Below are 51024 nucleotides of genomic sequence, written 5' to 3'. Positions count from 1 at the left end.
AAAATTAGACTTGAAGGGGACTTCATATATTCTTCGCCTCTTCTATCCTTTGCGGGAGATTAAAACTTTGCGCCGATGAGATTTATGAGACTGCTTCGTCGTTCCTCCTCGCAGTGACGCTACCGTTTTTCAGACTTAAGATTTTAGCTTTCAGATTTCCCCAATCAATTCATCCATTTCCCCATAAACTCCAAGAAGGGTTCCTTGTAATTATCGCTCACCGAGATGTGATGTGTGCCGATGGTGATCACGTTTTTTGAAACGGATTCTATGTGATCTAAACCAATGATATAAGAGCGATGCACCCGCATAAATTTTGAAGTGGGCAAAAGCTCCTCCATACTTTTTAAACTGGTCAGAGAAAGTAGTGGATTGGGTTTTGATTTTAAGTGAACTTTCACATAGTCCTTGTATGCTTCCACATGTGTGATATCTGAAAGCATTACTTTGACCAACTGATATTCTACTTTCAAAAAAATATACTCGGGACTGCTTTCTGTCGGAGTAGTAGCCGGATTTGGAATCTTGTTTTCCTGCTTTTCAAAGTAATTATAAGCTTTGGTAGCAGCATTCAGGAAATCCTCATAGCTGTAAGGTTTAAGCAAATAATCCAAAGCGTCTACCTTATATCCTTCTATTGCAAATTGATGATAAGCCGTAGCGAAAATAATTCTGGTTTTATCCGAGGTCTTTTTGCCATCCAGCACCCTTGCGAGCTCCATTCCGGAAAGATCGGGCATTTGGATGTCCATGAAAATCAATTGAACCTCCTCTTTATTTAGAAATGCCAGCGCATCAATGGCACTGGAAAACTTGCCAACCAAGTCAAGAAAAGCCGTCTGCTGTATGTATTTGCATACTAGTTCGAGAGCAAGTGGCTCATCATCTACGGCTATACATTTGAGTTTCATTCCAAGTTGATTGTCAGATTGACATAATATTCGTCCTTGTCTTCAACTTTGCCAAATTTCAAGCGGTGTTTATTGGGATATAATAGACTTAGCCTTCTCTGGGTGTTGACTAATCCGATTCCACTTTCTTTTGCTTCGGGGCTATCCTGATTGATAGGGAAAATCTGATTTCTGGTTTCAAAGAATAAGGTGTCTCCCATGATTTCCATTTTAATATCAATTTTGCTGGGATGTTGAGAGCTGATTCCATGTTTGAAACAATTTTCCAGAAAAGGTAAAATCATCATTGGAGCAATAGTATGGTTGTTTTTGGGTTCGTCCATACTAATATTTAAGGTGACTTTATCAGTCAATCTCATTTTCATCAATTCAATATAGTCTCTGATAAAATCTACCTCTTTACTCAGTAAAGTTGATTCTTTTTGATTTTCATAAAGCACATAGCGCATCATCCGGGAAAGCTTCAATAAAGCTTCCTGTGCTTTTTTAATATCCAGATTGGTTAATGAATAGATATTATTTAATGTATTGAAGAAAAAGTGTGGATTGATCTGAGCCTTGAGGTAAGAGAGCTCTGTGTTGATCCGCTGTTTTTCCAGTTCCTGTCGTACAGTTTCGTCTTTTTGCCATTTTTGAACCAGCGCCAAAGAAGTACTCAAGCCAATAGATACGGTGTAAAGTAGAAGTTGAAATACGTCTCCAGGCAGCCATCTTCTTCCAGGTACGAATGGTTTGTCAGGGTTGAAAAATTCATGCATTCTCATCGGGTACTTGATGAGTTGCTCGAAATAAATGATCGTGAAGTAGAAGACTACAGCTCCAGCTATTACCAATAGGAGGTATATGTAATTTTTTCCTTTGAGTAATATTTTGGGAACACCAATCGAGGCATTGGTGTAAAAGATGGATACCAAAACTGCTACCAAGAAAACTTGTTTGTACCAGAAAGCTGTGGGCAATTCATTTTCTCCCATTCTCCAGGATAGAGGAGACAGTAAGATAAGGACTATACATAGCATCAGCCATCCCAGTATGTGAACTAGGAAAGAAAGATTTTTTTTGGAGGTGATTGATGGCATACGTCTGATTTTCAGGTCCAAACTAATATAAAGAATAGTATTTCAGTTAGAAAATCTACCAATCTGCTGTTTTTCACGGCGAAACTCCCTGATGAGCGGATGAATCGCTTAATCGATGATTTCTTCTGCCTTATCAGGCAAATCGACCTATTTGTCGACAAATACCAATGAATGGTCTATTACCTAAAATATTGCTGAACAAAGCCTTCAATTTTGGGGTATCAATGAGGTGACAGCCCAATATTTGAAAACAAACCACGAAATCAAATTTGAGGTGAAGCTCGCAAAATGAATCAAAAGAATTTTGCGAGTGCCATTAAAATTTTGAAATCATTTATCTAAAACAGATGAAAAATCTATTCAGTTTATTAATTCTTTTTGCAGCCATCGGTTTCAATCAAACCTTCGCCCAGCAAAACCAAGAACAGCCTGCCAGAATTATCGGTGTGGCTAAAGATGCAAAATCTGGCGAACCTGTTGGCTATGCTACCGCAGTCTTATACAGAAAAGGGTCAGATGTGAGTTTAGCCGGTGCCGTCGCTGACGGGGAAGGTAAATTCTTCATTACAGGTTTCGATCCTGGAGAGTATTCCCTTCAATTGACTTTTATTGGGTTCGAAACGCTGGTAGTTGACAACATATCTGTAAAATCTAATACCGGAGATATCAACCTCGGAAATCTATCAATGAGCGATGAGGGATTGGCATTGGAGGAAGTGACCGTTCAAGGTCAAAGACAATTGATTGAAGAGCGTGTTGACAGAACAATCTATAAAGCAGAGAATGACAGAACGACTGCGGGTGGAGATGCAACGGATGTGTTGAGAAGAGTTCCAATGCTATCCGTAGACTTGGATGGAAATGTATCTATGAGAGGAAGTAGCAACATCACTGTATTGATTGACAACAGACCTTCAGCAATAGCTGCCAGCAGCATTACAGATGCATTGAAGCAAATTCCAGCAGATCAAATTAAAGAGGTAGAAGTTATTACTTCACCTTCAGCTCGATTTGATGCAGAAGGTACTTCCGGTGTAATCAATATTGTTACAAAGAAGAATAATCTACAGGGTGTGACCATGAGTATCAACAGTGGTGCTGGTTTGAGAGGTTCTAACTTGGGATTGAACGGAAGTGCCAGAATCGGAAAGTTTGGATTTTCGCTGGGAGGTTTTGGCCGCTCTGGCTATAATATCTTGGGAAGATTCGACAACGAGCAGCAGTTGATTGACCCATCAGGAAATACGACTACAATTCTGCAGTCAGCAGATACAGAAAGAAGAGACCTGTTTGGTAGATATAACTTTGGTGTGGATTATGAAATCGATAAGTTCAATTTTATCACTGGTGCAGTAAACTTTGGTATCAGAAATTCTAATAACTGGCAAAATGACTTCCTAACACAAAATTTTGTAGGAGGAAATTTGATCAGAGAAGCCTTGAGAGAAACTAATTCCAAGGATCAGTCCAATTCCATTGATGTAAGTTTGAACTACACCAAAACCTACGAGAAGAAAGGTAAGGAGGCAAGTTTATTGACTCTTTATAGTAGAAACAACAGAGAAAATAACTTTGTAAACACTCTTTTCAATGAAGATTTTCAAACTATTGACTCAAGGCTGAGAAACGATAACCCAAGCCGAAATGAAGAATTTACTGTTCAGTTGGATTTTGTAAACCCTCTGGGGGATAAAGGAAATCAAATTTTGGAATACGGGGCTAAAAACATTTTGAGAAAAGCCTATTCGGACTTTGCTTATTTCCAAGCAGAAGGTGCTGATGGACCATATGTAGAATTGCAAGACCCATCCTTAAGCAATGAATTCAGTTATGATCAAAATGTAACTGCGGGATACCTTTCTTATACTTTCAGCTTCTTGAAAAATTACACCTTGAAGCCGGGATTGAGATATGAGTATACAACCATTTCCGCTGATTTTGCCAATGAATTGGAGGTTGATATTCCTTCTTACGGAACCTTGGTGCCAAGTGTGAATGCTAGCCGCAAATTGAAAAATGGCAACATGATCAAGGCTGCATACAACAGAAGAATTCAAAGACCATCCTTGAGATTTTTGAATCCAAACATTGAAGCATCCAATCCACTTCAAATCTCTCAGGGTAACCCTATTTTGGATCCTGAATTGACTGATAATTATGAATTGGGATATAGTACCTTCATCAAAGGTACTATGCTAAACTTCACCGGATTCTACAGAAATACTACGGGATCGATTCAGGCAGTAAGAACTGTTCAGGATGATGATATCATCTATACGACCTACGAGAATATTGGTCAGGAGCAGGCTTTAGGTACAAACATCTTTGCCAATGTTAGCATCAGCAACAAGTTCTCTTTAAATGGTGGTTTTGATCTTTACTATGCCATGTTGGACAATGGATTGACTGATCCGCTTTTTGCGGCATCTAATCAGGGATGGGTAGTCAGTGGAAGAATGTTTGGAAACTACTCTTTACCAAAAGACTGGCAGATTCAACTATTCACCTTTGCAAGAGGAAGAAGAGTACAACTTCAAGGTTCAAGCGGAGGATTCGCAGCTTATGGCTTAAACTTCAATAAGCAATTCAATGAAAAAAGAGGAAGCATTGGATTTGGTGCTGAAAACTTCTTAGCGAAGGAATTTATCATCAGAAATGAGACCATCACGCCTACCATTGTACAGAACAGTACAAGTGCTTTGAGAAATATGAATTTCAAGATCAACTTCAGCTACAGAATTGGTAAGCTAAGTATGAACGATAGACCTAGAAGAAGAAGGTCAGTATCTAATGATGATTTGAAAGGCGGTGAAGAAGGTGGAGGAGAGATGATTCAAAACAACCGCTAAAAAAACTTAAAATAAGGGCTGTCTCAAAAGTGATTTTGTCACATTGAGCGAAGTCGAAATGTAGGCCAGGATGATATAATTGGCCTTCGACTACACTCAGGCTTACATTTGAACGATTTATGAGACAGCCATTTTTTTTGAAGATCGTGAAACATTTCTCATGAATTATCGATTTAGTAATAAGTAAACAGATAGATAGATTGGGTAACAAAAAACCCTGACTTTGGTAAGTCAGGGCTTTTTTTTTGGATTAATTATATGATTACTCTTGGTAAGTTACTTTTTTGATAGCAGCTACCGTTCTCGCTACATTAGGGATAGTCGCCTCGATATAAGTAGGAGCATAACTTAAAGGTACATCCATTGAATTCACACGAATCACAGGAGCATCCAAATAGTCAAATGCATATCTCTGGAAATGGTAAGTCAATTCGGAGGAAATAGCAGCCAATGGATTAGCTTCTTCTACAATAACTGCACGGTTGGTCTTTTTCAATGACTCTACACAGGTTGCGTAATCGATAGGTCTGACAGTTCTCAAATCGATTACTTCACAATCAACTCCTTCTTTCGCCATTTCTTCTGCAGCTTCCAGAGCCACTTTCATCATTTTACCGAAGGAAATCAACGTAACATCTTTTCCTTTTCTTTTAATATCAGCTACTCCGATTGGTAAAAGGTATTCTGATTCAGGAACTTCTCCTTTGTCAGAATACATTAATTCAGATTCCATGAAAATTACTGGATCTGGATCACGGATTGCAGCTTTTAATAAACCTTTAGCATCATAAGGGTTAGAAGGTACTATAACTTTCAAACCCGGAGTGTTGGCGAACCAATTTTCAAAGTTGGAAGAGTGTGTAGCTCCCAGCTGACCTGCATTTCCTGTAGGTCCTCGAAAAACAATAGGAACTGAATAGGCTCCCCCTGACATGGCTAACATTTTAGCAGCGGAGTTGATGATCTGATCGATCGCAACTAGGGAGAAGTTGAAAGTCATGAATTCAATGATTGGAATAAGTCCATTCATTGCAGCACCTACTCCCAAACCGGCAAAGCCCAATTCAGAGATTGGAGTGTCATAAACTCTCTCTGGACCAAATTCATCCAGCATTCCCTGTGAAACTTTGTAAGCTCCGTTATATTCAGCTACTTCTTCACCCATCAGGAAGACGTTCTTATCACGTCTCATCTCTTCGGACATGGCCTCTCTGAGGGCTTCGCGAAATTGTATTTCTCTCATTAGTTAAAGACAAAATTTTGGCTCGTAAAAATAGGAAGGAATCGGGCAATTGCAAAAATAGACCGATTGATTATCCCTTATCTATCAGCCAAGGTATACTGTTTTGGTGTTTACAAATTCCAATATTCCATGGCGGCTCAGTTCTCTTCCATAACCGGACTTTTTGATTCCTCCAAAGGGAAGATGTGGGTTGGATGCCACCAATGAATTGATAAAGACTGCACCGCTTTCTATCCTTGAAGCCAATGCTTCAGCTTTTTCCGGATTTTTCGTCCAGAGAGATGATCCTAAACCAAATTCAGAATCATTGGCTATTTGAATAGCTTCATCGGCTGATTTAACCCGAAAAACGATAGCAACCGGTCCAAATAATTCTTCTGAATATGCCGGAGAATCTTTTGGAATATCTGTTAAAATAGTAGGAGAAAATTTGGCACTTCCTTTTTCAGGGGCTTTTCCTCCCAGTAAAACCTTAGCTCCTTTGTCTACAGATTCTTGAATTTGCTCATAGAGCTCCTCTGCTAAATCAGGTCTTGCCATGCATGCATAGTCCGTATTTTCATCCAGAGGCTCCCCGGCCTTGAGGTTTTTTATTTCATTGGAAAATATTTCTAAAAATTGATCATAGACTGTATCCTGAACGATAAACCGCTTAGCGGCGATACAACTTTGGCCAAAATTGATCATTCTAGCTTTAGCTGCAGTTTTGGATGCTTCTTCTATGTCAGCATCTTCCAATATGATAAATGGATCACTGCCTCCCAGTTCTAGTAGGGATTTTTTGATGTGTTTGCCCGCAGCTGAGGCAACTGCTGCACCGGCTTTTTCGCTTCCTGTCAGGGTAACGGCTTTGATGATTGGGTTTTCTATAATTGCCGTGGTTGTTTTCGAGTCGATTAAAAGTGTTTGAAAAACTCCCTCTGGAAAACCGGCCTTGGTAAATACCTCCTCTATTGCTAAAGCACACTGAGGTACATTGGATGCATGCTTCAATAAACCCGTATTACCTGCCATCAATGTTGGAGCAGCAAATCGAAATACCTGCCAGAATGGGAAGTTCCAGGGCATTACTGCCAAAACAGTCCCGATTGGTTGGTGAAATAATTTGGCATTTTTTCCATCAGGGAGAGAGATGGGTTCAGGCTTCAAATATTCCTCTGCATTGTCAGCATAATATTCACAGACCCAAGCGCATTTTTCAACTTCTGAAACTGATTCCTTGATGATTTTTCCCATTTCAAGGGAAATAATTTTCGCATAATGTTCCTTATTTTCCCGTAATTCCTCTGCTGCTTTACGCATCAATTTTGATTTTTCAGAAAAGGGAGATTTTTTCCATTTCTGATAGGCTTTTTCGCCTTTTTGAAGTTTTTCCTGAACTTGATTTTCCGTCAAAAGTTGAAATTCTTTCAGGATTTCACCGGAATAGGGATTAACAGATTTTATTTGACTCATTCTTCTATGGGTTTTCCTTGTTCTTTCCAGGCGGTAATTCCGCCATCTAATATGATTACTTTTTTAAATCCGGCTGCTTTCATTGCAGCACCTGCCTTAGCTGTTCTTTTTCCAGTTCGACAGTACAATAAATAAGTTTTAGTCTTGTCCAATTGTTTAATTTCATTTTCAAATCCCTCTGAAAGGAAATTGATATTCAAGGCACCTTCCAAGTGACCCTCCTGCATTTCTTCAGGTGTTCTTACATCGATTAGGATATTTTTCTTCTTTGAGCTTAGCTTTTGAAATTTTTCAACTGAAACCACTTTGGCTGAATCTGCAGGAGACTGAGCATAAGAAAGTGTGGAGGTTCCAAGTATTGCCAGAAAAAAGAGGCCAAGAAATGCTAGGTTTTTCATAGTGATCGTATTGTTTTGGGGTAAGACTTACATTATCAAGGAAAAATTAAAGCCTTTCGTTTCAAATGTCCACTAAAATCGCATTGATTTCTGATTCTCACAGTTACATTGATCACAAAACTCTTCAACATCTTGAAGAAGTAGATGAAATCTGGCATGCAGGTGACATTGGTGAGTTGACTGTCATGAATGCATTACCTGAGGGAAAAACAATCAGAGCGGTTTATGGGAACATAGATGATACTAATACTCAGAATTTATATCCAGAATGGTTGGAATGGGAAGTTGAAGATGTTCGGTTTTTAATGACTCACATCGGAGGGAAACCTCCCCGCTACGCAAAGGGAGTGAAAAATAAAATCAAAGTATCAAGACCTCAAGTTTTTATTTGTGGCCATTCACATATTTGCAAAGTGGAGATGGATAAAGACTTGAATTGCCTCTATATGAATCCTGGGGCTATTGGGCAGCAAGGTTTTCACCAGATGAGAACTATGCTCCTTTTTGAAATCAATTCAGGGAAAATAGCCAATCTTCGGGTAATAGAGCTTGGTAGAAGAGGAAGGCTTACTGAATAGGCAAAAAAAAAGCGGCTCAAGGCCGCTCAATATCTAGAAGGGAAATTATTTCTTCTCGAAAGACTTTTTCAATTCCTCTACATCCACGTTTTTAATCACCGGCTGAGCAGTCAATTGCTTAATTTTGATGATACGTGTATTCTGGCTTTGTCTTTTTCTTCTTAGCTTTCTTTTCAGAGTAGTAACTGCCATGACTATATGTGTTTAAAGATTTTTGTTTCGAAACGGAACGCAAAGGTAAAGAAACATTTTTTGATTGCCTATTAATCTGCGCGAATAAATTGTGTATTATCTCTGAGTTCGGGGATATTTCTGCTTTTTTTCGGTAAATTTGGGCTTTAATCACCAAAATTACTTGCATGCAAAAGCCGAGTTTACCGAAAGGAACCCGAGATTTTGGACCTCTCCAAATGGCCAGAAGAAATTTCATCCTAGATACAATCAAGGATACATTTCAGTTGTTTGGCTATAATCAGATAGAGACTCCAGCTATGGAGAATTTGAGTACTCTGACAGGAAAATATGGAGACGAAGGGGATCAATTGCTATTTAAAATCCTCAACAGTGGAGATTTTCTAAAGAATGTAGGTCCCGAAGATTTGCAGAATGGGGCAAATGCTACCTTGTCAAAAGTCTCTGAGAAGGGGCTTAGATATGACTTGACTGTGCCATTTGCGAGGTTTGTGGTGATGAACCGAAATGAATTGACATTCCCTTTCAAGAGGTTTCAAATCCAGCCCGTTTGGCGGGCAGACAGACCTCAAAAGGGCAGGTATAGAGAATTTTATCAATGTGATGCCGATGTGGTAGGCACAGATAGCTTGGTTTGTGAAGCAGAAATTGTTTTGATGATTCGTATGGTTTTTTCCAATCTGAATATTGCTGACTATGATATCAAAATAAACAACCGGAAGATTTTAACCGGGATTTCAGAGGTGATCGGCGAAGCGGGAAAAGAAGGTCCATTGTGTGTTGCTATTGATAAGTTGGATAAAATCGGCTGGGAAAAAGTACAGGAAGAATTAGCTCAAAGAGGCTTCCAAAATGAATCCATCCAGAAGCTTACTCCTTTAATCAATTTCACTGGCGGAGTGCAGGAAAAATTAGACTTTCTCAAAAATTTCCTAGCCGGTAGTGAAGTAGGCTTGCAGGGAGTGGAGGAATTGAAAGATACTTTCGGAATTCTACAGGCCATGGGTGAAGATCTGAGTCATGTGGAATTGGATATGGTTTTAGCTCGGGGTTTGTCTTATTATACTGGAGCAATTTTCGAAGTAAAAGTCAATCATGTTTCCATAGGATCCGTTAGTGGTGGTGGACGATATGATAACTTGACCGGAGTTTTCGGTATGGACGGGGTTTCCGGCGTAGGGTTTTCCTTTGGAGTAGATAGAATCTATGATGTGATGGAGGAGCTGGATTTATTTCCTCAGTCAACTGCACAGGGCACGCAGGTATTATTGACCCATTTTGATCAGAAAGGGTATCAATATGCCTTAAGTATTCTGACCCGTTTACGCTCAGCAGGGATTGTTTCTGAAATCTATCCAGACCAGGCTAAAATGAAAAAGCAACTGGATTATGCGAGTAAAAATCAGATTCAGTTTGCAGCAATTTGTGGAGACCAAGAGATAGAATCCCAAACTATTGCGCTAAAGAACCTTGAAACAGGAGTTCAGGAAAACTTGAGAGTTGAGGATGCTATAAAGACAGTTTTGGAGTTTATTCCACAGAAAGGATAGAATTGGTGGGGATAGTTACTCCTCCTTTTAGTACTATGTATTCTGGCCCAACAGCCCAAACAGTGGTATTGACTTCGTAAACTTGATCTTCAGCCGTACAGAAAGTGATACGTACTTTCGAATGCAGTAAATTGCCAAGGGTCTGCGATCTCTCCAGTTTTTGAGATCGAATTTTCCTTTCTTCAGGGGTAGAGATCACCTCTTTTTTGGAAAAGCTCAGATTCTTAACCTGCTCTTTATCAATTTGGACTATCGACTTCATAACTAAATGGTTTGATATTCCTACAGACAGAGTTTACTTGGTTAATGTTGCATTTTTAACAGTGAAAATTTCTAAAAGGGTTTAATTCGAAATAAAAGTTTGAAATTCAAGAAATCATAAAATAAAATTATAGAGCTATGTTTGATTTGATGAACATGATGAATAAGGTAAAAGAGGCTCAGGCTAAAATAAAAGAAGCCCAAGCCAAGCTTGTTCATCTGACTGCTGAAGGAGAATCCGGTGGTGGATTAGTAAAAGTAACAGTCAACGGGGAGCGTAAAGTGATGAAAATTGAAATGGATGAGTCACTGTTAACCCCTAATGATAAGGAAATGCTCAGTGACCTGGTGGTTGCAGCAACAAATATTGCTTTGGAAGCAATTGAGGTCAAAATAAAAGCTGAAATGAAGTCAGCGACTGAAGGGATGATTCCTAATATTCCCGGAATGGATCTAGGCAGCATGTTTGGATAAAATGAGATTAGGTCAGAAAATGAAAAGCCTTTAAGGAAAAGGTTTTAATGAGTGACCATTTATAGATTTTTTTATCAATAACCTATCATCAGGAGGATGCAAAACTGCGCAATTGTCATCTTAAATTATAACGGGGAGGAAATGCTCAAACGCTTCCTCCCTTCTGTTATAAAGTTTTCCCAATCTGAAATTTGGGTAATTGACAATGCTAGCCAGGATCAATCCATAGCCATCCTCGAGAAGGATTTTCCCCAAGTTCAACTCATCTCTCTTTCTGAAAATTTCGGCTACGCAGGTGGATACAATTGGGGTTTGGAGCAGCTAAGAGGGAAGTACGAATTTTTTATTTTGCTCAATTCAGATGTTGAGGTTACAGAAGGTTGGGATTGCAAGCTGCTGGAAGCTTTTCAAAGAGACGAAAAAATAGCAGCTCTTCAGCCAAAGATCTTATCTGCCCAAAATCCTAAAGTTTTTGATTATGCAGGTGCAGGCGGTGGTTTTTTAGACACCTTATATTACCCTTATTGCCGGGGGAGAATTTGGAATGTAATTGAGGAGGACAAAGGGCAATATGATGATTTTTGTCTGGTAGATTGGGCTTCCGGAGCTTGTTTGGCGATTAGATCAGCTTGTTTTTTTGAACATGGAGGCTTTGATGCTCATTTTTTTGCGCATATGGAAGAAATTGATCTCTGTGTGAGGATGCAGCAAGCAGGTTGGAAAATTGCATATACAGGCGATTCTGTTGTTTACCATTTGGGCGGTGCAACTCTTGACAGAAGCAGCCCCAAAAAACTCTACCTAAACATCAAGAATAGCATTAGTTTGATTTATAAGGCAGAATCAACCTTCAATTTTGCTGTAATTTTTATTCTAAAGTTTGTAGTAGAAATATTGGCAGCCCTAGCCTATATCCTAAATGGGAAAAAAGAGTTTGGTAAAGCTATCTTTCGTGGATATGATGATTTTTTTGAAAGTAAGGAACAGTTTTTGAAAACTAAAGGGAAGAAGAAATTTAGCAAAAAAGGTCCCTCTTATTGGATTTACTGGGACTTTTGGGTGAACCGAAAGAAAACTTTTGATAGACTTTAATCAAAAAGAACTGGGTTGTTCATTTTTCTAAAGTACTTTCGAATTTTCATCATCATTGCCATGGATACGTAGATGATCACCGGCGAACCCAGTGTTATGAAGGATGAATAAATGAAAAATAAGCGAATACTATCAATGGGGAAATTAAGTTTCTCTCCAAGTCTGGAACAAACACCGAAGGCGCTTTCTTCGAAAAACAGTTTCAGTTTTTGCATGACGTTGATGGTTTAGTTTGGTTGTAAGTTACAAAAATTCAATTTAGGATTACAAAAGCAAAATGTCTGCCCGATTGTTTTTAAAGAAAATAAAAATATTCAATTTTCTCATTTTGAGTATGTTAGTTCAGTTCTCCTTTGGGCAGGACTTACGTTTTCTAAATGATATTGATGTTAAGCAAGAAAAACTGGTTTATCTGCGAGACTCTGTGAGATTTACAGTGAAAGGAAAAATTCCAATTGAATCTGTAATGACTCCCAGAAACCCACAGATGAAGCTTGTGTGGAAATCTGAGACAGATAGCATCAATTTTGGAATGTTGAGTTTAAAGAAAAACCTTTCTGACTATGCTGTAGAGAAGGATTTCAAGATCCCATTTAAACCTTGGATGGAATCAGCGGTATTGGAGGCACGATTTTTTCAAGGTAAAAAAGCCAGTAATCAACCCTATGAAATTAAGATTTTAAGAAAGGGGGTTGACACAACTCCTTTTTTAGCAAAAATAGGAAGAGTTGTTCCTGATGAACAAATCCCTACTGTTGGATTGGCTATTCCGGTTGGAGTGACAGGTCGAGAAGCGGTTAGAAACAGAGAATTTCAGTTTTTTTTCAACCCAGGTGAATCGAATTATTTAAAAAACTCCTCCAATGAATCAGTTTTTGAGGATATGACTTCCTTTTTGACAGAAAATCCTGCTATCGTTTCAGTGAAAATTACGGGTTTGCAATCCCCAGAACAAAGGGAGGGAAGGAGTAGTCGCTTGGGAATGGATAGGGCAACTTCTATAAAAAGCGAAATCGTCAAAAGAAATTTATTACTCAGAGATTCCATCATTCAAGTCTCTTCCCGGTGGAATGATTGGTTTGACCTTCGACTTCTTTTAAGAGATTTCCCTGAACTTTCCACCTCCAAAAAAGACAGCTACTATGCGATTTTGATGAATGGGGAAGATTTTTTAACGCAGCAGGAACAATTGAGATCAATTAATGGCTTCGATCAGCTTTCCCGTCAGTTGTTTCCCAAGTTGAGAGTAGCGAAAGTGGAAATAATAGCAAAACCTGGATCAGGATTGGGAACTGAAAAGACTGCCATTTTACGGCAAGAGCTGGAAGAGAATATTGCAACCTCCAAACTTTCATTTCTAGACTGGGCTATTGCTGGAGAGACTGCGCCGAGATTGGAAGAAAAAGCCAGAATTTATTCTAAAATGACCACTTTATTTAGGTCCCCTTTGCCTTATAATAATTTAGGATTAGTGAGAATGAGAGAGGCTCAGCGAACCTTGGATAGAGATGTTCAGGAAAATCTTTGGAATGAGGCAGAATGGTTATTGCAACAGGCCATTAAACTTGAAAATAATCCCTATTCACTCCATAACTTGGGGCAGATTTATGCCTTGAAAGGAAATTACTGGGAAGCATATAAATATCTTTCGGGGGCCTCTGTTTTGACCAGAGATCCTGAGTTTTTGATGATAAATGAAAGTTTGAGAGGTGCTCTGGATATTTTGAGGGGTGATTATAAGTTGGCAACCTTGAGATATGATTATGCATTTACTGATCCAGCGGACTTTTTTAATAAGGGGCTGGCTTATTTTTTAGCGGGTAATTACGGAGAGGCCTCCCTTGCCTTTGAAGAATCTGTGATTCGAAGTAGAGATTTTGGTTATGGTTATTATGGCTTAGCGCTGGTTGCCATAAATAGCGGACAAAAAGAAGTCGCCATGATCCAATTGGAAAAAGCAGTTGCTGCCAATGAGTCCCTTTATCTTAAAGCCTTGATAGATCCAAATTTCGATGAATTAAGAGGAATTCCTGAATTTTTTCAGATTCTTAGAAGGAGTAAATAAAATTTTTGAAATAGAACTCTTTCGAATTTTGGGGTAAAAAGTTTCGCTTTTTTGGAGAAATTTTTCAAAAAAGGGCGAAAACAGGTTTTCTTTCAGCTATAAAACATCTAAATTGTTATGAGTATTACTAAAAATGTGGAATAATGTCTTTCTGAAAGACTCAAATCGCCAAATAATATTTAACCTCTAGAAATTTGATATTTGTTTAAGAATAATTAACATTGATGATTAAGATTACAATGAAACCCAAAATTCTGCCTATGACCTATACTACCTAGCTATTTTCCATCTCTCAAATGGCATCGCTGGATGCTCTCAAACCTAAGAGGAAACTCTCCTTTTGCAGGTATTCGTACCACGGTATAACGGCAATAGAGTTCTGAAATTTCAGACAATACCTATTGCAATTATTTTAAGAATAATCGCAAACGATTGCACAAATCAATTAACAAACAAGTATTTGAGATTAATCTTGTTACCCAATCTATCTATGTTTATGAAAAATGTTTACAAAAGTCTAAGCGCTTTAATATTGCTCTTAGTATTTGCCAGTTCGGTTGCCATGGCGCAACGCGTAGTTACTGGTACTGTGCTAGATGAGTATGATGTGGGGCTACCGGGTGTTTCTGTTTTAGTGAAAGGAACAACCACGGGAACCGCCACAGACATTGATGGGAAATTCTCCCTTAATGTGCCTAATGATCAGGCAGTTCTAGTTTTCTCCTTCATCGGCTACGCCAAAATCGAGCAGGTTGTAGGAAATAGAAGTGTTGTTGATGTCAAAATGAGACCTGATGAGCAAACTCTTACGGAGTTGGTTGTAACAGGTTATACAATTGATAGCCGTAGAGAAACTACAGGTGCTATCGCCACAGTCGATCCAAAGGATTTGACAGTAATACCAACTGGTAATATTGAGCAAACCCTTCAAGGTCGAGTTTCAGGTGTTACCGTAATTACAAACGGTCAGCCAGGTACTTCTTCTATTATTCGTGTTCGTGGTTTCGGTGCCTTCGGAGGTAATGAGCCACTGTATGTTGTGGATGGGGTTCCAGTTCAATCCACTGATTTCTTAAATCCGGATGATATTGAGTCCACTACTGTCTTGAAAGATGCAGCAGCAGCTTCAATCTACGGTGCTAGAGCAGCAAACGGTGTAATTATCTATACTACTAAAAGAGGTAGAAGAGGTAACCAAAAATTAAGAGTAGATTATAATGGTATGTTCGGTTTAACCACTCCGGGTCAAGGACTTGACATGATGAATCCTCAGGATTTCGCAACATTTACTTGGTTGGCTGAAACAAACCAAGCTCGTATAGACGGAAGATCTCCAAACTACAGTCACCCTCAATTTGGAACAGGAGCTACTCCTGTATTGCCATATTACATTAATGTGGGTGGTGCTGCAGGTGTTTCTGGTCCTTTCTCTCCTCAAAGAATTGAAGAAGAAAGAGCAAAATACAATATTGACCCAACAAAGGGTCCAGTTTACCAATTGGTAAGAGCTGCTACAGGAGAAGGTACCGATTGGTATCAGGCTTTAACGAGAAATGCTCCTTTGAACAGACATTCAATTGGTTTGAATGGTGGATCTGAATCAAGCAGATTCTTCATCGGTATGGGATATCAGGATCAAGCTGGTATCATGATCGTGAATAACTTTAGAAGATTGACATTCAGAGCAAACTCTGAATTTGATGTGACCAAGAAATTCAGAATCGGCGAAAACTTCCAAGCTACCTACCGTCAGGTATTAGGTCAGCAAGGTGGTACCGGTGGTCGTGGTGTATCAGATGATGAAAATGATATTCTTCAAGCTTTCCGTATGCCTTCTATCATTCCGGTTTACGATGAATTTGGTGGATATGCAGGTACTGCGGCAAGAGGTTTCAACAATCCAAGAAACCCAGTTGCTAACCGAGACGGTCAGAGAGACAACAGAAACTTTAACGCGAATGTCTTCGGTAATATTTATGCTGAGTACGATTTGATGGAAGATTTGAGATTCAGATCTAGCATCGGTGGTCAGTATAACAACTATTACTACTGGGGTTATTCCAGATTGCAGTATGAAAACTCTGAAAACAACTCTGCATTTGGGTATAACGAAGGCTCCGGATTCAATTTTGCTTGGACCTTTACCAATACTTTATCTTGGAAGAAAACCTTTGATAAGCACGCATTTGACGTGATCTTAGGTCAGGAGGCCTTGAATACAGGTGCTGGTAGAAATATTGATGCTTCGGGTCAGAATCCATTCTCAAGAGATCCAGATTTCGTAAATATCTCCAACTTGCCTGTTTCTACCAGACAAGTAAACTCTGGACTATTTAGAGGTGTAAACTTCTACTCTCTATTTGGTCGTGTGAATTATACCTTCAACGATAAGTACTTATTCAGTGCTGTCGTGCGTAGAGATGGATCTTCAAGATTCGGTGCAAATAACAGATATGGTGTATTCCCTGCGTTTTCTGCAGCTTGGAGACTTTCTTCTGAGCAATTCTTGCAATCAGCTACTTGGATTGATGATTTGAAAATCCGTGGTGGATGGGGACAAATGGGTAACTCCAATAACGTGGATCCAAACAACCAATTCTCTCTATTTGGAGGAACAGTGGGAGCTTCTTCTTACGATATAGGTGGTACTAACTCTTCTGCGATTATTGGATTCAGAAGAACAAGAATCGGTAACCCTAATGCACAGTGGGAAACTGCTGTTACTCAAAACATCGGTTTTGATGGTACATTCTTCAACGGTCGTTTGGATGTTATCTTTGACTGGTGGAGAAAAGATACTAAAGACTTATTGTTTACTGTTCCAATTCCATTGACAGCTGGTAGTAACGCGGCAGCGCCTGCGGTAAACATCGGTGAAATGTTGAATAGAGGTTTAGACCTTTTGGTAACAACCAGAGGTAACCTTTCTTCTTCATTGACTTATGAGTTGACAGTAACAGGATCTACTTTGAAAAATGAGATCGTATCTCTTGCTCCAGGTTTGGAAATCATTACTTCCGTAAACCCTGCGTATAGAGGCATTCGTCCAATCCGTAACCAAGTTGGTCAGCCTTTGTCTACTTTCTTCGGATATAAAGTAGTAGGCCTATTCCAAAGCCAAGAGGATGTGAACTCTCACGCTACTCAGGCTGGTGCCGCTCCTGGTAGATTCAAGTATGAAGATACAGATGGTGATGGAGTAATTACTCCTGAGGATAGACAAGTTCTTGGTAATCCAATTCCTGATTTTACTGGTGGTGTAAACTTCACAGTAGGTTATAAAGGATTTGACTTGTCAGCTTACTTGTATACTTCTATCGGAAACGAAGTATGGAACCAGTCTAAGTGGTTTACTGACTTCTTCTCTACATTCGAAGGAGCAGCTATTTCAGAAAGATTGAAAAATGCTTGGAGTCCTTCCAATACCAATGCTACTGTTCCAATCGTAGACCGTTCTTCTACATTCTCTACTTCAACTGTTGAGAATAGCTACTATGTAGAAGATGGATCTTATTTGAGATTGCAGAACGTGACTTTAGGTTACACGCTTCCTCAAAACTTGCTTCAGAGATGGAGAATTGAAAGATTGAGAGTATTTGCATCTGCAAACAACTTATTTACAATCACAGGATATCAGGGTCTTGACCCTGCGGTAGGTGGTGATGCTGACTTGACATTTGGTATCGACGTAGGTAACTACCCTGTTACCAGAGGTTATACTTTGGGTCTGAATGTCAGCTTCTAAGCTAAACACATTAAAGCGAATCGAGTTATAGAAACTATAATAGATTAAATCAAATGAACAATTTTAAATTAAAAATCGGAGCCCTATTGTCATCAGCAATGATGATGGTAGCAGTGAGTTGTAGCGATGATTTCCTTGACGTTGCGCCTACAGGCTTGCTAGCGGAAGCTCAGCTTTCCTCCCTTGCGGGGATTGAAGCTTCTTTGATAGCAGCTTATTCACAGGTGAATGGTAGAGGAAACCGCTTGGGATCCCCATCCAACTGGGTTTGGGGAAGTATTAGAGGGGGAGAGGCCAATAAAGGTACTGACCCGGGTGATTTCACTACTATTAACCCAATTCAGCGTTATGAAAATGACGCTGCTGGAGGTGAAATGGGATCAAAGTGGAATGTTTGTTACGAAGGGATAGCAAGAGTAAATAACGTTCTAAGACTATTGAACAATCCTGGACCTGATGTAACTGAGGCAGATAAAAAGAGAATTAGTGCGCAAGCGAGATTCTTGAGAGGGCACTACTATTTCGAGTTGAAGAGGGATTATAATAATACTCCTTACGTGGACGAGACCGTGGATTACGGTAGTGGTTTGGAAGATGTGAAAAATGATAAAGACCTCTGGCCATTTATCGAAGCAGATTTCCAGTTTGCTATTGATAACTTACCTCCTACCCAAGCTCAAGTAGGCCGTGTTAATTCATGGGCTGCAAAAGCTTACATGGCTAAAGCATTGCTTTATCAAGGAAAATTTGCTCAAGCGAAAACCTTGTTTGACGATGTGATTGCAAATGGAGTTACTTCCAATGGATTGAAGTATGACTTGGTTCCTTATTATGATGACATGTTCAGAGGAGCAAATGATAACCATCAGGAATCTGTTTGGGCTTATCAATCAGCTGCAAATACGGGGTCAGTGGCAAATGCCAACCCAATGTTTGACTTGAATTTTCCATACAATACAGGTCCAGCAGGCCCAGGTAACTGTTGTGGATTCTTCCAGCCATCTTTCACCTTTGTCAATGCATTCAGAACTGATGCTAACGGTCTTCCTCTTTTGGATAAGTCTTACAATAACCCTGGAAACAGAGTAAAATCTGACATGGGCTTAAATTCCGATCAGGCATTTACTCCAGATACTGGAAATCTTGATCCAAGACTTGATCATACTGTAGGTAGAAGAGGAATTCCTTATTTGGATTGGCAAGATCATCCAGGTGCTGCCTGGATTAGAAACCAACCAAATGGTGGACCTTATTCTCCTAAGAAGTATGTTTACGAAAGATCTGAGCAAGGTTCTTTCCAAGATAACTCTTCTTGGACTCCAGGATATACTGGTATTAACTATATGATCATCAGATTTGCAGATGTGTTATTGATGTCTGCAGAAGCAGATATTGAAACAGGAGCCTTGGAAAGTGCTAGAGCTAAAGTCAATAGAGTTCGTACAAGAGCAATGAACTCTAAGTTGATGAGAGCTGATGGTACCATGGCTGCTAATTATGTGGTATCTACTTACACTGCTCCTTGGACAGATGCTGCATTAGCCAGAAGAGCTGTTCGCATGGAGCGTTTGCTTGAGTTGGGGATGGAAGGTCACAGATTCTATGACTTAGTAAGATGGAATACAGTTCAGGCAGAGCTTGATTTCTACCTAGCTTTGGATGGAACTATCCTTACTGGAGCTCTAGGTGGAGCTAAGTTCACTGACAAGTTCCGTTTGGTACCAATTCCTCAAGATCAAATTGACTTGGTGGGATCTGACATACTTATTCAGAACCCTGGTTTCTAATTTTCTAGAAACTAGAAATTATTAAGAAGGCCTTCGGGCCTTCTTTTTTTTGTCCTTTGTTTGTTAAAAGCCCTTTTTTATTTCGAGACTTTCAAGAGATATGCTAATTTCATAGCTGACTCATTCACCCAATTTACCTATGAAGAACCTATCCTTTTATTTGGCTTTATTAGGAGGAATTTTACTCATTTCCTGCAAAAAGTCCGATACCTTATTTGAATTAAAATCACCTGAATCAACCGGAGTTTCATTTAATAATGAGATTATAGAAACCGACTCATTCAATATTTTAACTGATGAATACATTTTCAATGGTGGAGGTGTAGCAATTGCGGATTTTGATCAAAATGGATACCCGGATTTGTTTTTTACAGGAAATCAGGTTTCCAATAAATTATACCTTAATCAAGGTGATTTTAAGTTTGAAGACGTATCTGCTTTGGCAGGAATCGAAGCAGCAAACTTTTGGTGCACGGGCTCAGCTGTGGTTGATATCAATGGTGACGGATGGATGGATATCTATGTTGTTTCTGCCATGAAAACAGGGCCGGGAGAACGAAACAACTTACTTTTTGTCAACCAGGGAAATAATGCAGAGGGGCAAATCACTTTCAAAGAAATGGCAGAAAGCTATGGAATTGCTGATGCCGGTAATGGGATGGGAGCTGCGTTTATCGACTATGATTTGGACGGTGATCTGGACTTATATGTCTTGAATAACGAGCAAAGTAAAATCATTCCTTCTAATTATAGAGAAAAAATTACTGATGGCTCGGCAATCAATAATGATGCTTTCTATAGAAATAATGGAGATGGAACCTTTACTGATGTTACTCTTGAAGCTGGCATTACCATTGAAGGTTTCGGTCTAGGACTTTTAATCGCAGACCTCAATAATGATGGCTGGCCGGACATTCATGTCTCCAATGATTATGTGACTAATGATATCCTATACATCAATAATCAGGATGGGACCTTTTCAAACCAATCCTCTCAAAAGCTAAAACATCAAAGCCAGTTTTCTATGGGATCAGATATTGCAGATTTTAATAATGATCTCAAACCTGACCTTATCACCTTAGACATGCTGGGAGAGGATAATTACAGAAAAAAGACTACGATAGGTAAGAACTCTTACCAGGTGTATATCAGTAATGAACAATGGGGCTATGAATATCAGCATGTGCGAAATATGCTTCATCTCAATAATGGAGAAAAAGCCCCATTTAGTGAAATTGGGATGTATGCAGGGATTTATCAAACAGACTGGTCTTGGTCCCCTTTATTTGGAGATGTGGATAATGATGGACAAAGAGATTTATTGGTGACTAACGGTTTTCCAAGGGACATCACTGATAAGGACTTTGCAAATTATCGGGCTGACGTGGGGAGTATTGCTACCGTCCGGCAACTTCTGGATTCAATTCCGATTGTTAAAATTCCTAACTATGCTTTCAAAAATCAAGGAGACCTGACTTTCAAAGATACTGGGAAGGATTGGGGTTTGGATAAACCATCTTTTTCCAATGGAGCAGCTTTGGTGGACTTGGATTTAGATGGAGACTTGGATTATGTGATCAATAATATCAATGATCCAGCTTTTGTTTTTGAAAACAAACTGAATGAGAAAAAAGAAAAAGGAGGGTATTTAAGAGTCAAACTTCAGGGCCCTGTTCAAAACTCCCAAGGATTAGGCAGTAAGGTCATTGTCAGCTTATCGGATGGCAATCAGCTTTTCCAGGAACAACAAGTTATCAGGGGCTATATGTCTTCTATCGAGGAGGTTTTACATTTTGGAATTCCAGCCGGCCAAAGTATTACAAGCCTCAAGGTTATTTGGCCTGATGGAAAAGTAAATGAATTGTCATCCCCTGAATTAAATTCCAAAGTCGAGGTTTCATACAAAACAGCAAATCAAGGCCCCAACCAATTGGCAATCCTAGATGAAAGCTCTGAGGACTCCTTATTTGAAGAGGTTTCTCAAAACCTTGGGCTTGTTTATGTTCATCAGGAAAATGATAAAATAGATTTCAATGTCCAGAGAACTCTTCCTCATAAGTTAACTCAATATGGACCGGCCTTGGCTGTAGGGGATATCAATGGGGACTTAATGGAAGATTTGATTATTGGTTCTTCCTCTGGGTTCCATCCTCAAGTATTCTTACAGAGTGGAAATGGCACTTTCTCTCAAAGAGATTTATTACCTGAAGGAAATCCAAATTTCGAAGAAATGGGGGTTTTATTGATAGACCTGGATAATGATGGAGATTTGGATTTATACCTAGTCAGCGGTAGTAATGAATTTCCAACCAATTCTGCAGAATACACGGATAGGGTCTATCTCAACGATGGAGCTGGTAATTTCTCCCTCGATAAAAATTTCAACGCGATCAAAGCCAGTGGCAGTACTGTAAGGGCTGCTGATTTTAATCAGGATGGGTTTATTGACCTTTTCGTTGGTGGCCGAACTCCCATCGCACAATATCCTTATCCTGAGAATAGTTATCTATTGCAGAATAATCAGGGAATATTGGAAGATGTAACTGATCAAATTGCGCCGGAATTAAGGACGGTAGGAATGGTTACAGATGCAATCTGGTCTGATGTTGATAGTGATGGATTGATGGATTTGATAGTAGTAGGTGAATTGATGCCGATTACATTATTTAAAAATGATGGATCCCAACTTAAAAAAGTTGAAACGGGATTGGAAAATCATCTAGGGTGGTGGAATTCCATTCAGTCAGGTGATTTTGACCAAGATGGAGATATGGATTTTGTGGTGGGGAATCTTGGAGCAAATAATCATTTTCATCCAACCTTCGAAAGGCCGGTGAAAATATATGCCAAAGACTTTGATAACAATGGAAGTGTAGATCCTGTAACTTTTGCTTGGTATAAAAATAGGCAAGGAGCATATGAATCTTTCCCAAGTCATTTTTGGGATGATTTATATGGCCAAAGTATATTGTTTAGGAGGAAGTTTGAGCGATATAAGCTTTATGCTTTGAGTACTGAGCAAACTCTTTTTTCTGAAGAAGAAAGAAAAGATGCCTTGATTTTGACAGGAAATTATGATCGATCCTCTTATGTGGAAAATCTAGGTAATGGAAAGTTTAAAATTCATGAATTGCCAAGTTTAGCTCAACTAGCTCCTGTAAATGGTATTCTGGCGGAAGATGTAAATCAAGATGGTTTCTTGGACATACTCCTGGTCGGAAATGATTTTGGAAATGAAATCTTTATTGGAAGGTTGGATGCCCTAAATGGCTTGGTATTATTGGGAGATGGTAAAGGTGGTTTTACTCCAGCCAAGTCAGATAAGAGTGGTTTCATTGTGCCGGGAGATGCTAAAGCATTGGTCAAACTAAGCTCCGTAAATGGTAGCCCACTTTATATTGCTTCTCAAAATAGAGGAGAATTAAAGGTGTTTCGTAGCAAAAATCAAGAATCTCAGTCTATTGAACCTAGTCAGGAAGTATCAGCTATTTTGGTTGAACTTGAAAATGGGAAAACCCAACGCATAGAAGTAAATCATGGATCTGGGTTTTTATCCCAATCTTCCAGAGAAATTATACTTCCTAAAGGCCTTAAATCCCTTAAAGTAGTAGACTATACTGGAGCAGTAAAAGACTTTGACTTATCTGTATTAGATTAATTAGCGATAGAGTTCATTGGAGTTGACAGAGCAAATGTCCAAAATCAACTCCGCAACTTTGTCTGTAACGTCCTCAAAATAGCGCCTTCCCTTTTCAGGGGAGGCTTTTTTTGGATTCCCAATTCCAGTATCCTCAGTTACCTGAGACCATTTTCTTTCTGCCCACGCCCATTTTTCTCTGACACCTGCTATTACGGATTTCTTTTCTTTTCCATCTCCAGCTTCTTCAAGCGGCAATACTAATTCAGGATGCAAATGCATTATCAACGCAGTCTCCATTTCATCCGCATGATCCCCACTTTCTTCGAAGTATTGAGTTTTGTCTAAAGCCTGAAACCAATTGCAGGTAAAGAGCATCATGTCTGGATATTGGAGACCCAGTTCCCGAAGTGCAGTTTTAAAGTCATTTCCCCCATGACTGTTGAGAATCAGGAGCTTTTTTGTTCCTTGTCGATTCAATACTTCAATCAAATCCTTCAAAATGGCAAACTGAGTGCTTGGATTTAGATTCATGTCCAAATAAATATCAGACTGACCTGTATTGACCCCAAATGGAATGGTGGGGAGAATCACAACATTGCCACCTTTTTCCCAAGCTTTTTTTCCTGCTTCTTCACCAATCGCATCTGCTTCGTACACATCTGTGCCATAAGGCATATGGTAATTATGAGCCTCGGTGGCTCCCCAAGGGAGAACAGCAAGGTCAAATCGATGTGTCTTTAGAGCTTTCCAATTTGCTTCTTTTAGGATATAGGGTCTCATGGAATTTTATAAGGATTTGTGCGAAAAAAGGCTTATTTAGGGATTTGAAATGGATTTTAAACCCCAAAACCTAAATTAAGCCTAATGTCCCAAAGAAGAAAATTTATCAAGCAATCCCTTTTAGGTTCTGCCATTTTTATACCTGGAGTTTCTCAAGCCTTTACTCAAAAAAAACAAGGATTAGTAAATGGAGAGAAGCCTTTGATTTTGTCAACTTGGAATCATGGCTTACCTGCCAATGAGGCCGCTTTGAAGAAACTTCAAGAGTCAGGGAACATAGTAGATGCAGTAGAAGCAGGGGTAAAAGACACAGAGTTGGATCTTGATAATTTATCAGTTGGGCTCCAGGGTTTACCTGATAGAGAAGGGATTACTACTTTAGATGCGTCCATTATGAAAGGTGACGGTTCTTGTGGTTCTGTGGCCTTTGTGCGGCAGGTAAAGCATCCTATTAGTTTGGCTAGAGCAGTGATGGAAAAGACGCCACATGTAATGTTGGCTGGTGAGGGTGCCAGGCAGTTTGCCATTGCTGAAGGTTTCCCGATAGAAAAAGAGATTTTAAGTCCCAAAGCCGCAAAAGCCTATGAGGAGTGGAAAAAGACCAGCCAATACAAGCCGGTGATCAATATAGAAAATCACGATACTATTGGAATGATAGGTATGGATGCCTCAGGAAGGCTTGCGGGAAGTTGTACAACCAGTGGATTGGCTTATAAAATGCATGGCAGAGTGGGGGATAGTCCTATAATCGGTGCGGGTCTTTATGTAGACGATGAAGTGGGAGCAGCTACCGCTACCGGATTAGGAGAGTCGATTATCAGAATTTGTGGGAGTTTTCTGATTGTGGAGCTGATGCGGCAGGGAAGAACTCCGCAGGAAGCATGTGAGGAAGCTGTCAGAAGATTGATAGCCAAAAATAAAAAGGACATCAAGGATATTCAGGCTGGGTTTCTTGCTATCAATAAGGAAGGTCAGATCGGAGCTTATGCAGTTCATCCGGGTTTCAATTTTGCCAAGGGGACTACTCAAGAAAATATCTTGATTGATTCAAAAAGTCATTATTAGTATGAATCAGTATATTTTAGAAGCACCTGTTTTCAATTTGAGATCGGCTTTAGATGCAGCTGATTTTGGAGTTCATAGATTGGAGTTATGTGGGAGCTTCTTGGAGGGAGGGGAAACTCCTTCGGCTGGTATGTTGAAGGTTTTAAAAGAAACGGTTCAAATCCCAATTTTTGTAATGATTCGACCAAGAGGCGGGGATTTTTGTTATAGCAAAGGAGAGTTAGAGGTGATGAAGAGAGATATTCAAATATTGGGAGAGATGGGAGCAGACGGATTTGTTTTTGGAGCACTTAAGCCAAACGGTGAAGTGGATAAAGCAGCGTGCAATACACTTTTGAAATCAGCTGCTGGTAAACCCTGTACCTTTCATAGAGCAATTGATGTCAGTAAAAATCCATTAGAAAGCTTGGAGGATATAGTGGATTGTGGATTCGCCAGAATTCTTACTTCAGGTGCAAAAAATTCGGTTTCAGAGGGTATAAATACCATCAAGCGAATGCTGGAAAAAGCTGGAAATCGAATCATCATAATGCCAGGGGGAGGCTCAGAACCAGCACATGTGAAAGAGCTTCAATCTTTTGAAAATTTCAAGGAAATCCATGCTTCATGTAAGGTTAAAGTGAGATCCGAAAATCGGTTTACATACTCAGAAGTAAAGTTTTCTCCTGACGAAAATTCATTCTTCGAGCATTTAGGGATTGACGCTGCTAAAGTTCAGAATTTCTTGAAAGCATTTGCCTCATGAGGATTATCCTACTTCTTTTTGCACTAATCGCGATAGGTTCATCCTGTAATCCTATTTCAGAGAGAAAGCAACCAATTCCAACTCTTTATCAGCTTTCACAAATGGACTTAAAGTTGGATGGAAAGCAACTTGCTGATGTCTATTGTGGCAACTGCCACCTAAAACCTGAACCAGAGGTGTTGGATAAAGCTACTTGGGAAAACAATGTGCTTCCGGATATGAGAAGGAGGATGGGGCTTTATTTGGAAGAGGACTTTGGGGTTCCTCTGCCAGAGGATTTGGGGGTGCCAGATGGGGTATATGCCAAAATTCCTCTTATTAAGAAAAAGGATTGGGATAAGCTCAAAGAATATTATTTACAAGAGGCACCAACCGAGCTTCCACCAAATGAAAGAACAACTAATGTAAAAGCAAAAGTCGCTTGGCTGGAAGCGAATGAGATAGAAATGCCTAGGTCCTATTCCAACATTACTACTCTAGTCCTTGTAGATAAATCTGGCCTAGTTTGGTTGGGAGATAGTGAGAAGGGCCTTTTCCAGATTGATTTGAAAAATAAGCCAATCATTTTAGACTCTATATCCACTCCTCTTTTTCCAGTTTATTTAGTAGGAAATGGCGAAGGCTTGAGTTTGCTAGCAATGAATAAAATTTATTCAAATCAAGATTCAGCTGGAGTTTTAGAACACTATGCAGAGAAAAATTCTTGGTCCAAAATCAGGTTAAATGAAGGCTTAATTCGACCTGTTCATGTTTCTTTCGGTCATCTAAATATGGATTCAATAGAAGATTATGTGATTTCACATTTTGGAAATCACATAGGAAAGTTAAGTGTCTATCTATCGAAAAATAATAAACTCGAAGAGATGGTAATTAACAGTAATCCAGGTTCTAAGAAGACGGTTTTGCTTGATTTTGATTCGGATGGGGATTTAGATGTATTTGGTATATTTTCAAAGGCTACAGGTGGAGTTTATTATTGGGAAAACCTAGGAAAAGGGGAGTTTAAAGAAAGAGAATTGTTAAAGTTTCACCCCTCTTTTGGTATTACTGATTTCGCAATAAAAGATATTAATCAAGATGGCTTAATTGATATTGTTCTATTAAATGGAGCGAATTCCAATTTAAGTCCGGAACCCAAAAATTATCAAGGTATTAGAGTCTTTTTGAATAAAGGAGCTTTGGAATTCGAGGAAGAATGGTTTTTCCCACTTCATTTTGGGACTTCACTTTTTGTGGAGGATTTTGATCTAGATGGTGATTTAGATATAGTGGTCAGTTCATCATATAATTCGCTAAATCAAGAAATGCATAGTGAAATTGTATTTTTTGAAAATGATCAGAAAGAAGTAGAGTTCAAACCGTACACAATTCAAACTTTTAAGGATAAAAATATCACCTCTTTGGCAGTTGGTGATATTGACTCAGATGGCGATTTAGACGTGATTGCTGGGTTATTTGAGGCGCCAAAGAGCAGCAACAAATTAAATAATTACTGGACTCCAATTTTACTTATTAAGAATAATATTTTGAATAAATAAATATAAAACAATTTTATTTTATAATTAAAGTAAAAATCAATATTGAGTTTTATAAACCAAAGAATTTTAGTATCTTATACATTCACTAAAATTCTTTCGACTATGGTAAAAAGTTTTCAAGGAGTAAGGGAAGTAGAACCAAAGAAGTCTCCTATTGATCAGATTTTGGTTAAAGATCATATGAGTACCAATCTTGTGACATTCGGGCCGAATGACACCATTGATAAGGTAATGGAAGTTTTGACTAAGAAAAAAATTTCCGGAGCGCCTGTGGTCGATGAGTCTGGAGCTCTGGTTGGAATTATATCTGAGGTGGACTGTCTTCGGGAAATAATCAAAGGAAAATATACCAATACCCCTGGGTTTCCCGGAAAGGTAAGTGAGTATATGACCCGAGATGTGATTACCCTAACTCCTGATTTATCATTATTTGATGCTGCAGGAAAATTTTTAGAACTAAAAATTAGAAGATTTCCTGTTTTGAAGGATGGAAGGTTAATAGGTCAAATAAGTCTTTCAGATGTGATTCGTGCTTTTCCTAAACTCAAATATACAACCTGGTAGATATGTAAAAAGGTTGTCGAGAGACAACCTTTTTATTTTTACTTTCTACTAAGATCCAAGGCTCTTTCTACATCAGCAATAATATCTTCGTGATGCTCTAATCCAACAGAAAGGCGAATCAATCCATTGCTTATACCCACTCTTTCTCTCTCCTCCTCCGAAAGCTTGCTGTGGGTGGTAGACGCAGGATGGGTGATGATGCTTCTGCTGTCTCCCAAATTGGCAGTAACTGAAATCATTTTCAGTTCATCGATAAAGCCTTGGGCTCTTTCTCCTCCTCCCTTAAGGTCTAAAGTGATGATTCCTCCACCTTGACTCATTTGCTTTACTGCCAAATCATATTGAGGATGAGATTTTAAGAACGGGTATTTTACTGCATTGAGTTGGGAATTACCTTCAAAGTATTTAGCAACTTTTAGCGCATTGCTGCAATGTCTATCCATTCTAACTCCCAATGTTTCCATGCTTTTGGATAGTATCCAGGCATTGAAAGGAGATATGGCTGGTCCAGTGTGACGCGTGAAAAATTGAACCTCCTTGATTAAATCCTGTGTACCAAGTATTAGGCCTCCCAAAACTCTTCCCTGTCCATCTATATACTTCGTAGCTGAATGGGTAACTATATGTGCCCCCCACTTGGCTGGCTGTTGGAGATAGGGAGTTGCAAAACAATTGTCGACTACTAAAATTAGATTATGTGCTTTAGCAAAATTTCCAGCCCATTCCAAGTCAATAATCTCCAGTCCTGGATTGGATGGAGTTTCTATGAATAGCATTTTGGTATTGGGTTGTACAAGCTTTTCCCAATTCAAATAATCCGAGATATCTCCGTAGGTAGAGGTAATTCCCCATTTCGGGAACACTCTCGTCAATAACTGGTGGGTTGACCCAAAAAGAGATCGGGCAGCTAACACATGATCGCCTTGCTGTAAAAGTGATGCTATACTTCCAAACATGGCTGCCATCCCGGAAGCGGTTGCTATTCCATCCTCCGTGCCTTCAGCAGCGCAGACTTTTTCAATCAAGTCTGAGGAGTTAGGGTTGGCATATCTGGAGTAAATATTGCCCTCAATTTCGTCTGCAAATGTTGCTCTTGCTTCCTCTGCAGAATCGAAAGTAAAGCTGGAAGTCAAATAAATAGGAGAGGAATGTTCCTTTTGATTGGACTTGGAAGGGTTGATCCTGATGGAATTGGTCTCGAAATGTTGACTCATAGTCTAAATAGATTTAAGGTTTTTCAGTAAACCGATAGATCTACCCGAGTCAGATTCGAACTAAAAAGGAATAAGGATGAGTTAATGCCAATTTATAGTTCCCGCTTCGGGTAGGATTTGGCACCTTTCCTGAATTAATCGGGATGGTTGCCAGAGGGTCTCAGAGCCTAGTCTCTCGCCTCTTCTTTATAAATCAGTTGCCTGAAGTGCTACAAATAAATAGGGTAGGGCATTCAAATCCAAATAAAAAAATCAATCATTGTATTGGGTCATAGTTTGGGCTATTCCAATGGTACAAAAACCCAAAACCATGTCAATGGCCTTATCCATGATTTCCGGAAGTTGATCAAATTCTTCCTGCTTGAATTTGCCTAACACATAGTCAGCCTGACGTCCTTTCGGGAAATCGTCACCTATACCCATTCTAAGCCTAGGATAATCCTGTCCTCCGGTCAAAGCTTCAATATTTTTCAAACCATTATGACCTGCAGCACTTCCTTTGGCTCTCATTCTGAGTTTCCCAAAAGGAATCGCTACCTCATCGACTAAGACCAGAATATTTTCTTTGGGAATTGAGAGCTCCTTCATCCAATAGTTTACTGCCTTACCACTGAGATTCATGTAAGTAGTGGGTTTGATAAGATGGATTGTTCGTCCTTTGTGTTTGAATTCGGACTTAAATGCGAGCCGGCCACTTTCCCATTTGGCATCGTATTGATCCGCCAGTCGATCTATTGTCAGAAATCCAATATTATGTCGAGTCAGCTCATATTCAGGGCCTATGTTGCCCAAGCCTACTATTAGATATTTCATGATTCAAATTTGGCTTAAAAATAAAAAATCCTGCCTTTGAGGGGCAGGATTTTAAGAAATGCTCTATGAATTATTCTTCGCCTTTCTTGCCTCTCAATGCTCTTGGGATACCGATGGTAACTACAGAAACATTTGGGCTGGTAAGGATTTCAAATCCTTCTGGCTTCAATTCACTCACTTTGAATGATTTTCCAAGATCCAAGTTGGAAATATCAACTTCAATGAAATCAGGGAAGTTGTTTGCCAAACCTTTTACTTTCAAAGATCTGGTTTTCATTTCCAATTTACCCCCTTTCGCTAAGCCTGGAGAGCTTCCTACAACTTTCACAGGGATTTCAAATTTGATATCTCTGTCTTCAGTGTAAGCCATGAAGTCTACGTGAAGCAATGCATCACTTACTGGGTGGAATTGAGCATCTTTCAATACTGCCTTTACGATAGTACCTTCGATATTTAACTCTACCAAGTGAACTTCCGGAGTGTAAATCAAGTCACGGAAAAGGATAATCGGACTGTAGAAGTGAATTTGCTCAGGGATACCTGGTCCGTAAACCACACAAGGTACGTTACCTGATTCTCTGATCTCATTCAAACTTTGATTGTCGAGATTTGCTCTTTTAAACCCTATAATCTCAATCGTTTTCATATGTATTTTATTTAAAATTGGTTCTTAGATAAATAAAGAACTGATGGAAGTATTACCTGTCACTGCATGAATTGCTTTGGCGAATAGGTCTGCTACTGTCAGTACTCTGATTTTGGATGATTTTTGCTTCAAAGGAATGGTATCAGTGATTACCAATTCATCCAAAACAGAATTCTCGATGTTTTCATAAGCTTTTCCTGACAGGACACCATGTGTTACAATGGCTCTCACAGATTTAGCTCCTTTTGCCATGATGATTTCTCCGGCCTTACAAAGCGTTCCCGCTGTATCAACCAAATCATCTACCAAAATCACATCCTTTCCTTCTACATCCCCGATTACCTGCATAGAGGCAATCTCGTTGGCTCTTTTTCTGTGCTTATCACAGACTACCATTTCTACTTCAAAATGCTTGGCATAAGCCCTTGCTCTGGCTACACCGCCCATATCCGGAGCTGCGAAAATCATATCCGGAAGGTTGAGCATGCTCAAATAGGGTGCAAAGATAGCTGATCCATTCAAATGATCCAATGGTATATCAAAAAATCCCTGAATTTGACCGGCATGCAGATCGCAAGTCACAATTCTGTCAGCTCCAGCCGAGGTAAGCATATTTGCAATCAACTTGGCAGCAATAGAAACTCTTGGCCTATCTTTTCTGTCTTGCCTTGCATACCCGAAGTAAGGGATCACTGCCACCACCTTGTAAGCACTTGCTCTTTTGGCAGCGTCTATCATCAAACAAAGCTCTAGGATATTATCGCTCGGAGGAGTGGTGCTTTGGATGACAAAGACGGTACAACCTCGAATTGACTCATTAAAGCTTGGGGACATTTCCCCATCGCTAAATTTGGAGAGCGTGATGTCTCCCAGTTTTTTACCATAATTCTTGGCGATTTTTTCAGCGAGATTTTGAGTGTTGGACCCTGCAAATATTTTTACCTCAGATATCATGAAGTCTTGGTTTTAAGGAGGAAGTTTTGATAAGGATTTCATTGCAAAAGTAATAATTTTTGATGGGTTGGGAAGTTGGGATAGCTTTAATCCGAATATTATTTTGATAAGTGGGGCGGAAGGTAATCTCTCTTAAACTCCGATCCTGTAAAAATTAGACGAATGAGCGACTTTCTCCTGAGTAGCTCTCTTTTTAATCTTATTTTAGAGCAAAATACATTGTCCACCAATCTGAAATTTATGAGAAGTAAAATTACCCTTTGGGGTTTGCTGTTTTCATTCTTGATCATTCAAGTTCATGCCCAGCAGGTCCCAACTCCCAAATCACATTTTGGCTTTGAAATCGGGGACGATTACAAATTGGCAAATTTCAGCCAAACAGAAGCCTATTTTAAAAAAGTAGCAGATGCCTCTGATCGAGTGCAAATGACAAGTATTGGAAAAACGGAATTTGGCAGAGAGCAACCCATGCTTATTGTTACAGCTCCAAAGAATTTTCCTCAGCTTGCCAGGTATAAAGAAATTTCTCAAAAACTTGCTCATGCTGAAATTACCAGAGAGGAAGCTGAAGCATTAATCTCAGATGGTAAGCCCGTGGTTTGGATCGATGGTGGACTTCATGCCAATGAGGTGGTGGGCCCCCATCAATTAATTCAAACACTCTATGAACTAGCATCCAGAAATGATGAGGAAACTCTCAAAATTTTGGATGAAGTGATTATTCTTTTGGTGCATGCCAACCCTGATGGAATGGAAATCATGTCGGATTGGTATATGAGAAAAGAAGACCCAACAAAAAGAGATCAGAACATACCTGTTCTCTATCAAAAATATGTAGGGCATGACAATAACCGTGATTTTTACATGAATAATATGTCTGAGGCGACTAATATGTCACTTCAGCAATATGTGGAATGGATTCCTCAAATTATTTACAATCACCATCAGTCAGGTCCTGCAGGGACAGTCGTAGCAGGACCACCTTACCGAGATCCTTTCAACCATGTTTTTGATCCGCTAATTATTACCAGCTTAGATGCTCTGGGGGCTGCTATGATTAATCGTTTGCATCAGGAAGACAGACCAGGATATACCAGATTGGATGGATCAGTGTTCTCTACTTGGTGGAATGGTGGTTTGAGAACTACCCCTTACTATCATAATCAAATCGGAATTTTGACTGAAATTATTGGAAACCCTACACCATCTGAGGTTCCTCTGGTGCCTGAAAGGCTAATTCCAAATAACGGAACACCTTACCCAATTACGCCTAGAGAATGGCATTTTAAGTCTTCCATAGAGTATTCAGTGTCCTTGAATTATGCGATTCTAAATCATGCTGTTAGACATGGTGATGAACTTTTGAGAAATATTTATCTGATGGGCAGAAGATCCATTGAGAAAGGTCAAAAAGATACTTGGACTTTATATCCAAAAAACGCACAGGCCATAGAAGACGCTTTTGAAAAAGCCAGAAAAGAAGGCAAAGCAAAAAGGCCTACAGGTTGGAGATCTGGCTTGCCGGTTGAATTTTATGAACAAGTATATCAGGATCCTGCCAGAAAAGATCCTTATGGCTATATTCTTCCGGCAGACCAGGCCGATTTTCCTACTGCCATTAAGTTTTTAAATGCATTGATTAAATCAGGAATAAGAGTCGAAAAGGCAACTGCTGATTTTTCAGTGAATGGGAAATCCTACCCTGCTGGCTCTTATATTGTAAAGACGGATCAGGCCTTTAGACCGCATGTTTTAGATATGTTTGAGCCACAAGATCATCCAAATGACTTCCTGTATCCTGGAGGTCCTCCAATTAGGCCTTATGATGCTGCTGGTTGGACATTGGCATTTCAGATGGGTTCGGAGATTGATAGGATCATGCAAGACTTTGATGGGCCATTTGAGCAAGTCCCTTACGGACAAATTCAAACTCCGCCAGCCAAGCCGCTAGCAAATGGATCTGGTTATCTAATCGATATCAAAGGGAATAATGCATTCATGGCAGTCAATGATTTGCTGAAGGCAAAAGTAAAAGTGTACAGGACACAGCAGGAAGTAAATGGTTTGCCTGCGGGATCCTTTTATGTTGGTTCGGGAGGTAAAAAGATTTTGGAAAAAGCAGCTCAAGAATATGGAGTCTATGCCAAGCCAGCGTCCATGCCTAAAGGAGCGACAGAAATCAAGCCTGCTAGAATTGGGCTATACGATTATTATGGGGGTTCAATGCCTTCCGGTTGGGTTAGATGGATGTTGGAGCAATTCCATTTTGATTATAAGCAAGTCTTCCCTCTTGAAATTGATCAGGGCAATCTTAAAGACAAGTATGATGTGCTATTATTTATCGGTCCGGGCATACCTTCTGTAGGAAGCAGAGGTGGTGGCAGATCTCAGCCGGATTCTTCTGAAATTGATCCTCAATACCACCACATGCTTGGGAATTTCTCAGCTGAAAAATCCTTACCACAGATTAAAGCTTTCTTGGAAAACGGAGGAGAAGTCTTGACTGTAGGTTCAGCTACGGAATTGGCTTTTCATTTAGGTCTTCCAGTTTCTGATGCCTTGGTAGAGATGGGATCAGATGGGAAGGAAACTCCACTATCAGGGGAAAAATATTATATCCCGGGTTCTGTCTTGGAAATGCATGTGGATAATAGCCAGCCGATCAATTATGGAATGGGAGAGAAGTCCTACATCATGTTTAATAGGTCTCCTGTCTTCAGATTAGATCCTGAAGCGGCAAACCAAGGAGTAAAAGCTATTGCTTGGTTTGGAGAAGAAGAACCACTGAGAAGTGGTTGGGCTTGGGGTCAATCCTATCTGAAAAATGGAGTGACAGCATTTGAGGCTAAAATTGGGAAAGGAAAGCTCTATGCTTTCGGTCCTGAGATAACTTTCAGAGCTCAATCCCATGGAACATTTAAGATGCTTTTCAACGGTCTATACAAGTAATTAATCCAAAAATTCTTAAGAAGGCCATATCGATTTTCGGTATGGCCTTATTTTTTGAAATTCATTTTTTATCTTAAAAGAAAAAATTAAGAGATGGATTCGAATTTTATACCTGGCATATATAATTGGTGTGATCGATGGTGTGAACGTTGCTCTTTTACTTCCCGCTGTAGAGTCTATGAAAAAACAGAAAACACGAGCAATTCCGAACCTGAGGAGTTTTGGGAGAATCTTTCTCAAAGTTTTCAAGAAACAATTGATTTACTCAAAAATACAGCTGAAGAGTTCGGGATAAATTTGGATGAAATAGAAGAGGAGATACCCTTGGAAGAGGAGGAAGAAGAAGAGTATAAAGTTGGGGAAGAACCCCTATATCAAATAACTAATAGCTATCTGAAAACGGCTAGAGCCTGGTTGGAATCGGATAGTTTCAAAGCATTTATTTCTAAGCTGGAGGAAAAAGGGGAGTTAGGCCTGATTACTATTTCTGAAGCTGAGGATAAAGTCATAGCCTTAAGTGAGGCTGTAGAGGTGATACATTGGTACTTATTTTTTATCCATGTAAAAAGTAGCAGAGCACTCAAGGAGAAACAGGAAGATTTTTGGGATGAGTATCCAGAGTCAGAAAAATCCTATAATGGAACAGCAAAAATCACCAAAATCGCAATAGAAAGAAGCATGCAGGCATGGATCCATTTGTTAAATCAGATGCAAGAGGATCAAGATAGAATCGTGGAAATCTTGGCGCTTCTGGAAAAAAGCAGAAAGTTATTGGAGAAGGAATTTCCGAACTTGGATCAGTTTATCAGACCGGGTTTTGATGAAGAATAGGCAAAGTGTTGCTTAACTCTGCCTATTCTTTCATTTCAATTATCCCTGAAATTTGTTTTTCAAGTAAGTAATAGCCATTTCATAAGCTTCTCTACTTGCTTCGGGATCATATTTTGGATTGCTTGGGTTTGAAAAGCCATGAACTGCCGGAAAGATTTTGTAAGTCAACTTCTTGTCTGCCTGCTGCATTTTTGAGGCGAAATCTTCAATGATTTCCTTGGATATATATTCTTCTGTGGCAAATAGTCCCAGCACATCTGAGTTAAGTGTTTTCAATGTTTCCACATCTCTGACAGGCATGCCGTAATACATGACGGATCCAATATTTTGAGAGCCTGTCAAAAGAGCGGACTTCAAAGACCAACTTCCTCCGAAGCACCAGCCTACATTTGCTATTTCAGCATTTTCACCTGCATGCATCAAAGCCCCTTTTACAATGTTTTGTAGCCTTTCTTCTTTCACATTTCGCATGAATTGACCAGCCTCTTGGGGATTACTGGTCACTTTTCCATCGTACATATCCAATGCCAGTACATTGACTGACTTTCCTAAATCAGCATAGAATTTATCTGCTTCTTTTTTGATATGATCGTTCAGTCCCCACCATTCTTGGTACACGAATAGCCATTGATCTGAAGGGTTTTCAGCAGGTATGAAGTATGCATTTGCATTTTCTCCATCTGGAGTAGGGAAGCTGATCATATCCCCAGCTCCATCGAAATTTATTGCATTAGGAGAAGGATGAAATGAAAGGAATCCAGGAGCATCAATGAATTGCGCCATATCATCCGAGGGATTATGGCAAAGTGTGATGGAGCTGAAAGGGTCTTTAGCTGGTTTGGTTTCATTACCGAAATAAAGAGCTCCAATCAGGCTTAAAATAAGTAAATAAACTGGCTTGATCATGGGATGATTGTTTTGGAATTGATACCTTGAATAACCTGAATTGGAATGAAAAGTTTGCATGGATAATTATGATCAGTACATACAGGCTGAGGTTGGTTCCTGGCTGTTTCAAATGAAGAAGCCACCTTCGCTGGGAAGTAAGATGACGCATGGAGTTCAGAAGAAAATAAATGATTGGATTCCTGAAAAAGTGCACAAGGCCATCACTTCAGCTATTGAAAATATGGTTAAGGCTGTTTCAACAGGATCCTCTTGGATTGTGCCTAGGCCTGAAGAAAATATGCCATTTAAGGTGAGGGAATTTAAGGTGCGAAATAGAATCAAATGGTATAGAAATACAGCCTCGGTGGAAGGTGCTGTAACAGGTGCGGGAGGAATACTCATGGGCTTCGCTGATTTCCCCGCATTTCTGACTATTAAAATGAAAATGCTCTTCGATATAGCAGCTCTTTACGGAGTGAATACCAAAGAGTATCAGGAGCGATTGTTTTTGCTTTATGTTTTCCAATTAACTTTTTCCAGTCAGCAAAGAAAAAATAATTTGATTGAGCTGGTAGAAAACTGGGAATCCTATAAAGAATCCTTGCCAGCAAGCATGGATGAGTTTGACTGGAAGACCTTCCAGTTAGATTACCGCGATTATATAGATCTGGCCAAATTAGCTCAATTGATCCCTTTGATAGGAGCAGGTGTCGGAGCAATCGCCAATTATAGGCTTACTGAACAGTTGGGAAGAAATGCTATGAATGCTTTCAGGTTGCGCCTATTGACTCAATAGCTTCAGCTATAAAAATCAAAAAAGCCTCAAATCTTTCGAAATGAGGCTTTTTTGTTGACCCACTAGGGCTCGAACCTAGACTCTTCTGAACCAAAATCAGACGTGTTGCCAGTTACACCATGGGTCAATTTAGGTGGAAAACGCTTCTGCTTTCCTTAAAGTGTCACAAAGGTAGAATTCCATTCTTTTTTTTCCAAATCCCTTTCGGAAGAATTTTGGCTTTATTCCAAAGGTGCTGAATAACAGGAGGAAATTTTTTGAAATGCGGAGGATTTATTGGGCGCTTTTGGGAAAAATCGATTGAAAAATATATCTCGAAATCGATTGAAAATTGTAATTGTGTTAAATTTTCGATACTTATTTTGTTAATTTTAAAATAAATACCGTGATTTGTTTCAAATTTTAAGAAAACACAAACCTTATTAAACCATGCAAACAGAAAAGATGGAAAAAACCGTGATCGAAACGGTTAGCAAATTGGAGAAGTTAAAGATCGGTGATTCTTTGGCTGCTGAATTATCTTGGTGCTGGAATAGCTACAAGTATGATCAAAATCCAGTTGGTTTGATTGAAAAGAGCCAGAAGGCTGTAGAACTTTTCAAAGAAGTAAGAGAGAAAAACAGCCGTGCTGTCTCTAAGAAACTAGTGGAGGATTTGGAAAAATTTCTAAACTAATCCAAACAAAAAAAGCTCGCCAATTGGCGAGCTTTTCTATTTTCTGAGTATTGCTTATTCAGCTACTACTACAAATTTAACGTCAGTTTTAACTTCTCTGTGAAGGTCAACTTCTGCAGTGAATTCTCCTGCTCCGTCTACTGGAGTATTGATTGAGATTTTCTTTCTGTCTATGTCAAATCCTTGGCTAGACAAAGCGTCAGCAATCTGTAAAGTAGTTACTTTACCGAAGATTTTTCCTGACTCACCGATTTTTGCTTTGATCTCCAAAGTTACTTCAGCAAGTTTAGCTGCGATATTCTCAGCTTCAGTTTTGATCTTTTCAGCTTTGTGAGCTGCCTGCTTGATGTTTTCAGCAAGGATTTTCTTGTTCGAACCGGTAGCTAGTACCGCGAAGCCTTGAGGGATTAGGTAGTTTCGGCCGTATCCGGGCTTTACATTTACCAAATCATTTTTATAGCCAAGACCTTTGATGTCTGTTTTTAATATGATTTCCATTTGTAATGATCTTTATTGGTTGGACGATACAAGACCGAATTATTTCAAACCATCGGTTACGAATGGCAACAAAGCCAAATGTCTTGCTTTCTTAACTGCTTGAGCTACTTTTCTCTGGTATTTCGCAGAGTTACCAGTCAGTCTTCTAGGAAGGATTTTTCCTTGCTCATTTACAAACTTCAACAAGAAATTAGGATCCTTGTAGTCGATGTACTTGATGCCGTGCTTCTTGAATCGGCAATACTTTTTCTTGATTTCGCCTCTGTTGATTGGCTCGTTGAATAGTGTCATTAGGCTTGCTCCTCCTTAGCTTCTGATTTTTTGTTAAACTCTCCTTTTCTTCTTCTTTCGGCATAAACAATAGCATGCTTGTCCAAAACAGTAGTCAGGAATCTCATTACTTTCTCATCACGTCTGAACTCAAGTTCAAACTTGCGGATGATAGTTGGATCAGCCTTGAACTCAACTAATACATAGAACCCTGTTGTCTTCTTGTCAATGGTATAAGCCATTTTCTTCAGACCCCAGTTCTCCACATTGATTACATCTGCCCCCTCTTCTTTTAACAAGTTCACAAACTTGTCGACAGTATCCTTCATCTGAACATCAGACAAAACGGGAGTTAAAATGAATACCGTCTCGTAATTTCTTTGGAACATTTTTTTAATGTGTTTAAGGAATTTGAATAAACAGACCGCAAAAGTAGGTCAAAAACTTCTGTTATCCAAATGAATATCTATTCTTAAATGGCATGATGGCATAAAAAAAGCCTCTCCTGAGAAGAAGAGGCTTAAGTTGAAATAAGTTCTCTTATTTGACGCTGAACGTCTTGGAACCTACCAAGTAATTATCCACGAATATCCTTACTTCATGATCGCCAGAAGCGTAATCTGATCCCTTCTCGTAGAAGAATGTTAAGGTTTCGCCAGAATTTTCAAATAGGATATCCTGCTTCACCGTGTAAAATTGCTCGGCACCATTGACACGGAAAGTTCCGGATCCTTTGGCTACGTCAAAGATTGGCTGGGAATTAGGAGCCATGATTTGAACGTAAACGTTTCTAGGACCTTTTTCAGCCACTTTATTGTCTGCCAAATTGAAACTTACCTTGATCTTCTCAATCTGACGATTTCTAAAATCTTTGGTAGTTTCTACACGCTCTTTTCCTCTGGAATTAACAGCGGCAATTTCGATGTTTTCAGCTTTCAGCATGGAAGCCACATTGACTTTTGCCTGCAGATTCTCCTTTTGGATATTGAGCTGGGCTACTTCTTCCTCTATCTGGGCCTGAGTAGTTTTTAGGTCTTGATTTTCTGCATAAAGCTGCTGATTCATTGCGCGCAGTTCCAAAATTTCCTGATCCTTCTGCTCAAGTAAGCCGGAGTAGCTGTTGATTTTCTTATTCAAAGCAGCAATCTCATTGGCACTTCTCTGCCTAACCGAGTTTCTTTCTGCAATCAACTGATCTCTCACTTGCTCCAGGGCAGCGATATCTCCTCCCAGTTTTTCAATTTCCTGAATTCTGAGATTTAGTTGGTAAGTGACTGAGTCCAATCTTTGATTTAACTCATTGTTTTCGGTGGAGAGAAGAAGAATCTCCTCTGTCTTTTTAGTTCGGTCCACATAGTCAGTGTATAATTTAATTCCACTGATGATGACCAAGAGAACAAGGACTATAATGATAATATTTTTTCCCTGATCCTTTTTTTGGCTAGATTCTTTTTCAAAATTGCTGTTCATGTGTTTGACTTAATAGGGCTGTATGATGATTAAATTAGATGAAGACTTTTGGACAGAGCGATATAGACAAGGCTACACCGGCTGGGACATCGGTTATCCATCTACCCCGATAGTACAATATTTAGACCAAATTCAGAATAAAAATTGCCGTATACTGATTCCAGGTGCAGGAAATGCTTACGAGGCCGCGTATGCATGGGATCAGGGCCTTGTAGGCACACATATTCTGGATATTTCAAAAGATCCGTTAACAAAATTTAGCACAAATCACCCCAATTTTCCCCATGCTCAAATTTTCCACCAAGATTTTTTTCAGCATCAAGGAAAATATGATTTGATAGTGGAACAGACTTTCTTTTGTGCTTTGGATCCAGCACTTAGAGAGGCTTATTGCCAAAAGATGCTCGAATTACTTCAGCCTAACGGCCGTTTGGTAGGTCTGTTATTTGGAGTGCAATTTTCAAAACAAGGACCTCCTTTTGGTGGAAGTCTGGAGGAATACCAATCGCTGTTTTCAAAATACTTTAAAATTCACAAATTGGAGCTTTGCATTAATTCCATTGCTCCACGAAGAGGAACTGAGATTTTCATCAATCTGTCAGCTCAGTAGGAGAGTACGTAGTGGGATTTTTTACCGGGATAATTGAAAATCAAAATCCCGCATTCATAAAAGTCCAGACTAAGGGTCACTTCTTTTCGGCTTTTGATTTCTTCCCAGGCGGACTGCATTTCCGGCGACCAATAGATATCAGCCACTGCGACAATACTGGAATCTTGAAAATGTTGACTGATTAAATTGTATGAATTGATGGTTCCCTCATAAGTATGATTGGCATCGATTAATGCAAAATCAATAGGAGTATTTTCTTTCAAAAACTCAGGTAGGGTTAGAGCTATATCCCCTAAAATGGCATGCAGGTTTTGGGGCTGGTCTTTCTCAAAAGCCACATTTAATAAGTCTTCTGAGCCTTCAAATGTAAAAACATCTCCTTTGCAGATTCGGCTTAAATACCGGGTATTGATACCCATGCATGTTCCTAGTTCCAACACTCTTTTAGCGGGAGTCAGACTTACAAAGTATTGATAGAGTTGGTTGAATTTTCTGGAACTTGTTGAATACCTAGTTACTTCTGAAATAGGTCTGGTCTTTCCATTTACTTTTTTGGATCCTGCACCTAGATCCAGTACAGGAACTGATGATTTACTGCTAAGAAATTCTTTTCGTAAGTCTTCTAAATCAAGATCCTGCTGTTTTCTTCCTTGAACAAAGCTTTTTAAACCGGTATAAATTTGAAATACGGCGGGACTTTGAAGAGAGTGTTTCTCTTCTTTTGTTAACCAGTATCGGAAATATGCGAGGAGTGGAAATACCTTCCTGTACAAAATTAATTGTGGAAAATATTGGCAATCATTTGAAATTCAGGAACGGCTACTTCCAGGATTTTTCCATCAAAAAGTTTCTGCATGGTGTAAACACCCTTCATTTTTCCCAAACCGGACTTTAAATTGCATCCGGAAACGTAAGAATGACTTTCACCTGGCTCAAGAGTAGGCTGTTGACCTACTACACCTTCTCCTTCTACGATTTTGGTGTTTTCAGCTGCATCAGAAATTTCCCATCTTCTTCTTAACAATTGAACGGTTTGTGCGCTTTTGTTTTGAATGGTTACTTTGTAAGTAAAAACATAATGATGCTGAAGCGGGCTGGAGAATTCAGCCTGGTATGTTACTTCAACACTTACTTCTATTCCGTTGGTGGTTGCAGTTACCATTATTATAGCCTTTAAAAGTTAGCAAATATACAATGAACTCTTTGAATATCAATAAAATTACTAATGGATGTAAAAATTGAAACAAGCTGGAAAGAAATTTTAACTCCAGTCTTTCAGCAAGCCTATTTTCATGAGCTAGTTCAGTTTGTAAAAGACGAGTATTCTTCCTCTAAGGTTTATCCTCCAGGGAAAGAAATTTTTAATGCATTTGACTACTGTCCTTTTGATCAAGTTAAAGTGGTGATTTTAGGACAAGACCCTTATCATGGAGAAGGTCAGGCTCATGGTCTTTCATTTTCCGTGAAGCCAGGTATTCCTTTTCCACCAAGTCTTTTGAATATTTTCAAAGAAATCAAAGCTGACTTAGGGAAAGATATGCCAGCTAATGGAGATTTGTCCAGGTGGGCAAAACAAGGAGTGTTTTTACTGAATGCCACTTTAACTGTAAGGGCTAATCAAGCAGGCTCTCATCAGAAAAAAGGATGGGAGGAATTTACCGATTCAGTGATCCAAGCAATCAGTGATCAAAAGGAACATGTGGTTTTTCTACTTTGGGGAGCCTACGCTCAAAAAAAGGAGCTTTTGATTGACTCTGATAAGCATTTGATTCTAAAAGCTCCACATCCAAGTCCACTTTCAGCTCATCGTGGCTTTTTGGGTTGTGGCCATTTCTCCAAAGCTAATGAGTATTTGAATTCAAAAGGGATCAGGCCTATTAACTGGTGAGGGGAACGGATTTGGTTATTGATTAACTGAGTAATTGTGGAATTGAGTAAAAAGCAATAACAGTTCAACTTTCCCTCTTTCGGCGTGCAGGCACTGTTCATCTTCAAGCTCGCTTAAAAGGTCTCGAATTAGAATTAAGGTTCTCCTGCCTGGAAATACTTCGCTATTTATTATTCGATGTTCGATGTTCAATATTTTTAAAGTGTAATGAGGATAGAGTCTTCTTTGCTGTTTGTAATTCCTATATCTTTCAACTCGTCTCTAATCTCCAATTCCAACAAAAAAGCCTCGAAATCTAAATCCCGAGGCTTTTTTGATGGTTTTGATCTTTAATCAATTCCTTTGAAAATTCTGCTCCATCTGATCTTATTGAACATGGATTCAAATTGATCTAGGGATAGCCACAAGAACCAAGCTTTGCCGACCACATGATCCTCCGGAGTGAATCCCCAGTATCTAGAGTCCAAAGAATCATGTCTATTATCTCCCATCATGAAGTAATAGTTTTGGGTAAAAGTATAAGAGTCTACAGGCTTTCCATCAATAAATAATTGTTCGCCCCTGATTTCCACCTGATCCAATCCTTCGTAATTTTTGATGGTTGAACCGTAGCGAATCACATTATCCGGAGTCATTTCCATGGTCATTCCCTCTCCTGGAATGGTTAAAGGACCAAATTGATCTCTGTTCCAAGCAAGCTTGGTTTCGTCTGGGAAAATCCCTCTTTCAGCACCAATGCCTCTGATTCGTTTGGTGACACTGGTTATCACCGGAGATGATTTAAGCCTTTCAATGACTACATCGGTAGCATGAACTACATATCCTGCACCATCTGTGTAGGCCCAGTAGCTGTCAGGGTTAATTCCATAATCATTGAAAAAGTCCTGATTCAATGGTCTGTTCGTGATGACATCATAAGAATATTGCATCTCTTCCGGATGCATTCCAGGCTCGCCATTCACATATAAATCGCCGTTTTTAACTTCTATTACATCACCGGGAACACCTACAGCTCTTTTGATATAATTGGTTTTTAAATCATTCGGATATTGAAATTCTACCGGATAATTAAAGACCACCACGTCATTTCTTTTCACCTCAGAAAAGCCGGGTAATCTATAATAGGGGAGCTGAATAGCATCAGAATAAGATGGGATTTCGGTTCCCCAAATTTTCTGATGTGTTAGTGGAACTTGCAATGGAGTTTTAGGAATTCGGGTTCCATAATGCATTTTACTTACGAAAAGAAAATCACCAACTAGTAGGGATTTTTCCATCGAAGCGGTAGGAATAGTAAAGGGTTCCAGTAATAACCAGCGTATTAAACTTGCTGCAACTACTGCAAATACCAAGGCGTCTACCCATTCTCGGGCAGCTGATTTCTTTTGTTTTTTAGTACTCATTTTTCATTTGATCAAAAAGACAGAAAGTCGTTCATAGAAAGTACTCCTTTTTTATCCTTAATCCATTCTGCAACCAAAATCGCACCAAGGGCAAACCCTTGCCTGCTATGGGCAGTATGGCTAATTTCAATGTCATCTATCTCGGACTGATATCTGATAATATGTGTCCCGGGAGCGGGATCAATTCGTTTGGAGACGATAGGTAATTCATTTTCCTTTTCTCCATTTCCTTCCAATAAATACCAGTCTTTCAGACTGCTGTTATTGTTTAATATTCCTTCTGCCAAGGTAATTGCAGTTCCTGAAGGAGCATCTTTTTTAGCGGTATGATGGATCTCCTCTATGCTGGCTTTATAGCCAGAAGTTTCATTCATTAGCTTTGCTAAGAATTCATTTACCTTGAAAAACACATTGACACCAATGCTGAAATTGGAAGCATAGAAAAAAGTACCGTTTTTTTCTTTCGTCATCGCCTCGATTTCAGGCTTTTGAGATAACCAACCTGTAGTTCCTGATACAATAGGGATTCCTTTTTCAAGACACCATTTGATGTTTTCAACAGCAGCTTCAGGTTGACTGAATTCTATAGCAACATCCACGTTAGAGGAGTTGAGCTGATCAAGGTCTTCCCGATTATCAATGTTTATCTTTCCTGCGAGGTTATGGCCTCTGGATTCAGCTATTTCTCCGATGAGCTGTCCCATTTTACCATACCCTAGTAATAATATGTTCATTATTTGAATTTTAACTTTAAAGTTATGCCCAAGGATTGATTTTGGGCAGAAAAGGTTTCAAAATGCGGCTCTATTCCCAAGGCCAGATCATCTGAAATATCAAAACCTGATAAATGAGCATCCACATTAGCATCTATAATATTGAGTGCATAAATAGCTCCCAATAGTAAGATGGTCATATCTCTGTTACTTCTCCAATAATCCACATTTCTAACCAAGGCTTGTCGATTCAGATTGGGGAAGATATTAGGTTCACCATCGTCCAAATTAAATAAAGCTTGACGGAAAACCTGATACCGCTTGTTGTTAAAGTTTATGAAATAAATATCTGTAATAAAGCCAGCGTATAAAATAGGTACTTTCCATGCCTTTCCATTATAAACCTGCCCAGCACCCGGAAGCACAGCCGATAGTATGGTTGCTTTTCTAGGGTTTTTTGGAAGAGAAGAAAAATTTGGCCTGTCATTATCCCGCTGATTTTGCTCCTCAGTTTGACCTTGATTCTGGGCAGAGAGAGGCTGAAAAGACAAGGCACTAAAAAGCAAAAGACCCAGGATGATCCATGGGTATTTGAATTTTGGTGATGAAAAAAAAGCAGGACTTTTCACGGTCAAATTATTTCCAATATTTCCAGAATCCTATTCAGATCGGAAGCAGAGGAAAAAGGAATCTTGATTTCCCCTTTGTTTTTTTCATTGGTTTTGAGATTTACTTTTGTTCCAAAATGGGAAGCCAATCTCTGCTGTATCTTATTTAGCTCGTATTTACGAACCGGATCTAGATTAGAGCTCTCTTTTTTCTCTGGTTTTCCTTCGTTCAAAGCTTTTACCAGCGCTTCTACTTTTCTTACGCTAAGCTCCTCTTCAACTGTCTTTTTGAAAATTGCCAATTGCTTATCCACATCTTCAATATTGATGAGGGCTCGGGCATGTCCCATGGAGATTTGTTGATCTCTAATGGCTGCCTGAATCGTAGGCGGTAATTTTAGAAGTCGAAGGTAATTATTAACTGTGGTTCGGTTTTTACCTACTCTCTCCCCAAGTTGTTCTTGTTTGAGGTCACATTCTGCCAATAGTCTCTGGTAGGAATGAGCAATTTCAAGAGCATTTAGGTTTTCCCGCTGAATGTTTTCAATCAAAGCCATTTCCAGCATTTGCTGATCATTGGCTGTTCTCACATAGGCTGGAACTCTTTCAAGACCTGCAATTTTGGAAGCCTGAAATCTTCTTTCTCCGGAAATAAGCTGGTATTCGTCCTGATCCAGTTTACGAACTGTGATAGGCTGAATGATACCTTGAATTTTGATGGATTCTGCCAATTCCGCCAAAGCCTCCTTATCAAAATAAGTTCTAGGCTGATATGGATTGACTTGGATTTGTTCCAAAGGAATTTCAAAAATCCCTGTTTTGATTACTTCTGGTAATATCTCCTCGGATTTATTTTTGGCAGGGCTGTCTTCAAGCAAAGCTCCTAAACCCCTTCCGAGGGCAGTTTTTTTTCTATTGGGTTTTTGATCAGCCATGGATTAACTTACTTTTTGTAGGCCGTTTTTTTCTGCGATTTCGCTGGCCAGATTTAAATATGCGACTGCTCCCTTACCATCAGCGTCAAACGCTATGGCAGGCATTCCAAAACTTGGAGCTTCGGAAAGTCTAACGTTTCGAGGGATGATAGTTTCAAAAACCATGTTTTTAAAGTGCAATCTAACTTCTTCAACCACTTGGTTGGAAAGTCTCAACCTCATATCGTACATGGTGAGCAGTATGCCTTCTATTTCCAAATCCGGATTGAGTCGGGTTTGGATGATTTTAATTGTATTCAATAATTTTCCCAATCCTTCCAATGCAAAATATTCACATTGCACAGGAATGATTACGGAGTTTGCGGCAGTTAATGCATTGATGGTAATCAATCCCAAGGAAGGAGAACAGTCAATAATGATGTAATCATATAGGTCTTTCAGCGAAGAAATGACATGCTTCATTTTTTCTTCCCTGTTGTCCATATTGATCATTTCTACTTCAGCTCCGACCAAATCAATATGGGAAGGAACTAAATCCAGATTTTCAATCTCTGTCTTGATGATGATTTCCTTTACATCGATTCCATCCACCATGCATTCGTAGATACTAGTACTGATGGATTTAGGATCATGTCCTAAGCCTGAGGTAGTATTTGCCTGCGGATCTGCGTCGATGACCAGGGTCTTATGCTCCAGCACCGCTAAACTGGCAGCCAAATTCATGGCAGTGGTGGTTTTTCCAACTCCTCCCTTCTGATTGGCAATAGCAATAATTTTTCCCATGGTTTAGTTTAAGATTTAATCTCAATATTAAGCAAATTCCAGTCTTATTTATCCTTGTCCACGGCTTTTTTTAATTATAGCCCTGTGACATTTGATGTCAATATCTATTTTTAAATCTCATAAAAAGTGGGCTTAATCTTCAGATTTACAAAGATTTAATTATTGGAATAAGTCTATGTTTTTTGCCTGTTAAATTTTCTTTACTGGATGTATTTCTTTTGGCTCAGATCAAAACTTAGTTTCTGAATCTTGTCATTTTCCAATATATAAAAAAAGGGCCCGAAGGCCCAATCTTATTTCTTTCTGTTGCTATCTGCTGCCTTCATAGCTTCTTCCAATTTCTGTTGAAATTTGGATTTTTTCTTGTTGGCATTTTTCACCTTGTTCTCTTCTACTTTCTGACGGATTTTCTCATCGTCTACAAATAGCTTGATCAAGGCTTGCTGTCCAAAGGTTACCACGTTTGATACAAAATAGTAGAAACTCAATCCGGCAGGGTAGGAGTTTAGGATGAACATAAACATTACCGGCATGATATATCCCAAATTTTTCATCGGGCCAGTTGCCGTAGTCAATTGATTGTTGAAGTGCGTATAAACAATTTGAGAAACTGTCATCAACAATGTAAACAAACTGACATGGGAGCCATAAAACGGAATGGTGAATGGCAGCTTGATGAACTCATCATAAGTCGATAAATCTTTAGCCCAAAGGAAAGACTCTTGTCTTAATTCGATTGCATTTGGGAAGAAGAAGAACATCGCAAATAGGAAAGGCATTTGAAGCAAAAGCGGAAGACATCCTGAAATCGGGCTTACCCCCAATTTCGAGAAAAGCTTCATTTGCTCTTGTTGCATTTTAGTTGGATCATCTCCGTATTTCTCCTTCAATTCATCAATTTCCGGTTTGATCACCCTCATTTTAGCCATTCCTATATAAGATTTATAGGTAAGTGGCGATAGGGCTAGTTTGATAAGCAATACGATTAGAATGATAATCACACCATAGTTATCAAAGAACTTCTCCAGGAATTCGAAAAGATTAACGATGATGTATTTATTCACCCAGCTTACAAAAAAGTAGCCCATGTCTACGTTTTTCTCAAAGCCATCGGTTACTCGCTTGAGTGTTTTGTATTGATCTGGTCCGAAATAATAACTGAAAGAAGTGGCACCATTCTCCAGTGGTAGGCTAAAATTAGCCCCCATATTTCTTACAAAAAGGCTGTCAGAAGGAGTGCTTTGATTTAAATTGACATTCTGAAATTCCTTGTCTGCAATGATTCCAGCTGTGAAAAATCGTTGGCTAAAACCAATCCATTTTACAGGTTCAGCAACTGCCTCTGCTTCTGCATCATCGCTCACGCCTAGGTTTTCGTAAGACCCAGCAGATGTATAATAATTGACTTGGGTTTTTCTTCTGGATTCAGCCAAGTCTCTTTCATGTGCTCTTACCTGATCTTCCCAGCTGAACTGAACTGCATTGGAGGTGAAAACTCCAGAAAAGCGCTCTATTGCAAAACTCTTTTCAACTACATAACTACCATCAGTGATGCTATATTTTTGAGTGATTTTTCCGTTGGAAGTTTCAGCACTTAATGTTAGAATGTGAACTGTCTCACCTTCTTCATTCTGCTGAGAAGATACATTTGGGGTAAAATAAAAGTCGCTTAAATAAACTGGACCTCTATTAGTTTCCAAAGAGAAATCCATTTTGGAGGATTCCTCATCTAGTAGCTTTAAAGGTTCCTGAGTCCAATTTTTATATTCCTTTAATATAACTTCTTTAATCAGACCACCTTTAGAGGAGATACTGATGAAAACTTTATCATTTTCAAGATTGACTAATTCTTCAGATCCCTGAGTCATACCAGCCAATACTCCAAACTTGGCAACTTTCCCAGCTTCAACGATGCTGTCATTTTCTGCTAAAACCGGAGTCTTCTCTGGGCTTGCAACTGAAGCGGTGTCCACCGTTTGAACAGCCACTTCGTTTTCTGTCATGGGCACTTCCGGACCACTTGCGAAGAAAATGGAATAGATCAGGATTACCGCCGCAAATAGGATCAAACCTGTCGCTTGATTTTTATCCATAATTATAATACCTCACTGAGAGGATTTAACTAGTTATTTTACTTTATGATCAATAGCTGCTTGAATAAACTTGACAAAAAGTGGCTGAGGATTCAAAACAGTACTTTTGTACTCTGGATGAAATTGAACGCCTACAAACCAAGGATGGTTTTTGATTTCAATTACTTCTACCAATCCGGTTTCAGGATTTTTTCCTGTTGCCTTCATGCCAGCCTCTTCCATTTGCTCCAAATAGCTATTGTTAAACTCGTATCTATGCCTATGTCTTTCCTGGATTTTAACCTTTCCATAGGCTGAATAGGACTTACTTCCTTTTTTCAGTTCGCAAGTATACGCCCCTAATCTCATTGTTCCACCCATTTGGTCTATTCTCTTTTGCTCTTCCATCAGAGCAATAACCGGATTTTTGGTTTGTGGGTCCATTTCAGTGCTGTTTGCATCATCAAGTCCTAAGACATTCCTTGCATACTCGATCACTGCTACTTGCATCCCCAGGCAAATGCCAAAAAATGGGATTTGCTTTTCTCTGGCATATCTTACTGTTTCCAGTTTTCCTTGAAATCCTCTTTCACCAAACCCAGGTGCAACCAAAATACCATCCAGATTTTTCAGCTTGGACTCAAAATTATCCATGTTGATCTCTTCGGATGAAATCAATTTTAAATTAACATGACATTCTATGGATGCTCCAGCATGAGTAAATGCTTCAATGATGGATTTATAGGAATCAGGCAGGGAAACATACTTTCCAATCAAACCGATATTTACCTCCTGAGTTGGGTTCTTAAGTTTTCCTAAGAAATCTTTCCAGTTTTCAAGATCTGTATTCTGTTTGCTGGAAAGTTTAAGCTTGGACATGACTCTTTCATCCAGTTTCTCTTTCTTCATCAAAAGAGGAACATCGTAGATCGTGTCTGCATCCATCGCTTCGATGACACTATTCAACTGAACGTTGCAGAACAAAGCCAATTTTTTCTTGACATCTGATGGAAGATGATGCTCAGTTCTACAAACCAAGATATCCGGCTGAATACCTGCTTCCAACAATTGCTTGACAGAATGTTGGGTAGGCTTAGTTTTAAGTTCTTTTGCTGCTTTTAGGTATGGGATAAGCGTTAGGTGAATTACCAAAAAGTTGTTCGGACCCAGATCCCATCTCGCCTGTCTTACTGCTTCTATAAATGGTAGGGACTCTATATCACCTACACAACCCCCAATTTCGGTGATGACCACATCGTACTTTCCATCTTCTCCCAGCTTGTAGAAGTTTGACTTGATTTCGTCTGTGATGTGAGGAATTACCTGAACGGTTTTTCCTAAAAATTCACCTTTTCTTTCCTTGGTGATGACATTGTTATAGATCCTTCCTGTGGTGATATTGTTGCTTTGGGAGGTAGGAGTGTTTAAGAACCTTTCGTAATGTCCAAGATCCAAATCGGTCTCAGCACCATCATCGGTCACATAGCACTCTCCATGCTCATAGGGGTTGAGCGTCCCTGGATCGATGTTTAGATAAGGATCGAATTTTTGGATAGTAACCGTAAAACCTCTCGCTTGAAGTAATTTACCTAATGAGGCAGCGATGATTCCTTTTCCTAGGGAAGAAGTTACTCCTCCGGTAATGAATATGTATTTTGTGGGTGAGGCCATAAGAATGGTGAGAGATGATATTTGATTGGATTCTTATGGGGCTCAAAATTAGGAAAATTATCTGATACCTCTCCGAGATTTTTGGAATATCATTGAAGGGAATTTCAAAATTTGAAAAAGTCACAGAGTAATCAGAGGCTAGTGGAGACGAAAATAATTGATTTGCTCAAGTATGATTTTATTTTTCTGCGAACATTTGGGGTCAAGAATTTTGAGAAAAAAATTTATGGATATCCGCTTTCTTACCAGTATTGACAAAAATACGGCTTATTGTCTGCTGAAAAGAACAGAATCCGGAAGCTTCGCCTGCCTGTATTCTAAGGTTT

At 39.3% G+C, this 51024-nt stretch carries 46 protein-coding genes, 1 tRNA gene and 1 riboswitch; of the genes, 19 read left to right on the top strand and 28 right to left on the bottom strand.

The genetic code is table 11. The features are described 5' to 3' along the window. Positions 1-164: 164 nt before the first annotated feature. The gene (locus B2906_RS10440; RefSeq protein WP_219958034.1) at positions 165-911 is read right to left on the bottom strand and encodes a LytR/AlgR family response regulator transcription factor; all 747 of its coding nucleotides are present in this window, start codon (positions 909-911) and stop codon (positions 165-167) included. Then, on the bottom strand, positions 908-1990 hold the full coding sequence (locus B2906_RS10435; protein ID WP_245756456.1) for a sensor histidine kinase: 1083 nt from the start codon (positions 1988-1990) through the stop codon (positions 908-910). The genes B2906_RS10440 and B2906_RS10435 overlap by 4 nt, the downstream gene beginning before the upstream one ends. 347 nt (positions 1991-2337) lie before the next feature. Here B2906_RS10435 and B2906_RS10430 point away from each other — a divergent pair, with 347 nt between their 5' ends. Further along, complete coding sequence (locus B2906_RS10430) at positions 2338-4839, top strand: TonB-dependent receptor domain-containing protein (protein WP_286939371.1); 2502 nt, start codon at positions 2338-2340, stop codon at positions 4837-4839. Positions 4840-5101: 262 nt separating this feature from the next. On the opposite strand, the gene B2906_RS10425 is transcribed toward B2906_RS10430, so the two are convergent. The 3 genes from B2906_RS10425 to B2906_RS10415 all read right to left on the bottom strand — a co-directional run bounded on the left by B2906_RS10425 (position 5102) and on the right by B2906_RS10415 (position 7935). Beyond that, a complete protein-coding gene (locus B2906_RS10425; RefSeq protein ID WP_219958036.1) occupies positions 5102-6082 on the bottom strand; it encodes a pyruvate dehydrogenase complex E1 component subunit beta in 981 nt (326 codons plus the stop codon). Between the two features lie 84 nt (positions 6083-6166). Then, positions 6167-7537 carry an NAD-dependent succinate-semialdehyde dehydrogenase gene (locus B2906_RS10420; protein WP_286939368.1) on the bottom strand — a complete coding sequence of 457 codons (1371 nt, stop codon included), beginning with the start codon at positions 7535-7537 and terminating at the stop codon, positions 6167-6169. Next, the gene (locus B2906_RS10415; protein ID WP_286939367.1) at positions 7534-7935 is read right to left on the bottom strand and encodes a rhodanese-like domain-containing protein; all 402 of its coding nucleotides are present in this window, start codon (positions 7933-7935) and stop codon (positions 7534-7536) included. Before B2906_RS10415 ends, B2906_RS10420 begins: the two co-directional genes overlap by 4 nt. A 65-nt stretch (positions 7936-8000) precedes the next feature. On the opposite strand from B2906_RS10415, the gene B2906_RS10410 reads away from it, so the two are divergent. Then, complete coding sequence (locus B2906_RS10410; protein ID WP_219958039.1) at positions 8001-8513, top strand: metallophosphoesterase family protein; 513 nt, start codon at positions 8001-8003, stop codon at positions 8511-8513. 45 nt (positions 8514-8558) lie between these two features. Here B2906_RS10410 and B2906_RS10405 read toward each other — a convergent pair whose 3' ends face one another. Further along, entirely contained in the window at positions 8559-8705 is a 147-nt protein-coding gene (locus B2906_RS10405) for a hypothetical protein (RefSeq protein ID WP_175557949.1), read from the bottom strand. 167 nt (positions 8706-8872) lie between these two features. On the opposite strand from B2906_RS10405, the gene hisS reads away from it, so the two are divergent. Continuing rightward, a complete protein-coding gene (gene hisS, locus B2906_RS10400; RefSeq protein WP_219958040.1) occupies positions 8873-10255 on the top strand; it encodes a histidine--tRNA ligase in 1383 nt (460 codons plus the stop codon). On the opposite strand, the gene B2906_RS10395 is transcribed toward hisS, so the two are convergent. Beyond that, complete coding sequence (locus tag B2906_RS10395) at positions 10236-10517, bottom strand: hypothetical protein (protein WP_144605701.1); 282 nt, start codon at positions 10515-10517, stop codon at positions 10236-10238. The genes hisS and B2906_RS10395 overlap by 20 nt on opposite strands. Positions 10518-10654: 137 nt before the next feature. On the opposite strand from B2906_RS10395, the gene B2906_RS10390 reads away from it, so the two are divergent. Next, positions 10655-10990: a YbaB/EbfC family nucleoid-associated protein gene (locus tag B2906_RS10390; protein ID WP_091655616.1), complete on the top strand. Its 336-nt coding sequence runs from the start codon at positions 10655-10657 to the stop codon at positions 10988-10990. Positions 10991-11086: 96 nt separating this feature from the next. Further along, entirely contained in the window at positions 11087-12082 is a 996-nt protein-coding gene (locus tag B2906_RS10385; RefSeq protein ID WP_219958041.1) for a glycosyltransferase family 2 protein, read from the top strand. Here B2906_RS10385 and B2906_RS10380 read toward each other — a convergent pair. Continuing rightward, complete coding sequence (locus B2906_RS10380; protein WP_091655618.1) at positions 12079-12297, bottom strand: PspC domain-containing protein; 219 nt, start codon at positions 12295-12297, stop codon at positions 12079-12081. The genes B2906_RS10385 and B2906_RS10380 overlap by 4 nt on opposite strands. A gap of 119 nt (positions 12298-12416) precedes the next feature. Between B2906_RS10380 and B2906_RS10375 the strand changes: the two genes are divergently transcribed. The 4 genes from B2906_RS10375 (at position 12417) to B2906_RS10360 (ending at position 23337) form a co-directional block, all read left to right on the top strand. Further along, complete coding sequence (locus B2906_RS10375) at positions 12417-14147, top strand: tetratricopeptide repeat protein (RefSeq protein ID WP_286939360.1); 1731 nt, start codon at positions 12417-12419, stop codon at positions 14145-14147. Positions 14148-14637: 490 nt separating this feature from the next. Next, the gene (locus B2906_RS10370) at positions 14638-17892 is read left to right on the top strand and encodes a SusC/RagA family TonB-linked outer membrane protein (RefSeq protein ID WP_286939355.1); all 3255 of its coding nucleotides are present in this window, start codon (positions 14638-14640) and stop codon (positions 17890-17892) included. Between the two features lie 53 nt (positions 17893-17945). After that, entirely contained in the window at positions 17946-19679 is a 1734-nt protein-coding gene (locus B2906_RS10365; RefSeq protein WP_286939351.1) for a RagB/SusD family nutrient uptake outer membrane protein, read from the top strand. Between the two features lie 139 nt (positions 19680-19818). After that, on the top strand, positions 19819-23337 hold the full coding sequence (locus tag B2906_RS10360; protein WP_286939341.1) for a VCBS repeat-containing protein: 3519 nt from the start codon (positions 19819-19821) through the stop codon (positions 23335-23337). On the opposite strand, the gene B2906_RS10355 is transcribed toward B2906_RS10360, so the two are convergent. Further along, positions 23338-24099 (bottom strand): creatininase family protein, encoded by a 762-nt coding sequence (locus B2906_RS10355; RefSeq protein ID WP_091655623.1) that lies wholly within the window; start codon positions 24097-24099, stop codon positions 23338-23340. Between the two features lie 84 nt (positions 24100-24183). Here B2906_RS10355 and B2906_RS10350 point away from each other — a divergent pair, with 84 nt between their 5' ends. The 4 genes from B2906_RS10350 (at position 24184) to B2906_RS10335 (ending at position 28011) form a co-directional block, all read left to right on the top strand. Further along, a complete protein-coding gene (locus B2906_RS10350) occupies positions 24184-25164 on the top strand; it encodes an isoaspartyl peptidase/L-asparaginase family protein (RefSeq protein WP_286939339.1) in 981 nt (326 codons plus the stop codon). 1 nt (position 25165) lies between these two features. Next, positions 25166-25909: a copper homeostasis protein CutC gene (locus B2906_RS10345; protein ID WP_286939337.1), complete on the top strand. Its 744-nt coding sequence runs from the start codon at positions 25166-25168 to the stop codon at positions 25907-25909. Then, the gene (locus B2906_RS10340) at positions 25906-27447 is read left to right on the top strand and encodes an FG-GAP repeat domain-containing protein (RefSeq protein WP_286939334.1); all 1542 of its coding nucleotides are present in this window, start codon (positions 25906-25908) and stop codon (positions 27445-27447) included. Before B2906_RS10345 ends, B2906_RS10340 begins: the two co-directional genes overlap by 4 nt. A gap of 102 nt (positions 27448-27549) precedes the next feature. Further along, a complete protein-coding gene (locus tag B2906_RS10335; RefSeq protein ID WP_219958050.1) occupies positions 27550-28011 on the top strand; it encodes a CBS domain-containing protein in 462 nt (153 codons plus the stop codon). A gap of 38 nt (positions 28012-28049) precedes the next feature. On the opposite strand, the gene B2906_RS10330 is transcribed toward B2906_RS10335, so the two are convergent. From B2906_RS10330 to B2906_RS10315, 4 genes are all read right to left on the bottom strand, one after another. Then, a complete protein-coding gene (locus B2906_RS10330) occupies positions 28050-29225 on the bottom strand; it encodes a trans-sulfuration enzyme family protein (protein WP_219958051.1) in 1176 nt (391 codons plus the stop codon). A gap of 89 nt (positions 29226-29314) precedes the next feature. Continuing rightward, positions 29315-29420, bottom strand: a riboswitch (SAM riboswitch). Positions 29421-29477: 57 nt separating this feature from the next. Beyond that, entirely contained in the window at positions 29478-30038 is a 561-nt protein-coding gene (pth, locus tag B2906_RS10325; protein ID WP_219958052.1) for an aminoacyl-tRNA hydrolase, read from the bottom strand. A 70-nt stretch (positions 30039-30108) separates the two neighbouring features. Next, positions 30109-30684: a 50S ribosomal protein L25/general stress protein Ctc gene (locus B2906_RS10320; RefSeq protein ID WP_091655629.1), complete on the bottom strand. Its 576-nt coding sequence runs from the start codon at positions 30682-30684 to the stop codon at positions 30109-30111. 24 nt (positions 30685-30708) lie between these two features. Further along, entirely contained in the window at positions 30709-31635 is a 927-nt protein-coding gene (locus B2906_RS10315) for a ribose-phosphate pyrophosphokinase (protein WP_091655665.1), read from the bottom strand. Between the two features lie 243 nt (positions 31636-31878). On the opposite strand from B2906_RS10315, the gene B2906_RS10310 reads away from it, so the two are divergent. Beyond that, the gene (locus B2906_RS10310) at positions 31879-34587 is read left to right on the top strand and encodes a M14 family metallopeptidase (protein ID WP_219958053.1); all 2709 of its coding nucleotides are present in this window, start codon (positions 31879-31881) and stop codon (positions 34585-34587) included. Between the two features lie 93 nt (positions 34588-34680). Further along, positions 34681-35418: a hypothetical protein gene (locus B2906_RS10305; protein WP_219958054.1), complete on the top strand. Its 738-nt coding sequence runs from the start codon at positions 34681-34683 to the stop codon at positions 35416-35418. A gap of 39 nt (positions 35419-35457) precedes the next feature. On the opposite strand, the gene B2906_RS10300 is transcribed toward B2906_RS10305, so the two are convergent. Beyond that, entirely contained in the window at positions 35458-36324 is an 867-nt protein-coding gene (locus tag B2906_RS10300) for a dienelactone hydrolase family protein (RefSeq protein ID WP_219959379.1), read from the bottom strand. A gap of 58 nt (positions 36325-36382) precedes the next feature. Between B2906_RS10300 and B2906_RS10295 the strand changes: the two genes are divergently transcribed. Next, positions 36383-37102, top strand: a complete 720-nt coding sequence (locus B2906_RS10295) for an EcsC family protein (protein WP_219958055.1) — start codon at positions 36383-36385, stop codon at positions 37100-37102. Between the two features lie 54 nt (positions 37103-37156). Here B2906_RS10295 and B2906_RS10290 read toward each other — a convergent pair. Next, positions 37157-37229, bottom strand: a tRNA-Gln gene (locus B2906_RS10290). Between the two features lie 302 nt (positions 37230-37531). Between B2906_RS10290 and B2906_RS10285 the strand changes: the two genes are divergently transcribed. Next, positions 37532-37777, top strand: a complete 246-nt coding sequence (locus B2906_RS10285; RefSeq protein WP_091655633.1) for a hypothetical protein — start codon at positions 37532-37534, stop codon at positions 37775-37777. Between the two features lie 54 nt (positions 37778-37831). Here the strand turns inward: B2906_RS10285 and rplI are convergent, their stop codons facing one another. The 4 genes from rplI to B2906_RS10265 form a co-directional block, all read right to left on the bottom strand. After that, positions 37832-38275, bottom strand: coding sequence for a 50S ribosomal protein L9 (gene rplI / locus B2906_RS10280; protein WP_219958056.1), 444 nt, complete (start codon positions 38273-38275; stop codon positions 37832-37834). Positions 38276-38314: 39 nt separating this feature from the next. Next, positions 38315-38566 (bottom strand): 30S ribosomal protein S18, encoded by a 252-nt coding sequence (gene rpsR / locus B2906_RS10275; protein ID WP_026955569.1) that lies wholly within the window; start codon positions 38564-38566, stop codon positions 38315-38317. Beyond that, positions 38566-38934 carry a 30S ribosomal protein S6 gene (rpsF, locus tag B2906_RS10270; RefSeq protein WP_144605684.1) on the bottom strand — a complete coding sequence of 123 codons (369 nt, stop codon included), beginning with the start codon at positions 38932-38934 and terminating at the stop codon, positions 38566-38568. Before rpsF ends, rpsR begins: the two co-directional genes overlap by 1 nt. Before the next feature lie 151 nt (positions 38935-39085). After that, complete coding sequence (locus B2906_RS10265) at positions 39086-40015, bottom strand: hypothetical protein (protein ID WP_219958057.1); 930 nt, start codon at positions 40013-40015, stop codon at positions 39086-39088. A 22-nt stretch (positions 40016-40037) separates the two neighbouring features. Between B2906_RS10265 and B2906_RS10260 the strand changes: the two genes are divergently transcribed. Beyond that, positions 40038-40625, top strand: coding sequence for an SAM-dependent methyltransferase (locus tag B2906_RS10260; protein WP_219958058.1), 588 nt, complete (start codon positions 40038-40040; stop codon positions 40623-40625). Here B2906_RS10260 and B2906_RS10255 read toward each other — a convergent pair. Both B2906_RS10255 and apaG read right to left on the bottom strand, forming a co-directional pair. Then, a complete protein-coding gene (locus tag B2906_RS10255) occupies positions 40619-41398 on the bottom strand; it encodes a class I SAM-dependent methyltransferase (protein ID WP_219958059.1) in 780 nt (259 codons plus the stop codon). The genes B2906_RS10260 and B2906_RS10255 overlap by 7 nt on opposite strands. 2 nt (positions 41399-41400) lie before the next feature. Beyond that, on the bottom strand, positions 41401-41787 hold the full coding sequence (gene apaG / locus B2906_RS10250) for a Co2+/Mg2+ efflux protein ApaG (protein ID WP_091655638.1): 387 nt from the start codon (positions 41785-41787) through the stop codon (positions 41401-41403). A gap of 63 nt (positions 41788-41850) precedes the next feature. Here apaG and ung point away from each other — a divergent pair, with 63 nt between their 5' ends. Beyond that, positions 41851-42513 carry a uracil-DNA glycosylase gene (gene ung, locus B2906_RS10245; RefSeq protein ID WP_091655639.1) on the top strand — a complete coding sequence of 221 codons (663 nt, stop codon included), beginning with the start codon at positions 41851-41853 and terminating at the stop codon, positions 42511-42513. A 329-nt stretch (positions 42514-42842) separates the two neighbouring features. Here ung and lepB read toward each other — a convergent pair whose 3' ends face one another. From lepB to B2906_RS10210, 7 genes are all read right to left on the bottom strand, one after another. After that, positions 42843-43916, bottom strand: a complete 1074-nt coding sequence (gene lepB, locus B2906_RS10240; protein WP_091655640.1) for a signal peptidase I — start codon at positions 43914-43916, stop codon at positions 42843-42845. Positions 43917-43927: 11 nt separating this feature from the next. Further along, positions 43928-44650 (bottom strand): 4-hydroxy-tetrahydrodipicolinate reductase, encoded by a 723-nt coding sequence (gene dapB / locus B2906_RS10235; RefSeq protein ID WP_219958060.1) that lies wholly within the window; start codon positions 44648-44650, stop codon positions 43928-43930. Beyond that, positions 44650-45258 (bottom strand): DUF5683 domain-containing protein, encoded by a 609-nt coding sequence (locus B2906_RS10230; RefSeq protein WP_255590487.1) that lies wholly within the window; start codon positions 45256-45258, stop codon positions 44650-44652. The genes dapB and B2906_RS10230 overlap by 1 nt, the downstream gene beginning before the upstream one ends. A 2-nt stretch (positions 45259-45260) precedes the next feature. Then, positions 45261-46172 (bottom strand): ParB/RepB/Spo0J family partition protein, encoded by a 912-nt coding sequence (locus B2906_RS10225; protein ID WP_219958061.1) that lies wholly within the window; start codon positions 46170-46172, stop codon positions 45261-45263. 3 nt (positions 46173-46175) lie between these two features. Further along, on the bottom strand, positions 46176-46955 hold the full coding sequence (locus B2906_RS10220; protein ID WP_091655643.1) for a ParA family protein: 780 nt from the start codon (positions 46953-46955) through the stop codon (positions 46176-46178). Between the two features lie 293 nt (positions 46956-47248). Further along, complete coding sequence (gene yidC, locus B2906_RS10215; RefSeq protein WP_286939293.1) at positions 47249-49048, bottom strand: membrane protein insertase YidC; 1800 nt, start codon at positions 49046-49048, stop codon at positions 47249-47251. Between the two features lie 33 nt (positions 49049-49081). Beyond that, the gene (locus B2906_RS10210) at positions 49082-50698 is read right to left on the bottom strand and encodes a CTP synthase (RefSeq protein ID WP_286939288.1); all 1617 of its coding nucleotides are present in this window, start codon (positions 50696-50698) and stop codon (positions 49082-49084) included. Positions 50699-51024 lie beyond the last annotated feature (326 nt).

This window comes from Algoriphagus sp. UBA3586 (assembly GCF_002376385.1).
In the GTDB taxonomy this organism is placed as follows: domain Bacteria; phylum Bacteroidota; class Bacteroidia; order Cytophagales; family Cyclobacteriaceae; genus Algoriphagus; species Algoriphagus ornithinivorans.
The sequence above is the reverse complement of the archived record's forward strand: the minus strand, read 5'-3'. Positions and strand labels throughout refer to the sequence as shown.

Excerpts from the sequence above, each read along its gene's own strand:
- B2906_RS10330 (WP_219958051.1), bottom strand. The coding sequence starts at position 29,225 with ATGAGTCAACATTTCGAGACCAATTCCATCAGGATCAACCCTTCCAAG.
- B2906_RS10260 (WP_219958058.1), top strand. The coding sequence starts at position 40,038 with ATGATGATTAAATTAGATGAAGACTTTTGGACAGAGCGATATAGACAA.
- B2906_RS10370 (WP_286939355.1), top strand. The coding sequence starts at position 14,638 with ATGTTTATGAAAAATGTTTACAAAAGTCTAAGCGCTTTAATATTGCTC.
- B2906_RS10360 (WP_286939341.1), top strand. The coding sequence starts at position 19,819 with ATGAAGAACCTATCCTTTTATTTGGCTTTATTAGGAGGAATTTTACTC.
- B2906_RS10435 (WP_245756456.1), bottom strand. The coding sequence starts at position 1,990 with ATGCCATCAATCACCTCCAAAAAAAATCTTTCTTTCCTAGTTCACATA.
- B2906_RS10385 (WP_219958041.1), top strand. The coding sequence starts at position 11,087 with ATGCAAAACTGCGCAATTGTCATCTTAAATTATAACGGGGAGGAAATG.
- dapB (WP_219958060.1), bottom strand. The coding sequence starts at position 44,650 with ATGAACATATTATTACTAGGGTATGGTAAAATGGGACAGCTCATCGGA.
- B2906_RS10355 (WP_091655623.1), bottom strand. The coding sequence starts at position 24,099 with ATGAGACCCTATATCCTAAAAGAAGCAAATTGGAAAGCTCTAAAGACA.
- B2906_RS10300 (WP_219959379.1), bottom strand. The coding sequence starts at position 36,324 with ATGATCAAGCCAGTTTATTTACTTATTTTAAGCCTGATTGGAGCTCTT.
- rpsR (WP_026955569.1), bottom strand. The coding sequence starts at position 38,566 with ATGACACTATTCAACGAGCCAATCAACAGAGGCGAAATCAAGAAAAAG.
- yidC (WP_286939293.1), bottom strand. The coding sequence starts at position 49,048 with ATGGATAAAAATCAAGCGACAGGTTTGATCCTATTTGCGGCGGTAATC.
- B2906_RS10265 (WP_219958057.1), bottom strand. The coding sequence starts at position 40,015 with ATGAACAGCAATTTTGAAAAAGAATCTAGCCAAAAAAAGGATCAGGGA.
- B2906_RS10395 (WP_144605701.1), bottom strand. The coding sequence starts at position 10,517 with ATGAAGTCGATAGTCCAAATTGATAAAGAGCAGGTTAAGAATCTGAGC.
- rpsF (WP_144605684.1), bottom strand. The coding sequence starts at position 38,934 with ATGTTCCAAAGAAATTACGAGACGGTATTCATTTTAACTCCCGTTTTG.
- ung (WP_091655639.1), top strand. The coding sequence starts at position 41,851 with ATGGATGTAAAAATTGAAACAAGCTGGAAAGAAATTTTAACTCCAGTC.
- lepB (WP_091655640.1), bottom strand. The coding sequence starts at position 43,916 with ATGAGTACTAAAAAACAAAAGAAATCAGCTGCCCGAGAATGGGTAGAC.
- B2906_RS10415 (WP_286939367.1), bottom strand. The coding sequence starts at position 7,935 with ATGAAAAACCTAGCATTTCTTGGCCTCTTTTTTCTGGCAATACTTGGA.
- B2906_RS10430 (WP_286939371.1), top strand. The coding sequence starts at position 2,338 with ATGAAAAATCTATTCAGTTTATTAATTCTTTTTGCAGCCATCGGTTTC.
- pth (WP_219958052.1), bottom strand. The coding sequence starts at position 30,038 with ATGAAATATCTAATAGTAGGCTTGGGCAACATAGGCCCTGAATATGAG.
- B2906_RS10305 (WP_219958054.1), top strand. The coding sequence starts at position 34,681 with ATGGATTCGAATTTTATACCTGGCATATATAATTGGTGTGATCGATGG.
- B2906_RS10350 (WP_286939339.1), top strand. The coding sequence starts at position 24,184 with ATGTCCCAAAGAAGAAAATTTATCAAGCAATCCCTTTTAGGTTCTGCC.
- B2906_RS10285 (WP_091655633.1), top strand. The coding sequence starts at position 37,532 with ATGCAAACAGAAAAGATGGAAAAAACCGTGATCGAAACGGTTAGCAAA.
- rplI (WP_219958056.1), bottom strand. The coding sequence starts at position 38,275 with ATGGAAATCATATTAAAAACAGACATCAAAGGTCTTGGCTATAAAAAT.
- hisS (WP_219958040.1), top strand. The coding sequence starts at position 8,873 with ATGCAAAAGCCGAGTTTACCGAAAGGAACCCGAGATTTTGGACCTCTC.
- B2906_RS10365 (WP_286939351.1), top strand. The coding sequence starts at position 17,946 with ATGAACAATTTTAAATTAAAAATCGGAGCCCTATTGTCATCAGCAATG.
- B2906_RS10335 (WP_219958050.1), top strand. The coding sequence starts at position 27,550 with ATGGTAAAAAGTTTTCAAGGAGTAAGGGAAGTAGAACCAAAGAAGTCT.
- B2906_RS10380 (WP_091655618.1), bottom strand. The coding sequence starts at position 12,297 with ATGCAAAAACTGAAACTGTTTTTCGAAGAAAGCGCCTTCGGTGTTTGT.
- B2906_RS10320 (WP_091655629.1), bottom strand. The coding sequence starts at position 30,684 with ATGAAAACGATTGAGATTATAGGGTTTAAAAGAGCAAATCTCGACAAT.
- B2906_RS10440 (WP_219958034.1), bottom strand. The coding sequence starts at position 911 with ATGAAACTCAAATGTATAGCCGTAGATGATGAGCCACTTGCTCTCGAA.
- B2906_RS10410 (WP_219958039.1), top strand. The coding sequence starts at position 8,001 with ATGTCCACTAAAATCGCATTGATTTCTGATTCTCACAGTTACATTGAT.
- B2906_RS10345 (WP_286939337.1), top strand. The coding sequence starts at position 25,166 with ATGAATCAGTATATTTTAGAAGCACCTGTTTTCAATTTGAGATCGGCT.
- B2906_RS10295 (WP_219958055.1), top strand. The coding sequence starts at position 36,383 with ATGGATAATTATGATCAGTACATACAGGCTGAGGTTGGTTCCTGGCTG.
- B2906_RS10375 (WP_286939360.1), top strand. The coding sequence starts at position 12,417 with ATGTTAGTTCAGTTCTCCTTTGGGCAGGACTTACGTTTTCTAAATGAT.
- B2906_RS10405 (WP_175557949.1), bottom strand. The coding sequence starts at position 8,705 with ATGGCAGTTACTACTCTGAAAAGAAAGCTAAGAAGAAAAAGACAAAGC.
- B2906_RS10420 (WP_286939368.1), bottom strand. The coding sequence starts at position 7,537 with ATGAGTCAAATAAAATCTGTTAATCCCTATTCCGGTGAAATCCTGAAA.
- B2906_RS10220 (WP_091655643.1), bottom strand. The coding sequence starts at position 46,955 with ATGGGAAAAATTATTGCTATTGCCAATCAGAAGGGAGGAGTTGGAAAA.
- B2906_RS10340 (WP_286939334.1), top strand. The coding sequence starts at position 25,906 with ATGAGGATTATCCTACTTCTTTTTGCACTAATCGCGATAGGTTCATCC.
- B2906_RS10425 (WP_219958036.1), bottom strand. The coding sequence starts at position 6,082 with ATGAGAGAAATACAATTTCGCGAAGCCCTCAGAGAGGCCATGTCCGAA.
- B2906_RS10310 (WP_219958053.1), top strand. The coding sequence starts at position 31,879 with ATGAGAAGTAAAATTACCCTTTGGGGTTTGCTGTTTTCATTCTTGATC.
- B2906_RS10210 (WP_286939288.1), bottom strand. The coding sequence starts at position 50,698 with ATGGCCTCACCCACAAAATACATATTCATTACCGGAGGAGTAACTTCT.
- B2906_RS10225 (WP_219958061.1), bottom strand. The coding sequence starts at position 46,172 with ATGGCTGATCAAAAACCCAATAGAAAAAAAACTGCCCTCGGAAGGGGT.
- B2906_RS10390 (WP_091655616.1), top strand. The coding sequence starts at position 10,655 with ATGTTTGATTTGATGAACATGATGAATAAGGTAAAAGAGGCTCAGGCT.
- apaG (WP_091655638.1), bottom strand. The coding sequence starts at position 41,787 with ATGGTAACTGCAACCACCAACGGAATAGAAGTAAGTGTTGAAGTAACA.